Genomic DNA, 56,592 nt, shown 5'->3' on the forward strand with positions numbered 1-56,592 from the left:
AACACGGAAGTTAAGCCCTCCAGAGCCGATGGTACTCCGCGGGAAACCGCGTGGGAGAGTAGGTCGCTGCCGGATTCTTTTTGAAGACCCCCGTTACCCTTCTGGGTACCGGGGGTTTTCTTTTTTCCGCGTGCCTGCCTTTGGCACCGCGGGCCCGTGCGTCTCGCCGGGGCCCGGGTGGCGCTACGGGACGCGCAGGATGACTTTTCCGACGGTGCCCCGGCCTTCCAGCTGTCGGTGGGTCTCGGCGGCCTGGGCGAGCTCCAACACCAAGCTAGGCTTCCGCATGTCTGTGTTTGGCGCTTCGGCCCTCGTGCGCCGCGCCGGTGCTCGTGCGGCGCTGGGGACGCACAGCGCGACTTCACTGCCGGTGCCTCGCCCGTCCGCCTGGCGGGACCTGGGCGAGGTTGCGTACGCGTCATGGTCGCACTCGTAGCTGGCCTGCGGTGACTTGACGCGGCGCGCTCCCCAGGCTCGGCGGTGAAGTCTCGACAGCCAAGTCCGGCGACCGCCTCGGGCCGCAGGTGCCCCGGGTGTCAGTTGGTGGCCGGCAGTGCGGCATTCCACCTTCCCAGCACCTGGTAGGCCTCCTCGTCATGCTGGCCGCCCTGCGAGCCTCTCCTGGGCGCCTGGCACCATGACTTCAGCGACGGCTGGACCCCTCGAAAAGCGTGCTGCCTTGCGTCGTGGAGGCACCGATTCCGGAGTCGCTCCCCACAGGGTCGGGTAGGGCTCAAGATGCCGGATTCGTTGAGGATTCGGGCATGGGTGCGAGTTTGACTCGCCGTTCAGGCTGGGACTAGAGTCCAGTCCTCCGCCCGGTCTGAGCACCGCCTGCCGCGGTGCACACCCCCCGGCGCCGGACTGCTCCACGAGATGAAGAAGCCGACCATTTTTGGGAAGTATCTGCTCCTCGAGCGCGTCAACGTCGGCGGCATGGCGGAGGTGTTCATCGCGAAGGCCTTCGGCGTCGAGGGCTTCGAGCGCATCTTGGCCATCAAGAAGATCCTCCCGACGATGGCCGAGGACGAGGAGTTCATCACGATGTTCATCGACGAGGCGCGGATCAGCGTTCAGCTGAACCACGCCAACGTCGTGCACATCCACGAGCTCGGCAAGCACGAGGACGCCTACTTCATCGCCATGGAGTACGTCGCCGGGCGCGACGTGCGGACCATCCTGGAGCGCTACCGTCGCCGCAAGGAGATCATGCCCACCGCGCAGGCGGTGTTCATCATCTCCAAGCTGTGTGACGGCCTGGACTACGCCCACCGGAAGAAGGACGCACGCGGGCAGGACCTGCACATCATCCACCGTGACGTGTCGCCGCAGAACGTCCTCATCTCCTACGAGGGCGAGGTCAAGGTCATCGACTTCGGCATCGCCAAGGCGGCCAACCGCTCGCAGAAGACGCAGGCCGGAATCCTGAAGGGCAAGTTCGGCTACATGAGCCCGGAGCAGGTCCGGGGCATGCCCATCGACCGGCGCAGCGACATCTTCGCAGTGGGCGTGCTGCTGTACGAGATGCTCACGGGCGAGAAGCTGTTCGTCGGCGAGTCGGACTTCTCCACCCTCGAGAAGGTGCGCAACGCCGACGTCCCGCTGCCGCGCGAGTTCAACCCGAACATCCCTCCGGGGCTGGAGAAGGTCGTCCTCAAGGCGCTCGCGCGTGAGCCGGAGGAGCGCTACCAGTGGGCGTCCGACCTGGCCGAGGACCTGATGCGGTTCCTCCTGGCCGGCGATGCCATCTACTCGTCCAAGCACCTGTCCTCCTTCATGAAGGAGGCTTTTGCCGAGGACATGCTCCGCGAGTCGGAGAAGATGGAGCGCTACGCTGGCATCGAGCGCCCGGACCAGATCGAGACCTCGGGCGTCACCGTGCCGCCTCCCGCGCCGCCGCGGCCGTCCTCGCAGGTCAGCAAGCGGGTCCCTCCCCCCGCGGTGGTGGTGACCGGCTCCCCTGCGGGCCGCGCGCCCACCGCTCCCGCCGCGCCCGCTCCGGGCTACATCCCGCCTCCCACCGCCGAGGAGCTCGCGGAGATGGACGGCGGTGGCGCCGACAAGACGCAGATTGTCGACTCGACGCAGACCTTCCGCGCTCCCGAGACGCGCATCGCGGACAGCAGCGTGGTGGTGGACGACAGCATCACGGGTCGTTCGGAGAACCCCATCCAGACGGGGAGCGGCGGCACGGCTTCCGCCTTCAACTACCGGGACCCGCCTCCCGAGCCCGGGCCGAAGAAGGGCAAGAGTGGCCCCAAGGCCCAGGTCGTCATCAGCAGCGATGACGGAGAGGCCTACGCGGGCGCCACGATGATTGGCCCCGCGCCGACCGCGCCTCCCTCCCGCTCCCGGTCCGAACAGGAGCATGAGGAAGAGGCCACGGGCGACATCCCCGTTCCGGTGGCCGGCAGGAGCAGCCGGGCCCAGCCGCGGGCGCAGCCGCCCCGGCAGGCGAAGCCGGCCTACGACGAGCCGCAAGACGATGCGCTCTCCGGTCGCGACGGGCCTGACGACTACGCCGATGAGGACGCCCGTCGGAACGACGAGCAGGATTATCAGCAGGAGGAAGAGGTCACCGGCTCCGTGCCGGTGGCCCCGCCCGTGGCCGCGAAGAAGGGCGCGAAGCCCGTGCCTGCCCCGAAGGCCAAGGTCAAAGCCAAGGTCCCCGCGAAGGGCAAGCCGTTCGTCGCGAAGAACCTGCCCAAGCCGGTCCTGTTCGCCGCGGCGGCGGGCATCGTGCTCGTGCTGGTCGCCATCGGCGTGGTGGCGCTCAGTCCGCCCTCGGCAGGCGAGGTCACCTTCATGGTGTCCCCCGCCAATGGCGCACGCATCGAGGTGAACGGCGAGGAGGTCCAGCCCAACACGCTCCTGTCGCTCGCCCCCGGTCAGTACCGCGTCGTCGCCACCGCTCCTGGCCATCAGCGCAAGGAGAAGCTGGTGGAGGTCGCCGCCGGCAAGCGCGAAGGCGTGTCGCTCATGCTCGAGCCCATGGCGGAGCAGCCCGCCGGTGGCCAGCAGCCCGAGCCCGGTACGCGCCCCGGGGCGGGCCAGGTCACTGTCGCTCCCGGCAAGACCGAGCCTGGCACCCAGCAGCCCGGGGCGGGCAAGGACCCGGAGAACACCCCTCCCTCGGGGACGACCGTGTCTCCGGGCAACACGGAGCCCGGCGCGGGTGAGCCGGCCGGTACCGTGGCGCAGAAGCCCCGCGAGCCCGAGAAGACCCCCGAGCCCGAGACAGCGCCTGAGCCCGAGACGCCTCCCGAGCCGAAGAAGGTCGCTGCCATCTTCGAGGGTGATGAAGAGGCGGAGATCGTCGTGAACGGCAAGCGCCTGGGGCGCACGCCGGAGGCGCGGATGGCGGGCCTGGAGGTCGGCAAGACGTACCGGTTCACCGCGAAGCGCGCCGGCTACAAGACCTACGAGGGCCGCTTCACGGCCGATGGCAGCCGCGACGAGATGAAGGTCGCCTTCGAGCTCACGAAGGAGCCCGAGCAGATCGTGCGCGAGCCCGCGCCGCGCCCGACCCCCCGGCCCACGCCGCCGCCGCCGACTCCCAAGGTCAAGCCGGGCAAGGTGATGGGCAAGTTCGCGTGCAGCACCAAGCCGGCTGGCGCGGACATCCTCGTGGACGGCAAGAAGACGGGCCGCCAGACGCCTGTTCCGCTCAGCAGCCCATTGATGCTGCCGGTGGGGAACCGGAAGGTGTCCTTCAAGCTCAACGGCAAGACGACCAAGCCCGTGGTGGTGGCCATCACCGAGGACGGTGTGGCCAAGCTGCTGAACGTGCCTATCGAGTGAGGGGGCGGGCATCCGACACCCTCTTCGATTGTTCGATGAAGTGGGGCTCCGGCGCGGTATGACGCCTCGCCCGCGACGCTACAAAGCAAGGTGAAGCGCCATGCAATCAAACCAGACCCGGGGCAAGGCTGAGACTGGCCCCGCCCGACAGCCGTTCACCTATCCGCTCCGCAAGGAGTTCGTGGAACCCGACTGGCGACGCCTGCCCGGGTACAAGGACGTCACGGCGGCGGAGTGGGAGAGCGCCATCTGGCAGCGCAAGCACACCGTCAAGAACCTCAAGGAGCTGAAGGCCGCTCTCGGCCCGCTCCTGCCCGAGGACCTCGCGGCGAGCATCGAGCGGGATCAGCGTGAGCGCGCGACCATGTCGCTGCTGCTTCCGCCGCAGATGCTCAACACGATGAACGAGCAGGACCTGTGGAACGACCCGGTGCGGCGCTACATGCTGCCGGCGTTCGCGGACCGGCTCACCGAGTGGACCAACCACCCGAAGGCCAGCCGCGACAGCCTCCACGAGCAGGACATGTGGGTGGTGGAGGGCCTCACGCACCGCTACCCCACCAAGGTGCTGGCGGAGATGCTGCCCACCTGCCCGCAGTACTGCGGCCACTGCACCCGCATGGACCTGGTGGGCAATGACGTGCCCCAGGTGCAGAAGCACAAGTTCGGCATCGGCCAGAAGGAGCGGTACGAGCAGATGCTCGACTACCTGCGCCGCACGCCGACGGTGCGCGACGTGGTGGTCTCCGGCGGTGACATCGCCAACCTGCCGATTCAGTCGCTCGAGCCGTTCGTCAGCGCGCTGATGGACATCCCCAACATCCGGGACATCCGCCTGGCCTCCAAGGGCCTGATGGCCATTCCGCAGCACTTCCTCCAGGACTCGGTGCTGGCCGGTCTGGACCGGCTGGCGAAGAAGGCCGTGGAGCGCGGTGTGGACCTGGCGTTGCACACGCACGTCAACAACGCCGCGCAGCTCACGCCGCTGGTGGGCAAGGCCGTGCGCAAGCTGCTCGACATGGGCTTCCGCGACGTGCGCAACCAGGGCGTGCTGCTGCGCGGGGTGAACGACAGCGCGCAGTCCCTGCTGGACCTGTGCTTCACGCTGCTCGACCACGCGAAGATCCTGCCGTACTACTTCTACATGTGCGACATGATCCCCAACAGCGAGCACTGGCGGCTGTCGGTGGACAAGGCGCAGAAGCTCCAGCACGACATCATGGGCTACATGCCGGGCTTCGCCACGCCGCGCATCGTCTGTGACGTGCCCTTCGTCGGGAAGCGCTGGGTGCACCAGATAGCCGAGTACGACCGCGAGCGCGGCATCTCCTACTGGACCAAGAACTACCGGACGGGCATCGAGGCGAACGACCCCGACGCGCTCGACCGGAAGTACGAGTACTTCGACCCCATCGACAGCCTGCCGGAGTCCGGCCAGGCCTGGTGGCGGGAGCAGCAGAAGGCCGCGTGATGGACTCCTCGGCGCTACCGGCGGTCCGGCCGCCGGAGCCTGGCACCGCGCCGCGCCCCTCTCTCAGCGCAGAGGGGCGCCAGCGCCTGTTCCCCACCGCCACCGACGCGGAGTGGGCGGACTGGCGGTGGCACCAGCGGCACGCCGTGCGAGGCCTGGAACAGCTCGAACGCTACGTGCCCCTGACGCCCGATGAGCGTGCCGGCGTCCAGGAGACGTCCGCGCTGTTCCGTATCGGCATCAGCCCGTACTACCTGTCGCTCATCGACCCGGAGCATCCGTTCTGCCCGGTGCGCATGCAGTCCATCCCCGTGAGGGCCGAGGCTCGCATCCGTCCGGGCGAGCTGGCGGACCCGCTCGGCGAGGACAAGACGCGCCCCGAGGAGTGCATCGTCCACAAGTATCCGGACCGGGTGCTCTTCCTCGCGTTGGACACGTGCTCGGTCTACTGCCGGCACTGCACGCGGCGCCGCATCACCCAGGGCGGGGTGGCGGAGCTGTCCAAGGAGCAGCTGCGCCGGGGCATCGAGTACGTGCGCAACCACCCCGAGGTGCGCGACGTGCTCATCTCCGGAGGCGACCCGTTCCTGCTCAGCGAGCCCCGCCTGGAGGAGCTGCTCGGCCCCCTGAGCGAGATTCCCCACGTGGAGATGATTCGCATCGGCACCCGCGTCCCGGTGTGCCTGCCCATGCGCGTCACCGATGCGCTGGCCCGCACCCTGCGGCGCCATGCGCCCGTCTACGTCGTCACCCACTTCAACCACCCGAAGGAAGTGACGCCAGAAGCGCGTGAGGCGTGCGAGCGCCTGGTGGACCACGGCGTGCCGGTGGAGAACCAGGCCGTGCTGATGCGGCGGATCAACTCGGACGCGCGCATCATCAAGGAGCTGTCGCACGTGCTGCTGCGCAGCCGCGTGCGGCCGTACTACCTGCACCAGATGGACGTGGCCGAGGGCTGCGAGCACCTGCGCACGCCCATCTCCAAGGGCCTCGAAATCCTCGAGCAGCTCCGCGGGCACACCACCGGGCTCGCCGTGCCGCACCTGGCGGTGGACCTTCCGGGGGGCGGCGGCAAGGTGACGCTCCAGCCGGACTACGTCATCGAGCGCGGCGAGCACGAGACGGTGTTCCGCAACTTCAAGGGCGAGCGCTACGCGTACCCGGAGCCGGAAGAGACGGACTGCGCTTGCCCCTACGATGACGTGTGGCAGGCCCGGGCCCCGCAGTACCGGTACCGTAAGGGCTGAGCGGCGGCGGTGCGGCTCCCACGGAGCCGCGCGCCTCTACCGCTTCGACTTCTTCCTCTTGATGCCCTGGGAGCTGGCGCGCGCGGGGGCCCGCTTCGCGGGCTGCTCCTTCTGCGCACTGGCGACCTCCGCGGCAGGTGCGGCGCCAGCCTCTCCCGGGAGGCCGACGTCGACGATGGGGCCGGCGCCCTCGACGGTCTCCAGCTCCACCGGGTTCTCGTTGCTGAAGCCCTCCTGGACGGGGATGTCCTCGGGGGCCAGCGCGGCAGGGGGCTCGGGCGGCTTCGCGGCCTGGGCTGCCTGCTCCTGCAGCCGCTGCTCCTCGGCCTTCGCCCGGGCGTTGTCCTCGGGCGTCATCCGCGCCTCGTAGCGCGCGTAGTCCTTCGCCGACACGCCATGCTTCTCCAGCACCGCCGCCGAGGCGGCCTGCTGCTTGTCGACGGCCTCTCCGCGCTCCTCGTTGCTCATCTCCGAGGGCTTGCGGTTGCCGAACTCGTCGTTCACCTTCGACAGGGCCTGAGACTCGTCACGGCGGATCTGCGCCACCTTCTCCGGCGACAGCTCGGCGTCTTGCGCCGCGCGGGCGAGCCCCGGGAGGACGAGCCACGAAGCGGCCAGCAGCAATGGGAGTCGGGTGGTCATGGCGGGGCGCCTCGGTCGAGACCGTGGGGACTCCCTCCATCTAAGCACGGGACTCCCCAGGCTGCACCGGTGGAGCGTGGGGAATGGACGCGGCTCAGCCGCCACAGCGCGTGCAGCCGTCCTTCGCGCTGGAGCACTGCTCGCGGCCCTGGGCACAGCGCGGCGGAAGGTCATCCCGGTCCGGATGGCGGTCCACCAGCGCGCACAGCTCCTCCGCCACCGAGCAGGTCCGCACCGCCACGTCACACTGGTCCGTGCATGACAGGTCGTCCTGCTGGACGCGCGCGCTCAGTTCCTCCAGCCGCGCGGAAGCCGAGTCGATGGCCGCGTCGTCATCTCCGGCGACACGGCCGTCCACGTTCTTCGCGCAGCCGGCGAGGGCCAGGCCGGCCAGGAGCATCCACAGGGCAGGGGAGGGAGCAGGCATGCCCTCCCCCATATGCGCCCGCGCGCCGTCCCGTCCAGCGCGCCCCAACAGCTCACCGCCCACGGGAGTGGCGTGAGGGCATCACGTTTCGGAGGGCAAGGCGCGTACCCGGGGACCCGGTCAGGGGGGCTCCAGGGAAGGGCCTTGCCGTGGAAGCCGCACGGCTCGGGGCGCCCTGCCAGGCGAGCGTCCTGCCGTCACCGCGGGGCCGGTGCCGAGCGGACCGGAGGACGCTGCCTGCGAGGGGGCTCCTCCGGCCGCGACAGGTACAGGTACGCCGTCAGGGCGAGCAGCGCGGCCACCGCGAGCCGCCTCAGCCATTCCTCCCGGCGCCGGTGCGGTGAGGCCGCGTCCTCTCGCGACGCCAACTCCAGTCCTGCCGCCACGTCGTGCCCTGCCGCTCGCAACCTCCGGCACACCTCGGCCACGGGCACCAGCGCCGCGGGAAGCGGCGCGTCCTCGCGTAGCAGGGCTTCGGCCAGCATCCTCGCCCAGGCAGCCTCTTCGTCGTCCCCCGCCGGCTCACGCGCGGGCAGCCCCACGTCGCGCGCCAGGACCACGGCCGCGCGCAGCAGCAGCACCGAGATGGCCGAGGTCGACACTCCGTAGAACGTCGCGCAGTCCTCCTGCGAGCGCCCCTCCACCAGGCGGCGGTTGAGCAGCGCGGACGGGCGGGGCTCCATCGCTCGCAGGGCCGCGATGAGGACCGTGGGGGACAGGCGGGGGGCGTCGGGCTCGGGAGACGTCACGGGCTCTGCATCCTGTCCCATCCGCCGGTCGTTTTCTTGAGGCTTGCACCCATGCCCCTACACTCCCCGTCCATGTTGCGACCTGTTGCGCTCGTCCTGCTGCTGCTCGCCCCCCTGCGCGCGCTCGCCGTGGAGACCCTGCGCATCGCCATCGAGGACGCTGGCGGTGACGTGAAGGTGAGCGGCCGCGGGCTCGCGTTCGGTCCCGACACCGAAGACGCGGCCTTCACCCCCATTCCCTCCGGTCAGGCCGCCATCCGGCGCCGGGGCGGAAAGCTGGAGGTCAATGGCGCGCCCGTGGTCGGCGACTCCGTGCGCTTCCGCGCCGGTGTCCAGGCCACCGACGACTCCGGCGTCCCGGGCGAGGAGCCCCTCAAGGCCGGCGGCGCCCAGGTGCGCGGCGACGTGGTGGTGCGCCCCCACCGCGATGGACTCCAGCTCATCAACGTCATCCCCCTGGAGGACTACCTCGCCGCGGTGCTCGGCAGCGAGATGCCCGTGTCCTTCCCGCCCGAGGCCCTCAAGGCCCAGGCCATTGCCGCCCGCACCTATGCCCTCCAGAAGAAGCTGGAGGCGTACAGCAACCCGTTCCATCTGGGCAGCAGCGTGCTCCACCAGGTGTACGGCGGCGTCAACCGCGAGGACCCCCGCACCCGCGCCGCCGTGGAGGCCACGCGCGGCCAGGTCCTCACCTACGAGCTCGCGCCCATCGAGGCCTACTTCCATGCCTCGTGCGGCGGCCGCACGGAGTCCGGCCATGACGCCCTCCAGCGGGACCTGCCGTACCTCCAGCCCGTCGACTGCCCCTGCGGCAGGCTCCCCGCGAGCCGCTGGAAGGCCTCCCTGTCCGACGCCGAGGTGAAGTCCGCCCTCCGCCACTCCGCTCAGGGCCTGCGCGTGGCCGGCCGCACGCCCACCCGCCGCGTCACCCGCGTCACGCTCGGGGACGGCGCCTCGATGGGCGGGGTGGAGCTGCGGCGCCGGCTCGGCTACACGCGCCTCAAGAGCCTGGACTTCGACGTGGATCGCACCGACCGCGGTTATGTGTTCTCCGGACGCGGCTATGGCCACGGGGCCGGGCTCTGCCAGTGGGGCGCCAAGGCCCTCGCCGACAAGGGCCGGACCCATGGGGAGATCCTCTCCCACTACTACCCCGGGGCCGAGCTGCAGCAGCTCTACTGATGCTCCCTCCGTCGACGCGCTTTCCGCGGCGGCGCGGGGGCTGCTACAAGCGCCACCCCCGTGTCGTCCCGCCTCTCTGACTACGACTTCGCGCTGCCCGACGCCCAGATCGCCCAGGCTCCCCTGGCCGCGCGGGATGCCTCGCGCCTGATGACCGTCAGCCGCGCCACCGGTGCTCGCGCCCACCGACGCTTCACCGAGCTGCCGGAGCTGCTGATGCCGGGCGACCTGCTCGTCCTCAATGATGCCCGCGTCATCCCCGCGCGCCTGCTCGGCCAGAAGGCGGGCACCGGGGGGCGGGTGGAGCTGCTGGTGGTGCGGCCCGCCGCGTCCACCACGCTCACCTCGGCCGCGCTCGGCGGTGCCCCCGAGTCCCTCGACTGGATCTGCCTGGGCCAGGCCTCCAAGGGCCTCAAGCCCGCGCAGCGCCTCACCTTCGCCGGCGGCCTCGAGGCCGAGGTGCTGGAGGCGCTCGGAGGAGGGGAGTACCGCGTGCGCTTCAGCGCGCCCTCCGGGGCCTCGCTCGCCTCGCTGCTGGAGGCCGCCGGCCGCCTGCCGCTGCCGCCCTACATCACCCGCGAGCCCGACGCCGCCGACGCCGAGCGCTACCAGACCGTCTACGCGCGCGCCTCCGGGGCGGTGGCCGCGCCCACCGCGGGCCTGCACTTCACGGAGGCCCTCTTCTCGGCGCTGGAGGCGCGCGGCGTGCGGCGCGCGCACGTGACGCTGGACGTGGGGCCGGGCACCTTCCTGCCGGTGCGCGAGGACGACCTCGACAAGCACCACATGCACCCGGAGCGCTACACCGTGCCCGAGGCCACCGCGCGCGAGGTGAACGCGGCCCGCGCGGAGGGCCGCCGCGTGGTGGCGGTGGGCACCACGGTGGCGCGCACCCTCGAGTCCGCCACGGACCCACGGACGGGCCGGCTGCGCGAGGGGCCCGGGGAGACCACCCTCTTCATCCGCCCCGGCTTCACCTTCCGCCAGGTGGACGTGCTGCTGACCAACTTCCACCTCCCGCGCTCCACGCTGGTGGTGCTGGTGAGCGCACTGCTGGGCCGCGAGCGCACGCTGGACGTCTACGCGGAGGCGGTCCGCGAGGGCTACCGGTTCTTCAGTTACGGCGACGCCATGCTGGTGTCGGAGTGAGCGTCATGGACGACAAGCAGCAGGCAGGGCAGCGCACGGAGAAGGGCGACACGCGGGTGGCACCGGGACTGGTGCGCTTCGAGCTGCTCCACGAGGACACGGGCACCAAGGCGCGGCGGGGCCGGCTGCACACCCCCCACGGGCCCGTGGAGACGCCCATCTTCATGCCCGTGGGCACCGTGGGCAGCGTCAAGGGCGTGGGGCCGGATGACCTCGTCACACTCGACGCGCAGATCATCCTCGGCAACACCTACCACCTCATGCTCCGCCCCGGAGAGGCGCTGGTGGGAGAGCTGGGCGGCCTGCACCGCTTCGTCTCCTGGAACCGGCCCATGCTCACCGACAGCGGCGGGTTCCAGGTCTTCAGCCTCTCCGAGAAGCGGAAAATCACGGAGGAGGGGGCCACCTTCCAGTCGCACCTGGATGGCGCGCGGCACTTCCTGACGCCGGAGCGCTCCATCGACATCCAGGAGACCCTGGGCGCCGACGTCATCATGGCCTTCGACGAGTGCCCGCCCTCCACCGAGGACCGCCCCTACCTGGAGGCCTCCCTGGCGCGCACCACCCGCTGGCTGCACCGCTGCGTGAAGGCGTGGAGCCGCGAGCGCTCCTCCCTCTTCGGCATCGTCCAGGGCGGCCTCCACGAGGACCTCCGCAAGCGCCACGCCGAGGAGGTGTGCGCGGTGGACCTGCCCGGCTACGCGCTGGGGGGCTACTCGGTGGGCGAGGCCCCCGAGGCCATGCATGCCGGCGTCGCCTTCTCCGCGCCCCTGCTCCCCCGCGACAAGCCCCGCTACCTCATGGGCGTGGGCACCCCCGTGGACCTCGTCACCTGCGTGGAGCACGGCGTCGACATGTTCGACTGCGTGCTGCCCACCCGCTGCGCACGCAACGGCCTGCTCTTCACCTCGGAGGGCAAGCTCGTCATCCGCAACGCGGCCTACGCCCGGGATCCTCGCCCGGTGGACCCTGCGTGCAACTGCTACACCTGCCGCAATTTCAGCAGGGCCTACCTCCGGCACCTCTTCGCCGCGCAGGAGCTGCTGGCCATGCGGCTCAACACCATCCACAACCTCGCCTACTTCCTGGGGTTGATGGCAGAAGTCCGACGCGCGGTGTCGGAGGACCGGTTCGCCACCTTCGCCCGGGAGTTCCGGGAGCGTGCCCGGGCCCAGGAAACCGAACGGACCCGTGGCCGCTGAGCGGCCGACGGGTTTGCACGGGTTCCCGCGTTCACTTGCTCACATGGGAGCCCCTTGCTAAGAGGGCCCCCTTTCGGATGGGTTCCTCGGGCAGTGTGGGGGGCCGCCCATCTCGTGCCTTCCTCAACCGACGAGGCAGTTTGTGGCTGAGAGCTTTCTGATTCTGGCGCAGGCCGGCGGTAGCGGTAACCCGCTGGGCACCCTGGGTTTCCTGGTCGTGCTCGTGGGCATCATGTACTTCGTGATGATTCGCCCGCAGCAGAAGCAACTGAAGGAGCACCGGGCGCTGCTCGGTGCGCTGAAGAAGGGTGATGAGGTCGTCACCACGGGTGGACTCCTCGGGAAGATCCACCAGGTGGATGAGCGCACGGTGACGCTGGAAGTGGCCAGCGGCGTGCGCCTCCGCGTGCTCAAGACCGCCATCAGCGCCAAGGGCACTGTGGTGGAAGGCGCCCCTGCGGCGGCCGCCGAAGCGAAGAAGGAGGACAAGTCATGAACCGCGGCTGGTGGTGGAAGTTCGGACTCATTGTCGCGGTGACGCTGGGGACCATCTGGTTCCTCATCCCGACCTACTATTCGCTGGTGCGGATGGACCGGGACAAGCGCAACGACCTGGCCGCCATCGAAGCGGCGATGCCCCCGGGGTCGCCCCCCGCGAAGTACCGCCTCAACCTGGGGCTGGACCTGCAGGGCGGCATCCACATGGTGATGCGCGTCGACACCAAGACGGCCCTCCAGAAGCGCACCGAGCGCCGCGCGCAGCAGATCACCGGCTACATCAACGACAAGAAGCTGGGTGAGGTCACCGCCGACACGGACCCGGAGCAGCTCCGGCTCTCGCTGACGGCCAAGGACCCGGCGACGATGGACGCCATCGAGAAGGAGGTCGTCGCCACCTTCACGGACTTCAAGCGCGTGGGCCGCGAGGGCGGCACGCTGGTGCTCGAGCTGGACGAGGGCCAGGCGAACTTCTTCCGCGAGGACGCGGTCAACCAGGCGATGCTCGTCATCCGCCGCCGCATCGACAAGTGGGGCGTGGCGGAAGTGGACGTGCGCAAGCTGGGCACCGACTCCATCCAGATTTCGCTGCCGGGCCGCAGCAACCCGGAGCAGGCCAAGGAACTGGTGGGCACCACCGCGCAGCTCGAGTTCCGGATGGTGGACGACAGCAACCCGCAGTTCTTCGCGCAGATGCTGCAGACGACGCCGCCGCCGCAGGGCAGCAACATCACCCTGACGGAGGAGGGCGGCTTCCCGCAGCTGGAGTCCCCGTCGCGCGAGGCGCTGCTGGCCTACGCCAAGGACAAGACGCCCGCCAACCGCGAGGTGCTCACCGAGTGCATCGCCAACCCGGTGAAGAAGAACGAGTGCGCGTCCTACCGCAGCTACCTGGTGGAGACGAACGTGCCGCTGACCGGCGAGAGCCTGTCCGGCGCGGACGCGTCCCTCAGCCAGCTCAACGAGCCCGAGGTGAACCTGTCGTTCGACCCGGCGGGCGCGCGCGAGTTCGAGAAGCTGACCGAGGCGGGCGTGGGCCGCCGGATGGCCATCGTCCTGGACGACAGCGTCCACACGGCGCCGAACATCAACGAGAAGATTGGCGGCGGCCGGGCCCGCATCACCATGGGCCGCATGGGCGCGCGGTCGTTCGAGGAGTGGCTGGGCGAGGCGCAGACGCTGGCGCTGGTGCTGAAGGCGGGCGCGCTGCCGGCGCCGGTGACGGTGGGTGAGATTCGTCAGGTGGGCGCCAGCCTGGGTGACGAGCTCATCAAGAAGGGCAGCCTGGCGGCCATCGTCGGCCTGGGGCTCGTCCTGCTCTTCATGGCCGTCTACTACAAGCGCTCGGGCATGATCGCGAACCTCGCGCTGGTGCTCAACGGCCTGCTCATCCTGGCGGGGCTGGCGTTCTTCAACGCCACGCTGACGCTGCCGGGCATCGCCGGCTTCGTGCTGACGCTGGGTGTGGCGGTGGACGCCAACGTGCTCATCAACGAGCGCATCCGCGAGGAGCTCGGCCACGGCAAGACGGCGCGGGCGGCGGTGGACCAGGGCTATGACCGCGCGTTCTGGACCATCTTCGACTCGCACGTGACGGCGCTCATCGCCGCGTTCATCCTGTTCTTCACGGGCACCGGGCCGATTCGTGGCTTCGCCACCACGCTCATCGTGGGCCTGCTGGCCTCGCTCTTCACGTCCATCGTGGTGACGCGCACCATCATGACGTACTTCGTCCACGGTCGTAACGCGCAGACGGTGTCGGTCTAATCGGCCGAGCACGGGAACGAACCGCCATGCAGATTCTCAAGAACAAGACGAACATCGACTTCATCGGCAAGCGCAAGCCGGCCGTGTTCCTGTCCACCGTCATCAACCTGCTCATCATCATCGGCATCGCCGCGTTCGGGTTCAACCTGGGCGTGGACTTCGCCGGCGGCACGGTGGTCGAGGTGAAGTTCAACCACGACATCACCGCGGAGCAGGTCCGCGAGCGCGCCCAGAAGGGCGGGCTCCAGGACGTCAGTGTGCAGAACATCGGCGGCGCGTCGGAGAACGCGTTCCTCATCCGCATGGGCGGCGTCACGCAGCTCAACGAGGAGAACGCGGCCAAGGCGAAGGCGGCCATCGAGGGGCTGGGCAGTGTGCGCAGCGTCAACTCGGACCTGGCCAACGGCATCATCAACCTGCGCGCCAACACCGCGCTGGCGCCCGACGCCATCAAGAAGGCGGTGGTGGGCAGCGGCACCGGCGTGCAGGAGGTCCGCGAGCTGGGGGAGTCCCAGAGCGGCGGCTTCGACTACCAGGTCGTCGCCAGCGGCATGGCGGACAAGGTGAACGAGGCGCTCAACCAGGGCCAGGCGCAGCCGGACTTCGAGCAGCGCCGCGTGGACTACGTGGGCCCCCAGGTGGGCAAGCAGCTGCGCAACCGCGGCATCATGGCCCTGCTGTACTCCATGGTCGCCATCCTCATCTACGTGGCGTTCCGCTTCGACTTCAAGTTCGGCCCGGGCGCGCTGCTGGCCATGGTCCACGACGTCATCATGGTCGCCGGCTACTACCTGGTGACGCGGCGCGAGTTCAACCTGACGGCCATCGCCGCGCTGCTGACCGTCGTCGGCTACTCGGTGAACGACACCATCGTCATCTACGACCGCATCCGTGAGGACATGGCCAAGTTCAAGGGCAAGCCCTTCGCGGAGGTCATCAACATCGCGGTCAACGACACGCTGGGCCGCACCATCCTCACCTCCACCACGACGGCGCTGTCGCTCATCGGCCTGCTCATCTTCGGTGTGGGGGAAATCTTCGACTTCGCCGCCGCCATGCTGGTGGGCATCGTCGTCGGTGTGTACTCGACCATCTACATCGCCAGCCCGCTGACCATCTGGCTGGACGAGCGCGCCGCGGCGAAGGCGGCCCGCGCGGGTGGCGGTATCGACAACCAGCAGCCCAAGGTGGCGTGACGCTCGCGCCTCCCCGGCGGGAGGCACGTGAGACACGACGAGGGCCCTGTGCTCCCACGAGTGGGGAGTCAGGGCCCTCGGTGTTTTCAGCGCCAGCCGCGCGTCACGTCAGAAGCGCGCGCCCAGCGTGAGGGATGCGTCCAGCAGGCCGCCATCGTCGTCATCGGCGTCCACGGGCACCTCGGCGAAGCCCTCGTTGAGGAGGACACGGTAGGTGGTCCGGAAGCCCGCGGTGAGGGCGCCGCTGTTGAACTCCACGCCAGCCGCCAGCGGCACCTCCTGCATGGTGTCCGAGCCGTAGAGGTCCGCCGCCGCGCCGCGCACGTCCACGTAGGAGATGCCCAGGCCCGCGCCCACGAAGGGGCGGATGGCCGTGAGGAAGGGCGGAGAGAGCTTCAGCAGCGCGCTGCCGCCCTGGCGCACGAGCGAGGGCTCCTCCAGCAGGCGGACGTCATCCAGCCCGTTCTGCGAGCCCTCGTAGCCCAGCTCGAAGCCGAGGAAGGTCGTGGGCTGCACGTTGAGCGTCACGCCCCAGGCGGGCCCGGTGCTCGTCACGTCACCCAGCCCTCCGGTGTAGTCGCCCACACCGCCACGGAGGAACACGTTGACGTCTCCCCGCTTGCCCTCCTTGCGTTCCTGCGCGGACGCGGTGCCCGCCGCGGCCAGGGACATGAGCAGCGCACCCGTCCAGATGCCTCGTCCAAACATTCCATCCTCCTGTCAGGTGGTGTGCGGCTCAAGCTGTGCACCGGCTGTCCGCCATGCCCCTCGAGAGCAGGCGAACGGACGGGCGCATGCCTGAACCTCCGTTCAGGAAGGGAAGTGTCGTGCCCAAGGTTGACCTTCCCTCGTCAGACGTCTGAGGTACTGTCTCCTTGTCAAGAATTCGTCCCGGCGACCTCCCCACCAGGGAGGGGCCGAGAGGGGTGCTGCGCGTGCGGTGGTTGCTTCCAGACGTGGTCGACGAGGAGGTGGCGTCCCTGGCCGGGGAGCTGTCGCTCCATCCGCTCGCGGCGAAGGTGCTGCTGCACCGTGGCTACCGCACCCCGGAGGCGGCCTCCGCGTTCCTGTCCGACAAGCTGGCGGACCTGCCGGACCCGTTCCGGATGAAGGGGATGCCCGCCGCGGTGGAGCGGCTGACGCGCGCGCTGCGCACGCGGGAGAAGGTCACCCTCTACGGGGACTACGACGTGGATGGGGTGTGCTCCACCTCGCTGCTCTACCTGTTCCTCAAGGAACTGGGCGCGCCTCCCGCCACGTACATTCCCCACCGCCTGGACGAGGGCTACGGCCTCAACCTGGCCGCGGTGGAGCGCATCGCCGCGGACGGCACGCGGGTGCTGGTGACGCTGGACTGCGGCATCACCTCCGTGGCGGAAATCACCCGCGCGAAGGAGCTGGGCCTGGACGTGGTGGTGGTGGACCACCACACGGTGCCGCCCACGCTGCCTCCGGCGGTGGCGGTGCTCAACCCGCACCAGCCCGGCTGTGAGTACCCCACCAAGGCGCTGTGCGCCGCGGGCGTGGCCTTCAACTTCTGCATGGGCCTGCGCAAGCGGCTGCGCGACGACGGCTTCTTCGCCACCCGCAAGGAGCCCAACCTCCGGTCGATGATGGACCTGGTCGCGCTGGCCACCGTGGCGGACGTGGTGCCCCTCACCGGCGCCAACCGCATCCTGGTGTCCCATGGCCTCCTGGAGCTGGGCGCCGGCCGCCGGCCGGGCGTGAGGGCCCTCAAGGAGGTGGCGGGCATGGACCCCGACGCCTCCGTCACCGCGGGCCAGGTGGGCTTCCGCCTCGGGCCCCGCATCAACGCCGCGGGCCGCCTGCATGACGCGTCGCTGGGCCTCCAGCTGCTCTGCTCGGAGTCGCCGGAGACGGCGCGCTCGCTGGCGCAGGTGCTGGACCGGGCCAACGCGGAGCGCCAGGGAATCGAGAGCAGCATCCTCACGCAGGCGCTGGCCCAGGCCGAGGAGCGCAAGGACGCGCGCGGCTTCGTCCTCTACGACGAGGGCTGGCACCCGGGCGTCATCGGCATCGTCGCCTCGCGCGTGGTGGAGCGCTACTACCGGCCCACCGTCATGGTGGGCGTGAAGGACGGGGTGGGGAAGGGCTCCGCGCGCAGCATCGAGGCCTTCCACCTCTACGACGCGCTCAGCGGCTGCTCGGAGCTGCTGTCGAAGTTCGGCGGCCACAAGCACGCCGCCGGCCTCACCGTGGACGCGGACCGGCTGCCCGCCTTCCGGGAGGCCTTCGAGAAGATTGCCCTCCAGCGCCTCTCGCCCGAGGACCTCATCCCCCGCTGCAAGGTGGACGCGGTGGTGCACCCGCACGAGCTGGACGCCAGCGCGGTGGAGTCGCTCCAGCGCCTGGGGCCCTTCGGCCAGGGCAACCCGGAGCCGGTGCTGGTGCTGCGCCGTCAGGTGGCCCGCCCCCGCGTGCTGCAGTCCAAGTCGGGCAGCGGCAACGGCCACCTCAAGCTGGCGCTCGCGGACGCGCCGGAGCTGGATGCCATCGGCTTCGGCATGGCGGACCGGGTGACGCTCGTCGAGGGCCCGGTGGACCTGGCCTTCCAGGCCGGCTTCGACACCTTCCGGGGCCAGCGCAAGCTGTCGCTGCGCCTCAAGGACCTGCGCAGGGCTGCATGAGGCGCGCCGGGGCTACGCAATCCCCCAGCGCACCCGGCCCGGCGTCATCAGCGCGCCGACGCGGGCCAGCTCGTTGAAGCGGAAGCGCTCCGCCTGCCGCTCGAAGGTGTGACGGCACCGCTCCGAGCAGAAGAAGTACCGGCGCTTCTTGTACTCCGCGGTGGGCTGTCCCTCCGGTGTGTCCAATTCCTTCCCACACACGGGATCCAAGTGCCGCCCCTGTCCCTGCTGCACGCCCTTCATCACTCGCCTCCCGACCCCCAGGGGGCTGAAACCCCCACCCGAAGGTTGCCACTCAGCAGGAGGCGTGCCAGTCCCCACCTCCTTGGGACAGCAAGGAGCCGAGGGGCTGGGGAGGATGGAAGGGTGGAGTTTTTTCCGGTGCCGCCCCCACCCTGAAGGGCAGGGGCGGCGCGCGCGGAGTGTTCTTCAGAAGGCGGTGCCGAGGCTGCCGCCGAGGAAGAAGTCGTTCATGTAGCCGCGGCGGAAGGCGAGGGCCTCCACGCGGAAGGCGAGGCGGAGGTTGCCGCTGGACGTCAGCCTGGGGCGGCCTCGGAAGCCCACGCCGCCCTGGAGCACGGGCTTGAGGCCGTTCACCTTCGTCACGTCCGCGTCCACGGTGATGGAGGTGGCCTGGTAGGCGAGGCCGCCACCCGCCTGGGCGAAGAAGCCGAAGTCGGACTTGCCGAGCTTCAGCTCATAGGCCGGGGCGATGGTGAAGTAGTGGAGGCTGGTGTCGCCGGAGATGAACGCGGTGCCGTCGCTGAGGCCGCCGTAGGTCCACCGGAGGTCGGCCCACAGGGCCTCGCGCAGTGCCTCGTTGTCGAGGATGCGGCCGAACTCCCAGGTGGCGCGCACGCCGAGCCCCAGGAGGTTGTCGGAGAACTCGCCGCGGGAGCTGTCCACCAGCAGGGCGCCGGCGATGAGCTCCACGGCCACGCCCAGGTTCGGGTCATCCAGACCGGACATGCGCTGGAAGTCGCCGTCCTCGCCCTCCTGCTCGGACACCTCGCGGAACTCGTCCGTCTGGTCCACGGGCTCCGGGCGGTTGTAGTCGTCGTCGCTGGAGCGGGAGGACTCCTCGTCCGGGGTGGCGTAGGGGTCTTCGTCTTCGTCCTGCGCCAGGGCGGGGGTGGAAAGAATGAGGCCGCCCAGGAGGCAGCGTACGAGCCAGGTCTTCACGGGGTGGGTCCTCATTCTTCGGGGGGCAGCAGGGTGCACTGGGTACCGCCGTTGGCGCTGGCCGGGCACATGTTGGGGTCGGTGCCCACGAGCTGCTCGCGGGGAATCTGCAGGTGGTCCATCAGCTCGTTGCAGACGGCCTCCTTCAGGCGCAGGTCCGTGATGTGGGTGATGATGGCGCCCGCGGCCACGGCCAGGGTGAACTTCGTCTGGTCCGACAGGTTGTTCTTCGCGAGCTGGAAGAGGCCGGGCTTCTTCGGGTCCTCGTCGTTGTAGGCGGCGACGATGGAGCGGATGAGCACCTCGCGCTGGCCGGTGTTCTCCCCCGCCTGGTAGAGCGCGCTGGCGAGCAGGGTGCCGACCTCGTACTCCTTGCCGGCGCCGCTGAACTCGCCCAGGTTCATGACCCGCAGCTGCTCGCGCAGGGCGGACGTCATGCAGCGGCTGGTGTTGGACAAGTCCCGGTTGGTGGTGATCTGCCCGTACGTCTCGCCGTGGAAGGACGTGGAGAAGAACTTCGCGTCACACCCCTTGGTGGAGCGGCAGGTGCTGCCGTAGGCGTGGTAGTCCGCCAGGCCCTCGTCGAAGGCCTTGAGGATGTTGGCGCCCGGGCTGGGGCCCGCCGAGGACGACCAGAAGGACAGCGCCTCCGGGATGGGGCTGCCGCCGTAGGCCTTCAGGTTGAAGACGCGGTGCGAGTACTCGTGGGCGATGATGCCGGCGTTGATGGCCAGGGGCGCGCGCTGGAGCTTGTCGAACGGCAGCACCATGAACGACTCCATCAACGAGAAGTAGAGGGCGTTGTCGAGCAGCGGGTCCTTGTCCACGTCCGCGATGACGAACTCGGGGAAGTAGTACGTCGTGACGGGCTTCTTGAAGTCGGCCGCCGGGACGTTGCCCACGTTCTGGAAGTAGTCGAAGGCGCGCTCGAGGTTGTAGTACGCCGTCACCATGTTCCAGGTGTGGAAGTCCGCCGGCCACAGGACGCCGCCCTGGTCGATGTAGCTGGCGCTGACGTCGTAGCCCTCCTCCTTCAAGAGGGCGGCGGCGATGGCCTCGGGCGTGCGAGCGGTGGCGAGGTCCTGGTCTTGCGAGTCGAAGACGATGCGGGCGCCTCCCCGGAAGTCGGCCACGGAGCCGTTGAGGCCGACGATGTCGGAGATCGTCTTGAGCTCGACCTCTTGAGGGGCGTACTCGCCGTTGCTGTTGAGCACCAGGGCGCTGACCTTGACGGGTGCGCTCGATTCGGGCGCGCAGCCGACGCCCAGGCCCAGCACGGCGGTGGCGGCAATGACTGTTCGGAGCATGACGCCGTTTTACTCCGGACCGCTCAGAACGTGTATTCCCCCCCGACCGTCACCAGCCCGGAACGGACCCGGGAGGGCTCTTCCGCCTCGCTCCCGTCCTGGCCCCCCAGGTGGTCCTGCTGCACTGCCACCGACGCCCACACGCGCACCGGCGCGCCCAGGCGCACCGTCCAGCGGGTGGCCAGGACGTGGGACAGGCCCTCTCCGGGCACGTAGCGCGTGAAGGCGTAGGACAGCTGCCCCCGGACGGCGGGGTGGGGGCGCCAGGTGAGCGAGGGCTTGAGGTCGAAGCGGGAGGGGGCGGTGGGGATGCCGGTGGTGGCGTTGACGTCCGACACCCGGCGCGCCAGCCCGGAGCCCAGGTCCCGGTTGATGCGTTCGCGCAGGCCCAAGAGGGCGCGGCGGGCCTCCACGGCGCTCTCGAAGCGGCGCGCCAGCTCCGCCACCTCCGCGTCGGTGAACTGGCCGGCGGAGAGCGGGTCGTCGCTGTACAGGGTGAGGCCGGCGCGCAGGCCCAGCTCCCAGCGCAGGCCCAGGAGCACGCGGGCGCCCAGCGAGGGCCGGGCAATCCAGAGCAGCTCCTCGCGGGCGTAGAGCGGCGCTTCCCCGGCGCGGTTGGCGAGGAACAGCTCGCGGCTCAGCGGGTAGCGGGTGAGCGAGACGCCTGCGTCCAGGCCGTACTCCACGCCGGAGAAACCCGCCGAGTCATACGCGGCCGACAGCAGCAGGGCCTGGCTGGAGTAGCCGGTGCGCGCATCCAGGCCGGGCAGGCCGAGCCTCGGCCGCGCGGGTGCAACGACGACGTGCGTGCTCTTGGGCAGCCCCACGCTCGCCGAGGCGGACACCAGCCAGTGGTCCCCCAGCGCCTGGTCCACGCCCAGGGCGAGCTGGTGGGTGGGCGCGGTGCCCTTCTCCGGACGGGCGACGGTGTAGCCCACCGTGAGGAAGGTGGCGTCGTCGCGCAGCTCCACGTCGCCCAGCAGGCTCCAGGCGCGGAAGTCCCGGCCCGCGCTGACCTCCGTCGACGCGGTGACGTCGCCGGCCCCCGCGCGCGCCGGCGCTGCCGCCAGCACCGTGGCGGCGAACATGAGCACGGCGAGCCCCCGGGCCAGCCGGCCGGTGGGGCGGAACGCGAGGCGGGGCTCCCCCTGCATCCGGTGAACAACCCGCGAGGCGGCCGGAAGTTGCGGGGCGGGCTGGCAGGCAGGATGCGCGTCAGGAAGCGCCACGAAAACCGACCGTTTGAGAGCAGTCAGGCCCGCGCGGATTCCTTGACGCATCGTTTCCACGATCCGTATGGTGCCGCGCTTTCCCATCCTCCGAACCCAGCAGGCGGTCTTGTCCATGGCGGTCCCGTTCATCTCCGAGGTCAAGCGTACCCACAATTGCGGCCAGCTCACCGGCGCCAATGTCGGCGAGGAGGTCGTCCTCTTCGGCTGGGTGCACAACCGCCGAGACCACGGCGGCGCGGTCTTCATCGACCTGCGAGACCGGGAGGGGCTCACCCAGGTGGTGTTCGAGCCGGATGCCGCGGAGGCGCACACGCTGGCGGGCAGCCTGCGGCTGGAGTTCTGCGTCGGCGTGCGTGGCAAGGTGGTGTCGCGCGGCAAGAATGTGAATCCGAAGATGAAGACGGGTGAAATCGAGGTCAAGGCGACCGACCTGACCATCTTCAACCGCTCGGAGCCGACGCCGTTCCCCATCGAGGACAACATCGACACCTCGGAGGAGAAGCGGCTGGCGCACCGCTACCTGGACCTGCGCCGGGCGCCGCTGCAGAAGTCGCTGATGACGCGCTCGAAGATGAACGCGCTGACGCGCTCGTACATGGTGGGCAACGGCTTCCTGGAGCTGGAGACGCCGTTCATGGGCAAGTACACGCCCGGCGGCGCGCGCAACTTCCTGGTCCCCAGCCGGATGAACGCGGGCAAGTTCTACGCGCTCGCGGAGAGCCCGCAGCTCTACAAGCAGCTCTTCATGGTGGCCGGCTTCGACCGGTACTTCCAGATCGTCAAGTGCTTCCGTGACGAGGACCTGCGCGTGGACCGGCAGCCCGAGTTCACGCAGATCGACGTGGAGATGAGCTTCGTCAACCAGGACGACATCTTCACCATCATCGAGGGCCTGCTGAAGAAGCTGTGGGGCGAGGTGCTCGGCATCGACATCCCCACGCCCTTCATGCGGATGGACTTCTACGAGTCCATGGCCAAGTACGGCAACGACAAGCCGGACCTGCGCTTCGGACTGGAGCACACGGTGCTCACGGACCTGATTCGCGAGCACGGCGAGGGCGGCGGCGTGCCCATGATGTTCGAGGCGGTGCAGAACAAGGGCATCGTCAAGGCGATGGTCATCCCCGCGGACAAGGCGATGAGCCGCGCGGAGAGCGACAAGCTGGAGGAGTTCGCCAAGCAGGCCGGCGCCAAGGGCCTGGCTCGCGCGAAGGTGGGCGAGGGCGGCGAGTGGACGCAGTCTCCACTGTCGAAGACCATCAGCCCGGCGCTGCGGCAGGCCATCAACGGGGCGGTGGGCGCGAAGACGGGCGACCTCATCGTGTTCCAGTTCGGCAAGGAGGCGCTGGTCCACACGGTGATGGCGAACCTGCGTGTGCACATCGCCAAGAAGCTCGGGCTGATTCCGGAGTACGGCAGCGGCGGCAACTGGAAGTTCCTGTGGGTGGTGAACCCGCCGCTGTTCGAGTTCGACGAGGACACGAACACCTGGGCGGCGGCGCACCACGCCTTCACGCGGCCGCACGACGCGGACGTGGACTTCCTGCTGTCGGACCCGGGCCGGGTGAAGTGTCACCGCTACGACGTGGTGCTCAACGGCTTCGAGATTGGCGGCGGCTCCATCCGCCTCCATGACCCGAAGATCCAGGCGCAGGTGTTCAAGGCGCTGGGCATCAGCGACGAGGAGGCCCAGACGAAGTTCGGCTTCCTGCTGGACGCGCTCAAGTTCGGCGCGCCGCCGCACGGTGGCATCGCGCTGGGCATGGACCGGCTCGCCTTCCTGCTGACCAACGCCGAGTCCCTGCGCGACGTGATTCCGTTCCCCAAGACGAAGACGGGCACGGACCAGATGACGGGCGCCCCGGGCGACGTGGACGACAAGCAGCTCAAGGAGCTGCACGTGCGGCCCGTGCCGCCGCCGCAGAAGTAGTCGGCGTCAGACGATGGAGGCGAGCGGCTCCGGCCCTCCCTCCAGTGTCTCGCGCAGCCTTCGCAGGCCCTTCTCCAGCGAGGCGCGGGTGCGGGGCGCTCCCAGGCACACGCGCACCGCGGCGGGCGCGGTGGCGGGGCCCACGGTGAACAGCTCAGCGGGCGTGACGGAGACGCCGCGCCGCCGGGCCTGCGCGGTGAAGGACTCCGCGCGCCAGCCCGCCGGGAGCTGCAGCCAGAGGTGGTAGGTGGGCGCGCGCAGGGGCTTCGGCAGCAGGTCTCCGAGCACCTCGCGCGCCAGCTCCAGCCGCTCCTGGGCTTCACGGCGGCGGCGGACCACCAGCTCGTCGGCGGTGCCGTCCTGAATCCACCGCGCGGCGACCTCCGCCATCAGCGGCGGCGTCATCCGCGTGGCCAGGACGGCCTCCTCCGCGAGGCGCCCCGTGCCCACTCCGGCGGGCGCCGCGAGGTAGCCGATGCGCAGCCCGGGCGCGAGCAGCTTGGACACGCCCCCGATGAACCAGCCGGACTCCGGCACCAGCGTGCACAGCGGAGGCGGGCGCTTGTCGAGCAGCAGCCCGTAGGCGTCGTCCTCCACCACGGTGAGCCCGTGCTTGCGCACCACCGCGGCGATGCGGCGGCGGCGCTCCTCCGGCATCACCGAGCCGGTGGGGTTCTGGAGGTTGGGCAGGCAGAAGAGGACCTTCGCGCCACTCCGGCAGGCGGCCTCCAGCGCGTCCGGCTTGAGGCCCTGCTCGTCCATGGCCACGCCGTGGAGCCGCAGGTGCAGCCGGTTCGCGAGGACCTTCAGGCCCGGGTAGGTGAGCGACTCGGCCAGCACCGTGTCACCAGGGCGGGTGAGGGCGCAGAGCGCCACCTCCATGGCGTGCTGGCCTCCCGAGCACACCACCACCTGCTCCGAGCCCACCTCCAGGCCGAAGCGGGACAGCCACGCCGCTCCAGCCTCCCGGTGCGCGAGCGTTCCCGCGGGCGGCTGGTAGTCGAGCAGCTCGGCCAGACGCGGTGAGCGCTGGAGCGCGTCCAGCGTCTTGCGCAGCGCCGTGCCCGCCGGGTCTCCCGGAGGCGTGGCCGGCCAGTTGAGCCCCAGCTCTACCAGCGCGTCGTCCCCCGTGTCCGGCGTGGGGGCAGGGAAGTGGCGGGGCGTGTCCTTGTGCCGCACGAAGGTGCCCCGGCCCACCTCGCCGCCGATGAGGCCCCGGCGCTCGGCCTCCGAGTAGGCCCGCGTGACGGTGCCCACCGTGACGCCGACCTTCTCCGCCAGCTCACGGTGCGTGGGCAGGCGCGTGCCCGGCGCCAGGCGTCCCTCGTCGATGTCCGCGGCCAGCGCGTCCGCGATGACCTTGTAGAGCGGGCCGTCCCGGCCCCGGAGCTGCGGCGTCCAGCTTGTCATGGTGACAATTCATACGGTTGACGCCGGCCTGCGCGCAATGCATCCATTGTATCGATTCAATTGGATGGGCGTGTCGGTACAATTCACGCGGGACGGACCCATGAGGCCGCCGCGACAGGGAGAGGTGCGCGTCATGCAGGTGACCATCGTGGATGCCTTCACTCAGACTCCGGGGGCCGGCAACCGCGCCGGCGTGGTGCTGGACGCGGCGGGACTGGATGCCGCTGCCATGCAGCGCATCGCGGCGGCGGTAGGGGCGTCGGAGACGGCGTTCCTCCTGTCGCCTCCAGGGGAGAGCCTCGTCCGGCTGCGGTACTTCACGCCGACGGACGAGATTGATTTCTGCGGCCACGCCACCGTGGCCACGTTCCACCTGCTGGCGGAGCGCGGGCTGCTGGGGCGCTCGGGGACGTACCGGCTGGAGTGCGCGGCGGGGACGCTCGACGTGGAGCTGGAGCCGGTGGGCGCGAAGGGCAGCCGGGTGTGGATTGTCACTCCGCGCAATCCGTTCCTGGAGAGCCCGGTGCCGGTGGAGCAGGTGATGGCGCTGGTGGGCGGCACGGCGGCCATGGTGGACCCGTCGCTCCCGGTGCGGCGCAACGCGCACCGGCTGATGATTCCACTGCGCCGCCAGGCGGACGTGTGGGAGCTGGCGCCGAAGGGTGGGGCGCTCGCGGAGCTGCTGGCGCCTCATGGGGTGAAGGGCGTCTATGTCTTCACCCGTGAGACGCGGGAGGCGGGCAGCGTGGCGCACTCGCGCTACTTCGTGCCGGGACTGGGCGTGGCGGAGGACCCGGTGACGGGCTCGGCCTCGGGGCCGCTCGGCATGTACCTGGCGAGTCACGGTGTGGTGGCGCTGCCGGCCGGGGGCGGCACGGTGCGGGCTCGCATCGAGCAGGGGGATGCCATCGGCAAGCCGGGGCGGGTGGAGGTGGAGGTGACGGGCAGCGCGGGCCAGCCCGAGCGGGCACGCATCGGCGGCGTCGCGGTGACCGTCCTCGAGGGCACGCTGCGCGCGTGAGGTGCGGCGCCCGTGGGAGGGACTGCGGGCGAGCGACAGGAAAACCTGTCCGACAGGCAGACAGGTAGGGCGGAAGCGCGGTCCGGGGGCTCGAATCCGCGCCGCGTCTCAAGCCCACGGCCCGGCGCCGCTCGCAGGTCCGACGGGCCGTCGCTCGTAGTCCGGAAGACCGCATCGGCGGGGCCGTCGCGGGGCGCTATGCTCGCGTGCCCATGAATGCGAACGCAGCTCTCCTGGCGGCCGTGCTGTTGATGACCTCGGCGTGCCGTACCGCTCATCCGGACGCGCCCACCGTGGCCCGGGCCAGTGCGGCCTGCGAGCTCCCCGCCACTCCCGAGGCCGTCATCACGGTGGCCAAGAACCCGTACCCCGGCGAGCTGCACGAGGTCTTCGAGGTCGCGGACGGTCCGGAGTGGTGGGCTCCGGCGCCGATGGACGAAGAGCGCACGCGTTACCGTGACGCCCTGGCGGCCCGGCTGGGAGAGCAGGGGCTGGGCCACCGCGCCCTCCTGGAGCGCATCCACGCGATGCACGCCGCCATGGTCGGCAAGCCCATGCAGCGCGAGACGGAGAACGTGTCACGCGTGCTCGATGGCAGCGCCGGAAAGGTGGGGGTCATCTCCTGCCTGGAGTGGAGGCTCTTCCAGTGGCAGTCCCGGCGCTACCCGATGCTCGAGCATCCCACCGAGTTCGGCGCCTACGTCCTGCGCGGCCAGGGGCGCATCCGCATCTACCTGTCGGGCGCGGACCGCGCCGGAGGCAGTCTCCGGCACGAGGTGCGGGAGCGGGTCGCCACGGACGTCGCGCGGGGCTTCGCGCTCGTGGCCCACGTCCACAACCACAACTTCATGTTCGACCGGAAGGTGGGGGACAGGATGTGGACCACGCCGGAGACGGTGAAGGACATTGGCGGCGGAGTCGCCCCCAGCCTCACCGACGTGCAGGCCTACCGGGCCATGCGCGAGTCCCTGAAGCTCCAGGGCGCGTGGGTGACCAATGGACTCGAGACTGGCCGTTATACTTCCGAGGACTTCGACCGGATGTCCGCGTGGGAGCCAACGCAATGAACGATGTGAGCGGTGACAACGTGGTGCCGGTCTCCCGCTTCTGGCGCGATGACCGGCTGCCCTTCATCGAGGCGCGCGAGGTCCACGACGGGCGCAAGGTCTGCTACGCGAAGCATTTCCACGAGACCTTCTCCATCGGCGTCATCACCGGCGGGCAGAGCACCTACCTGAACCAGACCGCCCGCAGGAGGGTGGGGCCCGGGGCCGTGGTGGTGATGAATCCGGGCGATGTCCATGCCTGCAACCCCATCGAGGACCAGCCCTGGTCGTACCGGATGCTGTATGTGGACACCCGTTGGCTGGCCAGCCTCCAGCATGAGCTGGGACTCGATGCGAACCAGGGCTACCACCCCTTTGCCCGCATCCTGACGACCGAGCCCGGCCTCTACGCTGCGTTCAATCAGCTCTACGACGTGCTGACCGCTCCCGACGCCGAGCCCCTGCAACAGCAGAGCGCGGCCGTCGCCTTCTTCACGCAGACGCAGCAGCACCTGAATCCCTCGGCATCACCGCTGCGGCAGGCGAACGCCAGGCTGGAGCGTGCAGCCGACTTCATTAGCGACAACTGCACGCGCCCTCTCAAGCTCGAGGACGTCTGTCAGGCCGCGGAGCTGTCCGCGTCCTACCTCATCCGTGCGTTCAAGAAGCGCTACGGCATGACGCCCCATGCCTACCTGGTCAACCAACGCATCCAGTTCGCCCGCGCCCAGCTCAGGCGGGGCCACGGCATTGCCGAGGTTGCCCATGAGGCAGGCTTCGCGGACCAGGCCCACCTGCAGCGTGCCTTCAAACAGCTGCTGGCGGCCACGCCAGGGCAATACCAGGCGCCGTCCAAGGCGCTCGCTAGGACAGGAGCAGGTAGACAGCGCAGCCGATGAGCAGCGCGGCCATGACGCGGTTGAACAGTCGCACTCGCGCGGGGTTGTCCAGGTAGAGGCGCATGAAGGTCCCCGCGTAGGCCCAGCAGGCCATCGAGCCCAGGCAGACCACGAAGTACACGGCCGCGAACTGCCAGACCCGCGAGGGCTCCCGGTCCGCCGCGAAGGCGCCCATCCCCGCCACGGAGGCCAGCCAGGCCTTGGGGTTGAGCCACTGCATGGTTGCGCCGTGGAGAAACGTCGGGGCGGCGCCAGGCTTCGCGGTGCTGAGCGTGCCGTCATCCATCGCCAGCCGCCACGCCATGTACAGGATGAACGCGACCCCGCCCGCACGGAGGGCCACCGTCAGGAACGGCCAGACCTCCAGGACCTCGTACAACCCCAGGCCCAGCAGCAACAGCAGCAGGGTGAAGCCCACCGTGGCTCCCGTCACGTACAGCATGGCCGCGCGCAGTCCGAACTGGGCGCCCGTGCTCAGGGTCACGATGTTCACGGGGCCCGGCGTAATCGATGCGGCCAGGGCAAAGGCTGCCATGGAATAGAAGATGCTCATGAAGGTCTCGCCGGCTCAGGGGAAGTGTCTGGCCGACGGTAGGTGCTGGCGCCCGGGGCGTATTGAAGGAAAGTGCCCTCGCGCTCCGCGCTCGACGGGCCTGCCTGACGTCGGCGCCGCTCGGGTATGGTAGCGGGACCTCCAGGACCATCCCCAGGCCATGCGCGAGCCCGTCATCGATGACATCTCCACGGCCGCGGCGCGAGAGCGCGTCGGCGAGACACGGGGGCTCAGGCTCGTCCCGGCGCTCACCCTCCTGTCACACCCCATGCCCTTCCGCGTGGGCGAGCGGCTCCTGCTGGAGGCGCTGACGCGCGGCCAGCCCGTGGCCCTCTCCCGAAACGTGCCGGACTTCGAGCGCCCCGGCGCCGCACTGGGCATGCACCTGGCGGACCCCTTCCTGAGCCGCAAGCCGCTCACGTTCCTCCCAGGCATCGAGGGCGCCATCCGCCTGGACCCGGGCGAGGGCAGCCCGGTGACGGTGGCGGGAGGGGCGCTTCTGGGGAGCTGGGAGCTCAGTGCCCAGGAGGTCGCGGCCGGAGTGCCCCTGGAGCTGGCCGGGCGCGTGGCGCTGCTGCTGCACCTGGCGGACCCCGAACCGGCCGGCGCCATGGACGCGCTGGGCATGGTGGGCGCCAGCCTGGGCGTCCAGCGCGTGCGTCAGCACGTCGAGCAGGTCGCGGACCTGGCCGTGCCGGTGCTCATCCGCGGCGAGACGGGCTCGGGCAAGGAGCTGATTGCCCGCGCCATCCACCAGCGGAGCCCGCGCCGCGAGCGGCCATTCATCAGCGTCAACCTGGGCGCGATTCCGAAGGAGCTGGCCGCCGCGGAGCTCTTCGGCTCGCGAAAGGGTGCCTTCACGGGCGCTGTGAAGGACCAGCAGGGCTTCTTCCAGGCGGCCCACGGCGGGACGCTGTTCCTGGACGAGGTGGGCGAGGCGCCACCGGAGGTCCAGGTGATGTTGCTGCGCGCCCTGGAGACAGGGGAAATCTACGCGGTGGGGGAGCGCTCGCCCATCACCGTGGACGTGCGGCTGGTGGCCGCGACGGACGCGCACCTGGAGGAGCAGATCCGCGACGGGCGGTTCAAGGCGCCCCTGATGCACCGGCTGTCCGGCTACAGCATCCGCGTGCCGCCCCTGCGCGAGCGGCGCGAGGACATCGGCCGGCTGTTCCACCACTTCGCCCGTGAGGAAATGGAGGCGCTGGGCGAGGTGGGACGGCTGACGCCCTCGGACGCCTTCGCCGAGCCCTGGCTGCCCACGTCGCTGGCCACCCGGCTGGTCCTCCACGACTGGCCGGGCAACATCCGCCAGCTCCGCAACGTGGCGCGGCAGCTCGTCATCGGCAACCGGGGGCGGCCGACCCTGCGGCTCGACGAACAGCTCGAGCAGGAGCTGTGCGCCGTCACGGCCGTGCCCACCGGCCGCCCCGCCGAAGCGTCTTCGCCATCCGCGTCCGAGCCCCGCGCCGCGGCCGCGCTCCGCCGCAAGCCGTCCGAAATCACCGAGACGGAGCTGCTCGGCGCCCTGCGCGAGAGCCGCTGGGACCTCCAGGCGGCCGCCGACCGGCTCGGCATCCACCGGACCTCCATCTACGACCTCATCGAGCGAAGCCCCAACCTGCGGACCGCCGGAGACCTCAGCGTGGAGGAGCTCACCCGCTGCTTCCAGGAGTGTCGCGGAGACCTCGACGTCATGGCCCAGCGCCTCGAGGTCTCGAAGCGGGCGTTGGGCCGCCGCATCAAGGAGCTCGGGCTCGGCGCGGGGAATGGCTGAGGAGGCCCGGGGCATCGGCGTGTTCCTCGCGTCGAGCACCTCCGTTCCACGCGTGGAAGCCCCGGGCTGATACGTGGGGGCGAAGACGTCCGCGGCCGCTCCCTGTCCTCCCGTGTGCTTACGTGGACGGCATGCGCCTTGCGATGAGCCGGCGCGGAGGATGCACATGCGAATGCGGATTGCCGGAGTGTCGAAGGGGCGCGCGGGCCTGTCTCTCGGTCCTGTCATGGTGGTGGTGTCGATGCTGGGGCTGGGGGCCTGCACCGGGCGCCAGCAGCTCCCCCCGGAGGAGCAGGCGACGAAGCCGAAGTGCGCGGATGGAGGGATGGGCGTGGACGAGGCCACTTTCACGCTTCAGGCCAGCGGGCTCGTCCCGAGCGGCGTGTGCCTCAAGAAGAACGCGACCCTCAACTTCACTTCGACGTGCGGTGACGTGGACCTCACCGTGGACGCGGGCTTGAAGGAGAACCCCTTCCATGGCGGAGAGCTGTCGTTCAGGGTCCCCGGGGATGGGGGCACTCACGTGAAGAGAATCAAGGCCGCCGCCACGAATGGGGCCTACGGGCTCTCGGGCGAGTGTCGCGGCTTCGCGGGCCCCGATGCTGGCCCGGAAATCGTTCCGCTCAATGGCACGCTGGAGGTGGCCACGAGCACCGAGACGCAGGACGGGTAGCCCCGGGGCCGCGCACGCCTGTCCTCGGTGCGCGGCTCACTCCGCGGTGGCGAGCCGCCGCGCGAAGCGGCGCTTCCACCAGGGCTCCAGTCCCGGGTTGAGCGCGAGGGCCCTCACGAGGTCCTCACGGGACCGCGCCTCTCCCGCCACCTCACCGAGCGCCGCGCGCAGCAGCAGCGCGTCCGCCCACTCGGGGCGTGCCGCCAGCACCGCGTCCGTCAGCGCGAGGCCTCGTGTCAGGGGAGGGCGCGTGTCCTGCCCCGCCTGCTTCCGCCACAGCGCCCACTCGCGGCAGAAGTGGCCGAACGCGACGCGGACGTCCAGGCGCCGGGGCTCCAGCTCGAGCGCCTTCTCGAAGGCGCGGGCGGCCTCGCCGAAGTCCTCTTCGCGCGCCTCGCGCCGCTGTGCCCGCCAGCGGGCCCTCGCGCCGCGCACCTCGCCCTGGTACAGCCACGCCTGGGCTTCCTGGGCATTGCGCTCGAAGGCGCCGCGCAGGGCCTCCTCCGCCCCGTCCAGGCTCGCGTGTGGCTCCGTGCCCCGCTCCAGCTCGAAGAGCGCGCGCGTGAAGCGCGCCCGCGCCAGGTTGGCCCGGGGCAGGGCGAGTCCCGGGAGCAGGTCGATGGCCTTCAGGTAGGCCGCCTCGGCCTCCCGCAGGTCGGTGTCCGGAGCCTCGCCCGCGAGGACGCGGTACGTGGCGCGCTCGACGTGGACCTCTCCGAGGTTGTTGTGCCCGAAGCCCTCCCGGGGCGCCACGGCCACGGCGCGCGCGTAGGCGGCCCGGGCCTGTTCGAGCACGGGGAAGGGGTCGCCTCCGCGCTCCCAGGTCTCCCGCGCCTGCTCCAGCAGCGTGGAGCCCAGGCCGTTGTGGAGCTGGGCCACCTGGGCGTTGATGGCGGCCCCGCGCTGGAACAGCTCCGCCGCGGTGGCCAGGTCCGGCCGGGCGTCGCCCCCTCCGTCCCGCCGCCGCCGCGCCAGCTCCGCGTGGAGCGTGCCGCCCAGGAAGTAGGGGACGTAGTTGCCCGGGTTGAGCTCGCGGGAGCGCGCGAGCGCGAGCCGGGCCTGCTCCAGGTCCCCCTCCGAGTCCGTGGTTTTCGCATGCGTGGCCCGCGTGAGAAACGCGATGCCCAGGTTGATCCACGCGTCCGGCAGGCGCTCGTCCACGCGGATGGCCTCGCGGTACGCCGCGATGGCCTGGCCCCGGTGGGGCCGCGAGTCCACGCCCGTCTGGTCCTCGTAGTCCGCCCACGTCTTGTAGATGAGGCCGAGCAGGGCGTGGAACTCGTAGTCCTGCTCCTCGGGACGGAGGCCCGCGAGCGCGTCCACGGCCTGGCGCAGGGACTCCCCCGGGTCCAGCCCGCGGCCCTGCTGGAACCGCGCCCGGCGCCACAGGCTCTGCGCCAGCTCCGAGCGGGCCTTGGGCGGCGGGGGGACCAGCGCCAGGGCTACGCGCGCGGTGGCCATGGCCTCGCCGAGCGGGCCCTCCACGTCCCCGCCCTGGCGCATGCGGTGCTCCGCCAGACGGTTGTGGAAGCGCGCCTTCAGCACCAGGGACCTCGGGTGCCCGGGGTCCGCCTTCAGCGCGCGTCCCACGGCCTCCATTCCACGGGTGAAGGGCGGCAGCACGTCGCCCTGGCCATAGAGCTCCATCACCATCGCGGTGTATTCCAGCCTCGCCAGGGACTCATGTACGTCGGGCTCGCTCTCCGCGGTGGCCGCGGCGGAGGCATGGGCGCGGCGGCCGGCGTCGAAGTCGGCCAGGGCCCCCTCGCGGTCCCCCTGGTTCCAGCGCCGGGCGGCGCGGGCCTGGAGGATGTCACCTCTCAGCAGGGGGGCTTCGTGGAACCAGGGGAGCCGGTCGCCGAGCGCGTCCAGGCGCTCCAGGGCCTCTTCATGGCGGCCCTCGTAGAAGGCCAGCAGCGCGGCCACGTAGTCGGTGGAGGGCACGTCGGCGCCCTCGCTCCTGCGCAGCCAGTCCAGGGCCGGCTCCCGGTACTCGCGCTGCAGGTCCTTCAGGCGGGCCTCCCGCTGCTCGCGGCCGCGCAGGCGCTCGGCCTCCAGCAGCCGCTCCTGGTACTGACGACCCAGTGCCAGTGCCAGCGCGTAGGCGACGCGGGGCTCGCGGAAGCCATGGCTCCACGCCGCCTCCAGGGACGTTCGCGCCGCCGCGTCGTCTCCGAGCGCCAGGTGGCCGCGCCCGAGGGCGTAGTGGCCCGGCCCCACGGCCAGCGCGCCGGCCTCGCGAATCTCCGCGTCCAGCTCCGCCATGCGCGCGCGCAGCAGCGCCCTGTCGGCGCGTGTGTCGTGCAGCCGGGAGAGGCCGGTGTAGCGGGCCAGCGCCTCGATGCGCTCCACCCGCTCGGTGAAGCGGCGCGCGAGCCCCTCGCGCCGAGAGGCCTCCCGGCGCGTGAGTCCCGCCCAGCCCAGCGCGCCGCCCACCAGCAGCAGGGCCACCACAGCCACGCCCACCACCAGCCGGTGCTTGCGCAGCCGCCTCCGCAGGCGGGACAGGGGGCCCACGGGGCGCGCGTGGACGGGCTCCCCGCGCAGGAAGCGGTCCAGGTCCTCGGCCAGGGCGCGCGCCGAGTCGTAGCGGGCGGAGCGGTCCTTCTCCAGACACTTGAGGACGATGGCCTCCAGGTCCACCGGGATGTCCGGGTCCAGCGCGCGGGGAGGGAGCGGCTCCTGGGTGGAGATGCGGGTGAGCACCTCCAGCCCGTTCTCCCCGGGGATGGGGGGCTGGCCGGTGAGGAGGTGATAGAGCGTGGCGCCCAGGCCGTAGACGTCCGCGCGGCGGTCCAGCCGCTTCACCTCGCCCCGGGCCTGCTCCGGCGACATGTAGTGGGGCGTGCCCAGCACCGCTCCGGTGGCCGTGGCGCCCAGCTCCGTCCAGTCCCGCGCCAGGCCGAAGTCCATGACGAAGGGCTTGAAGCGGCCGTCCTCCGTGCGCTCCACCAGGATGTTGGAGGGCTTGAGGTCGCGGTGGATGAGGCCCGCGCGGTGGGCGGCATGCACCGCCTCCGCGGCCTCCCGGAGGAGCAGCGCCTTTTGCTCGACGCCCAGCTCGCCCCGCAGGTGGTGCAGCGGCTGGCCGTCCACGTACTGCATGGCGATGAAGGGGCGGCCCTGGACCTCGCCCACCTCGTACACCTGGCACACGCGCTCGTGCTCCACTCGCGCCTGGGCGCGGGCCTCGGAGAGCAGGTGCCGCACGAGCGCCGCGTCCTCGCCCCGGACGAACTTGAGGGCCACGTCGCGGCGCAGCCGGGCGTCATGGGCGAGGAACACCTGGCCCATGCCACCCTGGCCCAGAAAGCGCACGCACTGGTAGCGCTCCCAGTGGGGCACGGGGAAGGCCGGCTCCTCCGCCGTCGTGTCCTCCTTCTTCGAGGGGGAGAGCGGCAGCGTCGGCGAGCCCTGCTCCCGCGCCTCACGCTCGCGCGCGGCCTCCCGTGCCGCCCGCAGCAGGGGGGCCAGCGTCTCTTCCGAGTAGCGCCCCTGCGCCGCCAGCAGCTCCAGTGGGCCGCGCGAGAGAGTGCGGGCCTGCTCGCGCAGCAGCCTTGCCTCCTCGCGCGAAATGAGCCCCTCGGCCACCGCCATGCGCAGCTCGGCCTCGTCCTCTTCGTGCCTGGTGCTCATCGGGTCCTGTCCGTCGACATGCCCATCCCCTCCACGCGTCGACGTTCGACGCGCCACGCGTGGCGCACGCTTCCCGGAGGATAGGTGAGCCCCGCGAAGGGGTCTACGCGACGGGCCCTCACTCGGGCAGCCCGGCTCGGGAAGGCACTGGCATATCGGGTGCAAACCCCTGCCATGCCGCACGGCGATGCGCGTGCCGGCCAGCCCTCATTCGAAATGGAGAACCCGACCATGGCAGAGAATGCTTCGAAGGCCGTCGTGACGAGCCCGCAGATTGTCCCGGCGTGCGAGGTGACCCCGCTGCCCGCCGACGTGGACCCGCCCCTGGTGTTCACCGGCGTCGTCGGGACGACGGTCGAAATCAGGAACAGGCCCTTCAAGTTCGCGCTGACCATCCCCGACCCCAAGGCCCAGGACGCGACGTCCTTCGACCTGTCGCTCACCACGCCCGCGCCCAAGCCCGAGGATCCGGACCTGAAGATCCTCGGCGTCGCGGTGGCGCCGGTGCAGAAGACCTTCAGCGTCGTGCTGGGCTGGCCCGGGAAGATTCCCATCGTCCCGGACACGTTCGCCCTGAGCGCCATCAACTTCCAGCTCAGCCGCAAGCCCAAGGCCTGAGCCGCACGGAGTCTTCCTTCACGAGGCCCGCCCGCGCGCGGGTCTCGTTTCCTCAACACTTCCCGGTGACGAGAAGCCTCATGAAGCGACCCGCCGAAGCGACGACAGCCCCCATGCCGGAGCCCACCCAGGACGTTCCGCACGAACCGGACGCGTACGCGATGTGCCGCCCCGCTCCGCCGGGCGAGCAGCGCCTGTCCCTGAAGGAGATGGCGAAGCTGCTCGCGGACAACGGCTTCACCCCCGAGGACTCCGCCCGCGCGCTGCGCGGGGCCTACCCGGACACGACGGCCGGGCAGATGTCGGACGCGCTCGTGGCGGCCTGGCCGGGGCTCACGCCGGAGCGGCTCGCGGCTGCGCTCAAGGCCGCAGGCTACGACACCCGCCCCACGTGGATGGCGCTGGCCTCCATGCCCACGCCGCGGAGCATGCTGGGCGTGGGCGTCGTCGAAGGCAGGCTCCTCGCCATCGCGGGCCAGTCCACGCGGCCCTCCAGCGGGAACGAGGCGTACGACCCCGCCACCAACACCTGGACGCGCCTGGCCCCGATGCCCGCCGTCCACGGCGCCCGGAACCTCGCCGTGGGAGTGGTGGGTGGGAAGCTCCACGCCCTCGGCGGGGATGACGCCCAGCGCGGGGCGAACCCGCTCACGCTCCACTTCGCATACGACGCGGCGACCGACACCTGGGCCGCGCGGCGCGAGCTGCCCATCGCCACCCAGGGACATGGCCTGGGCGTGGTGGGCGGGAAGCTCCACGTCGTCGGCGGCATGAGCAGGTCCGTCCGGTTCACCTCGGCCAACCTCGAGTACGACGCGGCCGGGGACTCCTGGCGGCAGCGGGCGCCCATGCCCACCGCGAGGGATGGCCTGGCCGTCGGCGTCGTGGGCGGGCTGCTGCATGCCATCGGCGGTAGGTCCTCCCAGTCCCCGTTCTCCCCGCTGGCGGTACACGAGGTCTATGACCCCGTGACGGATACCTGGTCGTCCCGGAAGCCCATGCCCACCCCGCGCTCGTACCTCGCCATGGCGGTGGTGGGCGGGAAGCTGTACGCCATCGGCGGCGGCGTCTGGCACGACACGGGGCGGCGGCTGCTCGACACGGTGGAGGTCTACGACTCCGCGACCGACACCTGGTCCTCGCTCCCGCCGCTGCCATCGGCCCGCTACTTCCACTCCGCCGCGAGCATCGGCGACACCCTCTACGCCGTGGGGGGCGAACACGACGCGCCCACCTCGCTGAGCCTCCTGGAAGCGCTGCGCCTGAGTTGACGTGCGGGCAACAGGGCCCGCGGCCACCCTCACGGAGGAATGCACCATGACGGAGCAGGTACTTCAGCTCATCGAGGAGGCGCTGCGGCTCGCGGCCGAAGGCCGCCCCCTCGTCACCGCGGGCCACCTCTCCACCGTCCTCCTCCTGGGCGACGGCGAGGGCCCGCCCCAGGTCCCCTATCGGCTCGTGATGAACGTGCCGGAGCACGACGACACCGCTCCGGCCGCCGCGTTCGAGCTCTCCCTCTTCAACGTCCCGGGGGAGGGCGGCGCTCCCATGCGGCTGCTGGGGTTGGACGTGGACCCCGCCACGAAGAAGTGTGACGTGACACTGGTCTGGCCCGAGGACGCGCCCCTCGTACGGGGCACCCTGTCCCTCGGCCACCTCGCCTTTCCCTGATGGCCCGTTCCCACGGAGACACCATGTCGCTCGACGGCCGCTTCAGCGCCAGGCTCGACCTCGCCCGCCTGCCCATCGTCACGGAGTACGCGGTTCCCACCCGGCAGCTCGACGTGAAGCTCCAGCCGTCGAGCGGGAAGCTCGGCCTGCGGGCCTTCGTGGCGTTCCTGCTCCAGGACAAGGACTTCCAGTTTCCCGCCTGGGCACGGTGCCTCGACGTGCTGGGGCTCCAGGACGCGCGGCTCACACTGCGCTTCGGGGACAGGGCGCTCGCCGCCTCCGCCGTCTTCGGTGACGTCCGCATCACCGACCGTATCTTCCTGAAGGACGCGCGCCTCACCGTCGAGCTGTCCCGTGCGAAGAAGAAGATCTGCATCTGTGGGAGCCTCGTCGGGCTGCACAAGGACCCCGTCGACACCTGCTACTGCTTCGACAAGGACTGGAAGCCCCGGGACAAGGACGGCAAGGACCCGTTCGAGCCCCGGCCGAACCCCGACCTGCGGAACTGGAGCCCGGTGGCCATCGCCGGCCTGGTCGCGCTCCTGCTGGCCTCCGGGTATGCGCTCATCGCCATCGCCTCCATGCTCATCGTCAGCGGCGTGGCAGTGGTGCTCACGTACCAGGCACTCGTGGCGGCCGGAGCCGCCGCGGCCGCCGCGGCAGCGGCTGCAGCGGCTGCGGCCATCGCCGCTGGGCTCGCCCCGGCGGTGGTCGTCACCGGCCTCACCGCTGGCGGCGTTGGTGCGACGACGACCGCGGGCGTGCTGATGGAGGCAGGGGTGGCCCCGGCAACCACGGCGGGTGCGTTCATCCAGGCGGGGCAGCCCGCGGTGACCGGGACCACGGCCGTTCTCGAGGCGGTCCGCGGCCAGGGCACCGCGAAGCTCCTCGGGGTCGTCGGTGCGCTCGTGTCGGTGTCCCCCGCCTGATTCCTCGTCCCCATGGCGGGACGCCCTTCCCATGCCCCGAGACACGGGGCGCCAGGAGCACGCCGATGCATGCTGAGACACAGACCTCCGGCCACCCCTTGATTCCGCTCGTGGATACCGCGCGGGGGTTGCGCGCGCTGGCTCGCGCGGACCCCATCACGCCCGCCCGGGCTGCCTGGTTGCTCATCCAGGCAGGCCGTGAGCTGCGTCCCCTGGCGCGGCTGGTGGCCTCGCTGGCCGAGGCGGGCTTCCCGCTTCCGGACATGACCCGGGGCCTGTTCGACGCGGCCATTCCCGGCCGGGACGCGGGCCAGGTACTGGTGGAGACGGGCGCGGTGAAGGACGCGGAGCCGCTGGCCCGCGCGCTCAAGGCCGCGGGCTACGTGCTGCGCGAGACCGCACGAGGCGTGAGGGCGGGCCTTCCGGCGCTCGGTGCCCAGCGCCTCGTCACGTTGCTGAAGGAGGTCTTCCACCCGCTGTCCCTGGATCCACAATCTCTCGCGGAGCTGCTTCGCGACACGGGCTATTCCGTGCCGGAGGCCGCGCCCGTCCTGCGGGTGGAGTTTCCCCGGCTCGCGGTGGAGCCGTTCGCCACCGCGTTGCAGAGAGGCTATCGGCTCACCGTCGTCCAGGCGGCCGAGCTGGCCGTGGGGCTGGCGGCGGCGGACTTCCCCTTCACGGAGGCCGGCAACGCGCTCAAGCACTGCTTCCCGGACATCACCGCCGCGCAGCTCGTCGCGGCCCTCCAGCGGGCCTACCCGACGCCCACTCCGCTCGCGCTCGCGCGGGAGCTTCGCAAGGCGGGCTTCACGCTCCAGCAGGCCGTGCCGAGAATCCGCGTGGCCTTCCAGGACGTCTCCGCCAGCGACCTTGCCAGCGCCGTCGTGGGCGTGTACGGGCTCACCGTCGCCCAGGCGACCGACCTGGCCGTGGCGCTCGCGGCTGCGGAGTACCCGCCGGAGGCTACCGGCAGGGCGCTCAAGTACGTCTTTCCGGACATCACCGCCGCGCAGTTCGTCGCGGCCATGAAGAAGGCGTATGGCTCATGAGGAGCCGGGGAGCCGGAGCGTGGATGCTCCGCCAGCTCGCGTGCTCCTCGCCATGCATCTCCGTCACTCCTTCCGTGGGTAGCGCGCGCCGAAGCCCGACTGAATCGCCGCGAGTGCCACCGCGTCTCCGGCCGCGCGGGCCTCGTCCTCGGTGGGGCCGACCCATGAGCGGAACTCGCCCATCGTCTTCCGCATCGCGCTGCTCACCTTCGAGGTGAGGCTCAAGCCCCTGGCCTGGAACAGCCAGTGCACCGCGTCGAAGGCGTAGCCGTACCAGGCGTCCTCCGTCCCGGTGGCGTCCACCGTGAGCTCCAGGGTCTTCACCACCGCGTCCGACAACGCCAGCTGCCGGATGCCCGGGTCCTCGTCGTCCAGCAGCTCCGAGGAGCGGAAGGTGGCGTCCAGCTTGCTCAACCACGCATGGCTCCACCCCAGGGACTTCAGCATCAGCTGGATGTTGTGCTCCACGCCCAGGTCTGGGAAGGGCTTGTGGTTGAAGAAGCTGTGGCACCAGCAGTAACCGCTGACAATCCCATTCCCGAGCCGTACGCCGGTCTGGTGGTACCAGGGGCCCAGGTTGTCATCGAGGATGGCCTCCACGCCTTCCTTCAGCTCCTCGCGCAGGGCGTCGCTCAGCTTGCGCACGCCGGAAGGGATGCGCGGCGCCAGGTACTCGCGCAGCAGGGCGGCAAGCCGCTCCGGTTGGTAGCCGTCCAGACTGCGCTGGATGAGCTCCCAGGTGTAGCCCTCCTCACGCGCCTTCCTGCTACGTCCCATCGCGCGCCCTTCCTTCGTGGCAGTCGTCTCCGGCGATGCTCCGCGCCACGAGCCGGACGAGCCGCCCGTAGCGCTCCGTGTCTCCGGGGGGCTTCGGCAGCAGCACCCACGGCGCCAGGGGAGGCGTGGGCAGCCGTTCCCGGCGCAGGCAGTACTCGAACCACAGCCGCGCCGCCCGCGCGTTCCCATCCGGGAACGGGTGGAAGAAGGCCACGTCCAGGTACAACCGCACCGCCCGTGCCACCGGGTGACAGTCGTCCTTCGCGTCCGCTTCCACCTTCCGGATGAACATCTCCTCCAGCTCCGGTGAGTACAGGTAGCGGTGCGCGCCGCTGTGAGCGAAGGCCGTGCCCGTCCGGAAGGCCACCGGCCTCCCGAGCACCTCGGCCTGCACCTCCACGAGCCGCGCCCAGGTGAGGGGCTCGCGCGCGTCGGCCAGGGCTCGCACCCGGGCCAGGGCGGACAGGTAGCGGGCCTCCCGGGCCGTGTCTCCGCCATGGGCCGGGGTGTCATGCTCGGCGAGGTAGACCTCCTGGGCCCGCGTCTCCTCGAAGGGGCGGGCGCTGGCGGCATCCAGGTCGGCGCGCAGGTGCGGGAAGTCCCAGTCCACGGAGAGGGTGGCCCTCAGGTGCGGCACCAGCTTCTCGACGGCATCCTGGGTGGCCACGGCGGGGGCTCCCTCTGCGGTACAGCCGGCAACAGCATGGCACGGGCAGGGGTTTGCGTGGACCCGGCGCGTCATGGACGGGCCATGGAGTGGAGTGCTGACTCACAACCGCGTAAACAGGGGGGCCGTAAGGGAGGGGCAGGTTCCGATGAAGACGTTCCTGGTGGTCAATCCACGCAGCGCCGGTGGTCAGACGGGTAAGCGCTGGGCGGAGATCTCCGCGCAGGTGGGCCGGGCGCTCGGTGACTTCGGTCACGGATTCACCCAGGGCGGCATGGACGCGGCGCGCATCGCCCGCCAGGCCATCGACGACGGCTACGAGTGCATCGTCGCCGTCGGCGGCGACGGCACCCTCAACGAGGTCACCAACGGCTTCTTCCGAGACGGCAAGGCCATCAACCCCAACGCCGCCCTGGGTCTCATCCCCCGAGGCACCGGCGGCGACTTCCGCCGCACCTTCGGCTGGGACCTGGACCTGGACTCCTCGCTCCAGCGGCTGCGCTCCGAGAAGACGGAGCCCTTCGACGTGGGCCGGCTCGACTTCATCAACAACGAGGGCCAGCCCGACACGCGCTACTTCGCCAACATCGCCTCGTTCGGCGTGAGCGGCCTGGTGGCTCGCGAGGTCAACACCAGCAGCAAGGCCCTGGGTGGCAACTTCAGCTTCGTCTGGGGCACCGTGAAGGGCCTGGTGAAGTACACCGAGCGCAAGGTGCGCATCTCCGCCGATGGCGGCCCGGAGGAGACGCTCGACATCACCACGGTGGCGGTGGCCAACGGCCGCTACTTCGGCAGCGGCATGTTCGTGGCGCCGGACGCCGTCACCCACGACGGCCTCTTCGACGTCACCCTCTGGTCCGGCTACGGGCTCAGCGACTTCGTCCTCAAGTCGAAGGGCGTCTACAACGGCAACCACGTGACGTGGAAGGGCACGCGCCGGCTGCGCTGCAAGACGCTGCGTGCCGAGCCCATGGAGGGCGAGGACGTGTTCCTCGACGTGGACGGTGAGACGCCGGGCCGCCTGCCGTGCACCATGACGCTCATCCCCGGTGCCATCCGCCTCAAGGTGTAGCCGGCTCTCGCCAACGCAACGGCACGGGGCTCACGCCGGCCGCATGTGACTTCCGGCACATGGCCTGTCGTCCGGGGGGCTCATATGCTCCCCTCCATGCACAAGGTGTCTGGTGTGGCGCCGTCCGCCACCACCCATCGCCTGCTGTTCACGGCCGGGATGTTGACCTGGGCCGTGGCCGGCTTCCCGCAGTTCCTGGACCTGTCGCGCGCGCCCGAGCGGTGGACGCAGCCGCAGACGCTCGTGTGGCTGGCCGCGTTCCTCACCTTCGGCGTGGCCTTCTGGCTCCACGCACGCGATGAAGACACTGCCCAGCCTTCGCTGCTCGCCCTGCAGTCGGTGTCGGCGCTGGTCGCCATCGCCACGGGAGACAGCGGCCTGGATGGTGCGCTCCTCGCCATCGCCGCGGGGCAGGCGCCCGAGGTGCTGCCTCATCGCAAGGCCCTGGCCTGGGTGGCGGCGCAGGTGCTGGGGACGCTGCTCGTGTTCCTGGCCTTCCATCCCCCTCTGCGCGCGCTCATCCAGACGCTCATCTACGCCGGCTTCCAGGGCTTCACGCTCGGCACGGCGCTGGTGATGGTGCGCGAAGCCCAGGCCCGCCGCGAGCTGGCCCGGCTGCATGCGGAGCTGCAGGCCACCCAGGTGCTGCTCGCCACCCGCGAGCGCGAGGGCGAGCGGCTGCGCATCGCTCGCGAGCTGCACGACTCCGTGGGCCACCACCTCACCGCGCTCTCCCTCAACCTGGAGGCCGCCGCGCACACCGCGAAGGACACCGCCTCCGCCGAGCACCTGCGCCGTGCCCGCGAGGCCGCGCGCACGCTGCTGTCCGAGGTGCGAGGCACGGTGACGGCGCTGCGTGACGCGCCCCTGCCGCTGCTGCCCTCGCTGCGCTCGCTCGCGGAAGGTGCCCCGGGGCTCGCCGTGCACCTGGACGTGCCCGAGTCGTTCGCCCTGGAGTCCTCCGAGGCGGCGCACTCGCTGTTCCGCTGCGTGCAGGAGGTCCTCACCAACACGCTGCGCCACGCGCGTGCGCGCAACCTGTGGATCTCCATCGTCCCCACCGAGGAGGGTGGGGTGCGCGTCCTCGCTCGAGACGATGGGCGCGGCACGGCGGCCGTTCTTCCGGGCGCGGGCCTCAGCGGCATGCGCGAGCGCTTCGCACGCCTGGGGGGAGGCGTGGAGTGGCGCGCGGCGGCGGGGAAGGGGCTCGAGGTGGAGGCGTGGCTGCCCGCGGCTTCGGGGGTGACGGGATGAGCGAGGGTGAAGCGGCGACCTCGGCGGCTTCGGGGGTGACGGGATGAGCAATGGTGACGAGGCCGTAAGGCGAATCCGCCTGGTCCTGGCCGATGACCACGCCCTGGTGCGCCAGGGGCTGCGGAGCCTGTTGGACCTCACCCCGGACCTGCGCGTGGTGGGCGAGGCCGCCGACGGCGAGGAGGCCCTTCGCAAGGTGGCGGAGCTGGACCCGGACGTGGTGCTGATGGACGTGCGCATGCCGCGGATGACGGGGCTGGAGGCCCTCCGCGCCCTGCGCGCCAGAGACCCGGGCCGGCGCGTGGTGCTGCTCACCACCTTCGACGAGGACGCCGCCATCATCGAGGCCCTCCGCGCGGGTGTGCAGGGCTTCCTCCTCAAGGACGTGTCGATGGAGGAGCTGGCGGATGCCATCCGGCGCGTGGCGGCGGGCGAGACATTGCTGCCCCCCGGCGTCGCCGAGCGCGTGGCCCGGGGCGTGGCCGAGCTGCCCCACGCCTTCCCCCACTCGGACCTGCCCGAGGGCCTCACCCGCCGTGAGGTGGAGGTGCTGCGCCTCATCGCCCGGGGCCTCAGCAACCGCGAGATTGCCCAGGCGCTGGGGACGGCGGAGGGAACGGTGAAGAACCAGACTTCCAGCATCCTCTCCAAGCTGGGCGTGAGGGACCGCACCCGGGCCGTCCTCCGGGCCATGGAGCTTGGCTGCCTGTAGGGCGGACATACCACTTGGAGAGTGGGCCCAGGGTGAGGCAACCTGCTGCATCAGGTGGCGCCCGGCGTTACGTCTGCCGGACGGACTGAACCGCAGGAGACGTTCCATGGCCCCACAACGAGGACCCGTCCAGATAGACCTCTTCACCGGCGCCCCCGTGGAGGCCCCCGCCCGGGCCCGCAAGGGAACCCAGCCGGTAGGGCCCGCGCCCGTGGAGGAGCGCCTGTCCTCCCTGGGCCAGCAGTTGCCCCAGGGCGTCTACCTGGGGACCTCGTCGTGGACCTTCCCCGGCTGGTCCGGCCTCGTGTTCGACCACGAGGCCTCCGCGTCCCAGCTCGCGCGGGAGGGCCTGGCCGCGTACGGGCACCACCCGGTGCTGCGCACGGTGGGCATCGACCGGACCTTCTACGGCCCCATCCCCGCCAGCGCCTTCGCCGAGTACGCCGAGCAGGTGCCCCCGTCCTTCCGCTTCCTCGTGAAGGCGCACGAGGTCTGCACCATGGCGCGCTTCCCCCTGCACGAGCGCTACGGCGCCCACCGGGGCCAGCCCAATGACCGGTACCTCAACGCCGCCTACGCCGCCGAGTACGTCGTGGCGCCCTTCGTGGAGGGGCTGGGGGAGAAGGCCGGGCCGCTCGTCTTCCAGTTCCCGCCCCAGGACCCGCAGGTGCTCGGCGGGCCCGGGCGCTTCGTGGAGCAACTGCACGCCTTCTTCGCCGCGCTGCCCCGGGGCCCGCTGTACGCGGTGGAGGTGCGCAACGAGGAGCTGCTCACCGAGGGCTTCGCGCAGGCGCTGGCGGACGTGGGCGCCAGCCCGGTGATGGCCGTGTGGCGCGACATGCCCCCGGTGGCGCAGCAGGCGAAGCGCACCCGCGCCTTCGAGGCCCGCGCGCTGGTGGTGCGGTGGATGCTGCCGCCCAACCTGGGCTACGAGGAGGCCCGCGCGCGTTACGCCCCCTTCGACAAGCTGGTGGATGAGGACCTGCCCACCCGCGACGTCCTCGCCCGCGCGTGCCTGGCCGCCGAGCGCCGGGGGATGCCCGCCTACGTCACCATCAACAACAAGGCCGAGGGCAGTGCCCCCCTGTCGGCCATCCGACTCGCGGAGCGGATTGTCACGCGCAAAACGGAGGAGGGCGGGCAGAGGAGCGCTCCCTCCTGAATGAGGGTTGCCCCTGAGCACGACTCTTGCTTACTTGATTGGACATGATGTCGATGGCCGTTGCAGCCCTGATGCTTCAGCTCTCCGCCGGTGGTGCCGGCGCGCAGGTGGAGCGCGCGAACGAGCGTCGCGACGCCTCCGCTGAGGATGTGGGCAAGCACCTCTCCGCCCTCAAGGGCGAGCTGACCTCCCTCTCGGACCAGTTCAAGGCAGCACGGGAGCGCCGGCGCCTGGAGGCGGAGCAGAAGAAGCGGGAGATGGAGGAGTGGCAACATGGCCCGAGGTCGCCTGCCGCCCCAACCAGCAAGCGAGCCGCCGCTGCCACCGGAGGGTCCGGAGCCTCTGCCCACTGAGGAAGAGGCTGTAGAAATTCCCATCGACGGGAACCTGGACCTGCATCTCTTCCACCCCAGGGACGTGAAGGACCTCGTCGTCGAGTACCTGTGGGCGTGCCGTCAGAAGGGCCTGCTCGACGTGCGCATCATCCACGGCAAGGGCACGGGGGCGCTGCGGCGCACGGTGCACTCGCTGCTGCCGAAGCTGCCGGAGGTGGAGTCATTCCAGTCCGCCTCGGAGGCTGACGGCGGCTGGGGCGCGACGTGGGTGCGGCTGAAGCCGCCGGAGGCCCCCACTACGTAGTTCCCGGTGCGGAGCCCTCTTCGCAGCGAGTGCCACCCGTGCTTCGCATGGGTGGGTGTAGGTATTCGCTCCGCTCAGGACAGCCAGAAGTACGCGGAGGCGATGAGCGAGCGCTTCTCGTTCACCTTCGCCTTCTGGGCGAGGTCCGCGAGCTGCCGGTCCTTGGCGGCGTAGCGCTTCTCCTCCTCGTTGCGCAGCGAGGACAGCTTGCGGCGGTACTCGCGCTCCATCCGGTCCGAGTGCGCGCGCGCCTTGGCCCGCTCCGCCACGTCCTCGGCCGTTGCCGCCACCGCCTTGCGCGCGTCGAACCAGACCTGCCGCGCGGCCTCCACGGCCTCGCGAGACTCCATCAGGCAGTCCTCGACGTACCGGTCCGCGCGCTCCTTGGCCTTGTCCAGCTCCAGCGCGTTGCGGCGCTCCGCGGCCCGGACGATTTCGTCCTTGGCCGCCACCAGCGCCTGCTCCTGCATGAGCTGCACGGACACCGGCGCGGGCTGGCGGCGCTTCTCCGGCTTCGCCTCCAGCTTCACGAAGTGCGCCCCGTCCGACAGGGGCAGCGCCCGGAAGCCGCCGTCCCGCTCGCGCACCAGCACCAGGTGCACCAGCTTCTCCTCCGGCTTCAGGCCCGTCGTCTCGAACTTGTACGCGAACCACCAGCCCTCGCAGCCGGCCAGCCGCGCCAGGCGCGACGGCAGCCCGGACGCGTCCAGTTGCAGGTAGCTCACCGCGTCCTGCGTCCGCTCCTTCACCGCGTACGCGGCCTTCGCAATCTCCAGCCGGCCCGAGGTGCGGCTGCCCAGCACGGACGCGGTCAGCGCGCGCGCCTCCTGCTGCCGCTTCGCCAGCGCCTCCTTCGTCTGGTCCTGCTGCCCGCGCAGCCGCCGCCGCACGTCACCGTCGAAGCGCTCCAGCACCACCGAGCGCATCTCCGTCATGCGCTTGCTGATGCGGCCCTCGAGCTCCTCGCGGAGCTTGTCGAAGGCAATGTTGATTTCCTCCGGCTTCCGGCAGGACTGGTAGATGTCCAGGATGCGCCGCTCGAAGTCGACGCCGCTCTCCAGCGCGCCCAGGATTTCGTCCGACGCGCCAAAGACGCCGTCGAAGAGGTTGAGCTTCTTCTCCAGCAGCTCGAACAGGCGCGCGTCCGCCGCGTTCATCCGGTTGAGGAAGTTGATGACCAGCACGTCCCGCTGCTGGCCGTACCGGTGGCACCGGCCGATGCGCTGCTCCACCCGCTGCGGGTTCCACGGCAGGTCGTAGTTCACCACCAGGTTGCAGAACTGGAGGTTCAGCCCCTCGGCCCCGGCCTCCGTGCAGATGAGGATCTGCGACTTGTTCCGGAAGTCGTCCACCAGCGCCCGCCGCTCCTCCGGCGTGCTGGCCAGGTCACCGGCCAGCAGGGAGATCTTCCCCCGGTAGCCGTTGTCCGACAGCAGGTTGAAGAGGTACTGCTGCGTGCGCTTGGACTCGGTGAAGATGAGCGCCTTCTCCGGCCAGCCGTGCGCGCGCATCACCCCGAACGTGCGGTCCAGGCCGCGCTTGAGCGCCTCGCCCTTGGCGTTGACCTTGATGGAGTCGGCCAGGTCCGCGTACTGCCGCAGCTCCCAGACCTCCTGCTCCAGCGCGCGGACGTTGGGCGCCTTGGCCGGGTCGTCCGACCACTCCTCGCCCTCCTCGACGAACTGCTTGGCCTCCTCCGGCTCGAACAGGGCCAGCGCCTGCTGGCCCAGCTTCGCCGCCGCCAGCCGCTTCTCCAGGTTGTCCGACAGCCGCCGCAGGGTGGGGGCGATGGCGTACGTCGAGGACGCGAGCAGCTTGCGGTAGCAGAGCGTCAGCAGCGTCTTCTTGCCGGGTTCAATCGCCGCGGCCTCCGAGCGCTGGAGGTACTCGCTGACCTTCTCGTAGAGGTCGTGCTCCTCGGGGGAGGGGGTGAAGTCCTCCACGATGGAGCGGCGGTTGGTGTAGCGGACGTACTCGCGCACCTGCCGGCGCAGGGTGCGCTGCACCACGGGGGCCAGCCGCTCCTTCAGCTCGGCGACGGCGGCCTCGGACATGCCGCCGCCCTCGTCCACGCGGTAGCGGCTGCGGAAGGCGTGCTCGGGGCCGAGGATCTGCTCGTCCAGCAGCGACATCAGCCCGAACAGCTCCATGATGTCGTTCTGGAGCGGGGTGGCGGTGAGCAGCAGCTTGGGCTTGCCGGCCAGCGCGGCCTTCAGCGCCTGGCCCATCTTGTTGTTGGGCCGGTGCGCGTTGCGCAGGCGGTGGGCCTCGTCGATGACGACCAGGTCCCACGGAATCTCCGCCGCCAGCGCGCCCTTGTTCGCCGCGAAGGGGTGCGAGCAGATGACGGGGAAGGGCTGGTCGAAGCAGTTGCCGGTGGCCCGCACGGTTCGGCCGTCCACCAGCACGCTGTCCAGGTCGAACTTCTCCCGCAGCTCGCTGTTCCACTGCGCGCGCAGCGTGGCCGGCGCGAGGATGAGGATGCGGTTCTTCCCCTCGGCCATCAGCTGCGCGATGACGAGGCCTGCTTCAATCGTCTTCCCGAGGCCGACCTCGTCGCCCAGCATGCAGCCGCCGCGCGACAGCGAGTCGAGCGCGAACATGGCGCCCTCGACCTGGTGCGGGTTGAGGTCCACCTTCGCTTCCGACAGCGCGCCGGCCAGCCGCTGCTGCGTGTCTCCACTGCGGGCCAGCAGCTCTTCCGCCAGCAGCCGCTCGTGGAAGGGAGTCAGCGACTTGAGGGGTGGCTCCGACTCCACCCGCGCCGCCATCGCCGCCGCCGCCGAAGCGTCCGCCTCCACCTCAACCCTCAAGCCCCTCGCGCCCTCCGCCAAGACCGTCTCCATCCGTGATGTTCGAGGTCGCCCGCCAGTGAGGCGGGCGAGAGAGACGCGCCATTTTGTTGACGGAGACGTGTCTGTAAAGGGGGTCGTCTCCGGAGCCTAGAATTCGGCCTCCGCGCGATTGGCACAGTTCTTCGCGAGCGACGCACGCACTCGGAGCACGCACGCATCTTCCGAACTTTCCGCTGGACTTGACGATGCGGGTTAGAGCAGCCCGCGCGATTTCACGTCGAGGTACGCGTTGAGGGCCGCCGCGCCGAAGCCCTTCGCGGGGGCCCGGACGACGAGTGCTCCCGCGTCGCGAAGGGTGGTCGCGGTGCGCCGGTACTCCGACTCCAGGCGCGCGGCGGCCTGGCGCGCGTAGGCGTCCTGGGCCTCCACGGGCACGGCGGTGGCCGCGGCCTCCACGTCCTCGTCCAGCAGCGAGGCGACGACGGGCAGGTGCCGGGGCCTCAGGGCCAGGGTGCGCGTGAGGAGGCTGGCGGAGGCGTCCGGGTCCACCAGGTCCGTGAAGAGCACCACCAGCGCGCGGCGCGTCTGCCGGGCGAAGGCGAAGTCGAAGGCGCGGCCGTAGTCGCTCTCCTCCAGCGCGGCCTCGGCGCGGTAGAGGGACTCGGTGATGAGGCGCAGGTGCTCGCGCCCCTTGCGGGGCGGGAGGAAGGAGCGCACGTCGCTGGCGAAGGCGAGCACGCCCACCATGTCGCCCGCGTCCAGGCCCACCCGCGCCAGCCGCAGCGCCGCGTCCACCGCATGGTCCAGCTTGCGGCGGCCCCGCACCCGGCCCGCCATGTGGCGCCCGCAGTCCAGCAGCAGCAGCACCGGCTGGTGCCGCTCCGGCTGCCACGTGCGCACCAGCGTGCTGGCGTGGCGCGCGGAGGCCTTCCAGTCGATGTGGCGGTAGTCGTCTCCGGGGCGGTACTCGCGCAGCGACTCGAACTCGCGCCCCTCGGCCGCGCGGCGCCGCTGCACGCGCGCGGAGGGGGAGTCCGAGGCCCGCGCCAGCGACAGCGCCTCGCGCGAGAGCGCCGTCAGGTCCGGGTACACCTTCACCGACTGCGCGGCCGGCACGCGGACCTGCCGCGCGCACAGGCCCAGCGGGCCCCGCAGCCGCAGGTGGACGTCCCCGAAGCGCGCGTCGCCCCGCGCCGGCGGCGTGACGAAGTACGTGAGCCCCGTCGTCCTGCCAGGGACAGGCGGCCCGCCGGGGAGCGTGAGGGCCTGGCGGTGGCCGGTGCTGTCCACATTCGTGGGCGGCTCGTCGCGGGCCTCCAGGCGCAGGGGGGCGGCGCCGCCGTCCGTCCGCTCGAAGTCCAGGTGCACCGGGTTGCGCGTGCCGGAGGAGAGGATGGGCTCCACCCGGCGCCGCACCGTCACCGCCTCCGCGCGCGGGGCCCGGAGGAAGTCCACCCCGCAGAGCGCGAGCACCGCCACGTCCACCGTCAGCGCCAGCCAGCCGAAGGCGGGGCTCGCCACCGCGAGGGCGGCGGGGACGAGGCCCGCGGCCAGCAGTGCGACGGCGAGGCCGGTGGGGACGGGACGGCCGAGGCTCACCGGGGCACTCGGACCCGCTCGAGCGTCTGTCGCAGGACGTCGTCGGCGGTGACGCCCTCCACCTCGGCCTCGGCCTTGAGCAGGAGGCGGTGGTTGAGGACGCTGAAGGCCACGTCCTTCACGTCGTCCGGGGTGACGAACTCCGTTCCCAGCAGCGCCGCGCGCGCCTTGGCGGCGGCCAGCAGCGCCTGGGCCGAGCGGGGACTGGCGCCCAGCCGCACCCTCGGGTGGGCGCGCGTCTCGCGCACCACGTTCACCACGTACTGGAGGATGGAGTCGTCGCACGACACGCGCGCGGCGCGCTGCTGGAGCTCCAGCAGGGTGGGCAGGTCCACCACGCGGTCCGTCGTCGGAGGCCGGCCCTCGCGCTGGTGGAAGGCGCGGAGCATGACGGTCTCCGCCTCGGCCTCCGGGTAGCCCACGCGCACGCGCATCATGAAGCGGTCCAGCTGCGCCTCGGGCAGCGGGTAGGTGCCCTCCAGCTCCAGCGGGTTCTGCGTGGCCACCACGAAGAAGTGCGGCGGCAGCGGGTGGGACACGCCGTCGATGGTGACCTGCCGCTCTTCCATGGCCTCCAGCAGCGCGGCCTGCGTCTTGGGCGGGGTGCGGTTGATTTCGTCCGCCACCACCACCTCCGTGAAGATGGGGCCCCGCACCAGCCGGAAGGCGTTGTCCTGCGGCTGGAAGACGTTGGTGCCGACGATGTCCGCCGGCATCAGGTCCGGGGTGAACTGGATGCGGGCGAAGTTCAGCCCGAGCGCCCCGGCCATGCTGCGCGCCGTGAGCGTCTTGGCCACGCCGGGCACGCCCTCCAGCAGCACGTGGCCGCGCGCCAGGAAGGCCGTCACCAGGTCGGCCAGCACGCGCTGCTGTCCGAAGACGGCCGCGCCGAGCGCGGAGGTGAGGCGGGAGAGGGGGGCGGCGTCGGACATGGTGGAGGCAGACGGTAGTCCGCCGCCGCGAGGCGCGGCAGCGGATTCGTGAGGAGGACGGCGCGCTTCAGGCGGGCGACTTGCTCTTGAGGCCCAGCAGCGTCCCGCCCACCATCGCGACCGAGCCCAGCACGGCCACGAAGACGCCGATGCTCGGGGACGAGTTCATCATCTCCGCGTTGCCGATGGGCGTGGGCACCTGCGTCGTGTCGGAGGAGATCTTGATGTAGATGATGCACCAGACGAGGCACACGAAGCTCGACACGAGCTGCGCCATCCAGGGGATGACCGGGTTGACGCCCGGCAGCGACTCGCGCACGCGGATGCCGATGGCGGTCATCACCACGATGGAGAGCACGAAGGCGATGGCGCCCAGGCTCATCAGCCCCAGCACGTCGCCATCCGCCGCCGTCTCCTTCCAGGGCAGGAAGCAGGTGAACAGCACCAGGGCCGCGCTCCAGAAGGCGACCTTGTCCCCGCCGCTCAGCAGGCGGAAGAGCTCCTTCGCGTCGCGGATGACCTCGTCCGGGTCCCCCATGGGGTTGTCCCCCGGGGCCCGGACGGAGCGGTCCCACGGGTCCGGCGCGGCGTCCTCCACCCTGGGCTCCGGCGCGCGGCGGGCCGGAGGGGCGGCGCGGGGAGGGGCGGCGGGCCGGGACGCCGTCGCGGACTTCGCGGCGCGCGGCGGCGCGGAGCGGACGATGTCGTCCATGCTCCGGATGTTGGTGGAGTCCGAGTCCGGCACCGCCGTGCGGCTGCCGGATTTGCCCTTGGGACGCGGGGCCGGCGCGGGCTTCGCGGCGGTGCGGGGGTCTTCCCGCGCGTCGGTGGACTCGTCGTCGTCTCCGGCGGGGGGCTCTCCGGCGAGGAAGGAGCCGTCGATGATGTAGTCACAGACGGAACAGATGGACGCTTTGGCGGCTACCTTCGAGCCGCAGCCAGGGCAGTTCAGGACCGGCACTCCCGCTGAGAGAAACGAGGCCGCATCTTCGGAGCCCCCGACCTCGGCTGTCAAACCCCATGCGCGCTAACCCCTGGATTTTCGCGGGGAATTGGCCTACGCCCCAGCGCATGAGCCGCCTGCGCACCGCCGGTGCACCGTCCGCCCTCCTCGCTGTCCTCGTCCTGTCCTCCGCGTGTGTCCGCGCCGTCCCGGACTCACTCCCGGACACGGCCGACGCGGCCTCCCTCGCGCGCATCCAGGCGTGGGAGGACCGCCGCTCGCTCGGAGACGGAGCGCTCGTCTCGCTGGCCACCGGTGCGCCGGAGGCCCGGGTGCGCGCGCGGGCGCTGCGCGCGCTGGCCCGCATCCAGGACCCGGCCACGCTGGACGCGGTGCGCGCGGGCCTGAAGGACGCCGAGCCGGACGTGCGGGACGAGGCCGCCTTCGCCGCCGGCGAGCTGGCCCTGGCGTGGGAGCCGCTGACGGACGCCGAGCGTGCGTCACTCGCGGAGGCGCTGCTGGAAGCGGAGGGCAACGAGCGCGAGGCGCGGGTGCGCGCCATCCTGTTCGACGCGCTGGGCAGGACGGGGACGCCGGCCGCGGTGGCCCGGCTGGTGGAGCAGCTCCACAACGGTGACGCGGTGGTGGCGGGCCGCGCCGCGCTGGTGCTGGGCGTGGCCGCGCGGCGGGGTGGGGCGGCGGTGGTGGCGGGCGTTCCGCTGGCGCCCGTGGAGGCGCTGCTGGCGGCGAAGCAGCCAGTGGAGGCGCGCTACGGGGGCGCCTATCTGCTCATGACGGCGAAGCGGCCCGAGGCGCTGCCCGCGCTGCGCCGCTGCCTCGGCGACGCGGACGCGGACGTGCGCGGCCTGTGCGCGAAGGCCTTCGGCGACGTGGGAGGCCCGGAGGACTCGGTGGTGCTGGGCCAACTGCTGGATGACAAGGTGCCGCGCGTGGCGGCGGAGGCGGCGCGCTCGCTGGCGAAGCTGGCGGCGACGTGCAGCGGCCCCTGCACCGCGGTGGATGCGCTGGAGGCGCTGCTGCACCGGGCCCGGCGCGTGGCGCGGGGGATGGAGACCCCGGAGCTGGGCACGGCCGTGGCGGAGGCGCGGCAGCGCGGCGACAAGTCGGCCCCGCCGGAGACGCTGGCGCGCTCCGCGGATGGCCACGCGATCCTGGCGCTGGCGCAGCAAGGCCTGCCCGCCTTCGGCGAGAAGCTGCTGGTGGAGCTGCGGCTGGCGCTGGCGGACGCGGAGCGGGACGCGGCATCGGACCTGGCACGCGCGGACCTGGGCTGGCTGGACTGCCGCGTGGCGGCGGCCCTGGACCGGCAGCGCGGCGTGGTGGCGGACACGCTCAACTGCGGCTTCGGGCGGGTGCAGGACGAGCGGCGGCTGGCGCTGGGCCTGCGCGAGGTGGCGCAGTCACAGGGCAAGGACCCGGCGGGCTTCGCGGTGGGCTACCTGCGCCACTCGGACGCGCGGGTGCGGCTGGGCGCGCTGGAAGTCCTCGGCGCCCGGCCCGTGATGCGGACGGCCACGGCGGTGAGCCCGCTGCTGAAGGAGGAGGACCTGGTGGTGGCCGGAGCGGCGGCGACCACCCTGGGGAAGCTGAAGGGCCCGGGGGGCCGTGACGAGCTGGCGGCCCTCGCCGACCGCGTGCCGAAGGAGCCGGGAGACCTGGCGGAGCCGGTGGCCGGCGCGCTCGTCGCACTCGAGGGCAAGGCGGCGGAGCCGCGCTTGCGCGAGTGGCTGAAGCACCCGCATGCCAACGTGCGCCGCGTGGCGGCCGAGGCCCTCACCCAGCTCACCGGCCAGCCCGTGCGCTCCGAGCGCGTGGAGCTGCCGGAGGACACCTTCCGCCCGGAGCCCGCGCCGGCCCGGGCCGGGCTGGTGCTGCGCACGGCGAAGGGCGACATCACCGTGCTGCTCGACGTGGACGAGGCGCCCCTCACCTCCGGCAACCTCTACGCGCTGGCGAAGAAGGGCTACTTCAACGGCGTCTCCTTCCACCGCGTGGTGCCGGACTTCGTCGCGCAGGGCGGAGACCCGCGCGGGGACGGGGAGGGCGGGCCCGGCTACTCCATCCGCTGTGAGATGACGCGCCGGCCGTACCGCCGCGGCACCCTGGGCATGGCGCTGGGGGGCAAGGACACCGGAGGCAGCCAGTTCTTCTTCACCCACGCGCCGCAGCCCCACCTGGACGGCCGCTACACGGCCTTCGGCGAGGTGGTGTCCGGCATGGACGTGGTGGACGCGCTGCTGGAGGGCGACATCATCCGCGAGGTGCGCACGGTGGAGCTGCCCTGAGGCGAGGGCCTCACGCGCCGCTGGCGCGGGCCAGGGACGGCGGGCCCATCGGGTGGGCGTGCCACCGCTTGAGCTCTTCCTGCTCCATGCCTTCCACCTCGTGGCGGATGCGCTGCCACTCCGTTTCAGGGATGCGCAGGAAGGCCTCCGCCAGCGCCGGGTCGAACTGGGTGCCCGAGCAGCGGCGGATTTCATCCCGCGCCACGCTCATGGGCCGGCCCTTGCGGTACGGCCGGTCCGACGTAATCGCATCCACCGTGTCCGCGATGCAGAAGATGCGCGCCCCGAGGACGATGTCCTCGCCCGCCAGGTTCTGCGGGTAGCCCTTGCCGTCCCAGCGCTCCTGGTGCTGCAGGACGATGAGCGCCGCCTCGTGCAGGTAGGGCATCTTCGACAGCATCCGGTAGCCGAACTCCGGGTGCTTGCGCATCTCCACCCACTCGTCCGGCGTGAGCGGGCCGGGCTTGAGCAGGATGGAGTCGCGCACGCCAATCTTGCCGATGTCGTGCAGCAGCGCGCCCTGCTCCACCACGTCCAGCGCGGCCCCGGCCATGCCCACCTCCTGGGCCAGCCGGCGCGAGTAGAGCGACACGCGGCGCGAGTGCCACTGCGTCTCCGTGTCGCGGTAGTCCAGCGCGCTGATGAGCCCGTCCAGCAGGCCCGCGGTGCGCTCCACCACGCGCCGCTCCAAGTCCCGGTTGATGGCCACCAGCTCCGCGTTCTTCTCCGCCACCTCGCGCGACAGCCGCTCGTTGGCCTCCACCAGCCGGTAGTGCTCGAAGGCCTGGCGCACACTGCTCACCAGGTCGCTGAGCGCCCAGGGCTTGCCCAGCAGGCGGAAGACCTCGCCGCGGTTGACGGCCTCGGACGCGGTGCGGAAGTCCGCCGCCGCCGTCAGCATCAGCCGCACGGCCTTCGGGTTGCGCTCGCGCAGCGCTCCCAGCAGCTCGATGCCGTTGAGGTACGGCATCATGAAGTCCGTCAGCACGACGTGGAAGCCCGTCTCCCGCGCCGCCAGCGCCGGGTCGCTGTGCGTCACGACCTCGTAGCCTTCGGTCTGGAGGATCCGGGACAGCGCGGCAAGGATGAGAACGTCGTCATCCACCACGAGGATGCGGTCCATGTCTGCGGTGTCTCCGGGAGCGGCGAGCCTGCCCTCACTTATACACGCGTCACCTACCGCCAAAACAGGGGGCCCCCGGGGCTGTGTGCTCGCAAGTCCCGGAAATCCTTGGAGGTTCTCCCAGTCCGGAAGAGTCGTACATCCAAGTGACGCTTGCCTGCCCGCCAAGGTGTGTTTTATGGTGCGCAGGCAGGCCGCGTTGTGTCGCTAACCCCTTGGAATCCTGGAGCAATCTCCGATGGCTAGAGCCCCCGAAGGGCCGGTTCCGGTGGTAGTCATGGGACTGGGTTTCATCGGGCAGGAGATTGCCAGGGCCGCGATGTCCTCCATGGAAGTGGAGCTCATCGGCGCGGTGGACACGCAGCCTTCGCTGGTGGGGCGCGCGCTGGGAGACGTGCTGGGAGGTCCTGCGCCGCGGGTGAAGGTGGTGGACTCGCTCGAGAAGGCGGTGGGCAAGCGCAAGGGCGTGGTGCTGCTGCACGCCACCGGCTCGCGGCTGCCGCAGGTGATGGACCAGCTGCTGGACGCGATGAAGCAGGGGCTGTCCGTCGCCAGCACGTGCGAGGAGCTGGCCTTCCCGTACCTCAAGTACCCCGAGCTGGCGGACAAGCTGGACCAGGCCGCGCAGAAGGCCGGGGTGGCCATTGTAGGCACCGGGGTGAATCCCGGCTTCGCGCTGGACAGGCTGGTGGCCGTGGCAGGGCAGGTGTGCGGGCCGGTGCGCCGCGCCACCGCCACGCGGGTGGTGGACGCCCGCACGCGGCGTGAGGCGCTGCAGCGCAAGGTGGGCGCGGGGCTGACGGAGGACGAGTTCTTCGAGCTGGTGGACGGGGAGCAGCTGGGGCACGTGGGACTCGTGGAGTCCGCGGCGCTCGCGGCCCTGGGACTGGGGCTCGATTGCGATGACTACGAAGAAGAAGTAGCCCCCGTGTTCGCCGAGGAGGACATCTCCGGCGGCGCTTTCCCCGTGAAGAAGGGACGCGTGGCGGGCATGTTCCAGTCCGTGGTGGGTTTGGAGGAGGGGCAGGAGCGGGTCCGCCTGGAGCTGACCATCGCCATGGGCGCGGATGATCCAAAGGACCGCATCGAAATCGATGCGGACCCGAAGCTGGTGTTGGAAATCCCGGGGGGAGTGGCGGGCGACCGGGCCACCGCGAATGCGCTGGTGAATGCCGCGCCACGCTTGACGGCTGCCGAAGCAGGGCTCCTCACGGTGCTCGAGCTTCCGGCCGGACGTTAGAGTCAGGAGAGGGATAATGCTGGACAAGAACGCGATCGGCCGCGCCTCGCCGCCGACGCTCAACGAGGTAGAGAAGGGCGCCATCCGCCGCTTCGCGGAAGCCATCGGGGACTACAACCCCATCTACTACGACGAGGAGTACGCCCGGGCGTCCGGCTATCCGACCATCATCGCGCCGCCCACGTTCCCCGCGTCCTTCCACTCCGCGGCGGACCTGCGGGAGCTCTTGGGGGTGGGCATCAAGAGCCTGCTGCACGCCGAGCAGGGCTTCGACTACGAGCGGCCCATCTTCGCGGGCGACCGCATCTACGTGTCCACCCGCGTGTCGGATGTCTTCGAGCGCCCCGGCATCTCCGGGCGCATGGACATCGCCGTCATCGAGGACGAGGGCCGCGACGAGGAGGGCAATCTCGTGTTCCGCGCCCGCCGGACGCTGGTGGTCCGCGCCACCAAGGAGAC

General features: G+C 71.0%; 47 protein-coding genes and 1 rRNA gene (1 of these 48 only partly in view). 30 read left to right on the top strand and 18 right to left on the bottom strand.

The genetic code is table 11. The features are described 5' to 3' along the window. From rrf to LXT23_RS48320, 4 genes are all read left to right on the top strand, one after another. Positions 1-75 (top strand): 5S ribosomal RNA (gene rrf, locus LXT23_RS48305); the annotation flags it as partial. An 801-nt stretch (positions 76-876) separates the two neighbouring features. Beyond that, complete coding sequence (locus LXT23_RS48310) at positions 877-3,801, top strand: serine/threonine-protein kinase (protein WP_253987336.1); 2,925 nt, start codon at positions 877-879, stop codon at positions 3,799-3,801. Between the two features lie 100 nt (positions 3,802-3,901). After that, a complete protein-coding gene (locus tag LXT23_RS48315) occupies positions 3,902-5,272 on the top strand; it encodes a KamA family radical SAM protein (protein ID WP_253987337.1) in 1,371 nt (456 codons plus the stop codon). Then, the gene (locus tag LXT23_RS48320) at positions 5,272-6,519 is read left to right on the top strand and encodes a KamA family radical SAM protein (RefSeq protein ID WP_253987386.1); all 1,248 of its coding nucleotides are present in this window, start codon (positions 5,272-5,274) and stop codon (positions 6,517-6,519) included. The genes LXT23_RS48315 and LXT23_RS48320 overlap by 1 nt, the downstream gene beginning before the upstream one ends. Before the next feature lie 36 nt (positions 6,520-6,555). Here the strand turns inward: LXT23_RS48320 and LXT23_RS48325 are convergent, their stop codons facing one another. The 3 genes from LXT23_RS48325 to LXT23_RS48335 form a co-directional block, all read right to left on the bottom strand. Beyond that, positions 6,556-7,161: a hypothetical protein gene (locus LXT23_RS48325; protein ID WP_253987338.1), complete on the bottom strand. Its 606-nt coding sequence runs from the start codon at positions 7,159-7,161 to the stop codon at positions 6,556-6,558. A gap of 94 nt (positions 7,162-7,255) precedes the next feature. Beyond that, the gene (locus tag LXT23_RS48330; protein ID WP_253987339.1) at positions 7,256-7,588 is read right to left on the bottom strand and encodes a hypothetical protein; all 333 of its coding nucleotides are present in this window, start codon (positions 7,586-7,588) and stop codon (positions 7,256-7,258) included. 197 nt (positions 7,589-7,785) lie between these two features. Next, entirely contained in the window at positions 7,786-8,337 is a 552-nt protein-coding gene (locus LXT23_RS48335) for a hypothetical protein (RefSeq protein ID WP_253987340.1), read from the bottom strand. Between the two features lie 72 nt (positions 8,338-8,409). Between LXT23_RS48335 and LXT23_RS48340 the strand changes: the two genes are divergently transcribed. From LXT23_RS48340 to secF, 6 genes are all read left to right on the top strand, one after another. After that, a complete protein-coding gene (locus LXT23_RS48340) occupies positions 8,410-9,519 on the top strand; it encodes a SpoIID/LytB domain-containing protein (RefSeq protein ID WP_253987387.1) in 1,110 nt (369 codons plus the stop codon). 60 nt (positions 9,520-9,579) lie between these two features. Continuing rightward, a complete protein-coding gene (queA, locus tag LXT23_RS48345; protein WP_253987341.1) occupies positions 9,580-10,668 on the top strand; it encodes a tRNA preQ1(34) S-adenosylmethionine ribosyltransferase-isomerase QueA in 1,089 nt (362 codons plus the stop codon). 5 nt (positions 10,669-10,673) lie between these two features. Next, entirely contained in the window at positions 10,674-11,870 is a 1,197-nt protein-coding gene (gene tgt, locus LXT23_RS48350; protein ID WP_253987342.1) for a tRNA guanosine(34) transglycosylase Tgt, read from the top strand. A 142-nt stretch (positions 11,871-12,012) separates the two neighbouring features. Continuing rightward, positions 12,013-12,366: a preprotein translocase subunit YajC gene (gene yajC, locus LXT23_RS48355; protein ID WP_253987343.1), complete on the top strand. Its 354-nt coding sequence runs from the start codon at positions 12,013-12,015 to the stop codon at positions 12,364-12,366. Beyond that, positions 12,363-14,135 carry a protein translocase subunit SecD gene (gene secD, locus LXT23_RS48360; protein ID WP_253987344.1) on the top strand — a complete coding sequence of 591 codons (1,773 nt, stop codon included), beginning with the start codon at positions 12,363-12,365 and terminating at the stop codon, positions 14,133-14,135. Before yajC ends, secD begins: the two co-directional genes overlap by 4 nt. A 26-nt stretch (positions 14,136-14,161) precedes the next feature. Further along, positions 14,162-15,331: a protein translocase subunit SecF gene (gene secF / locus LXT23_RS48365; protein WP_253987345.1), complete on the top strand. Its 1,170-nt coding sequence runs from the start codon at positions 14,162-14,164 to the stop codon at positions 15,329-15,331. A gap of 108 nt (positions 15,332-15,439) precedes the next feature. On the opposite strand, the gene LXT23_RS48370 is transcribed toward secF, so the two are convergent. After that, entirely contained in the window at positions 15,440-16,039 is a 600-nt protein-coding gene (locus tag LXT23_RS48370; RefSeq protein WP_253987346.1) for a hypothetical protein, read from the bottom strand. Positions 16,040-16,266: 227 nt separating this feature from the next. On the opposite strand from LXT23_RS48370, the gene recJ reads away from it, so the two are divergent. Continuing rightward, positions 16,267-17,979, top strand: a complete 1,713-nt coding sequence (recJ, locus tag LXT23_RS48375) for a single-stranded-DNA-specific exonuclease RecJ (protein WP_253987347.1) — start codon at positions 16,267-16,269, stop codon at positions 17,977-17,979. A 12-nt stretch (positions 17,980-17,991) separates the two neighbouring features. On the opposite strand, the gene LXT23_RS48380 is transcribed toward recJ, so the two are convergent. The 4 genes from LXT23_RS48380 to LXT23_RS48395 all read right to left on the bottom strand — a co-directional run bounded on the left by LXT23_RS48380 (position 17,992) and on the right by LXT23_RS48395 (position 21,622). Beyond that, positions 17,992-18,222 (bottom strand): YHS domain-containing protein, encoded by a 231-nt coding sequence (locus tag LXT23_RS48380; RefSeq protein ID WP_253987348.1) that lies wholly within the window; start codon positions 18,220-18,222, stop codon positions 17,992-17,994. A 186-nt stretch (positions 18,223-18,408) separates the two neighbouring features. Continuing rightward, entirely contained in the window at positions 18,409-19,161 is a 753-nt protein-coding gene (locus tag LXT23_RS48385) for a hypothetical protein (RefSeq protein ID WP_253987349.1), read from the bottom strand. Between the two features lie 11 nt (positions 19,162-19,172). Then, entirely contained in the window at positions 19,173-20,468 is a 1,296-nt protein-coding gene (locus tag LXT23_RS48390; protein ID WP_253987350.1) for a hypothetical protein, read from the bottom strand. A gap of 23 nt (positions 20,469-20,491) precedes the next feature. Next, on the bottom strand, positions 20,492-21,622 hold the full coding sequence (locus tag LXT23_RS48395; RefSeq protein WP_253987351.1) for a hypothetical protein: 1,131 nt from the start codon (positions 21,620-21,622) through the stop codon (positions 20,492-20,494). Positions 21,623-21,812: 190 nt separating this feature from the next. On the opposite strand from LXT23_RS48395, the gene aspS reads away from it, so the two are divergent. Continuing rightward, complete coding sequence (gene aspS, locus LXT23_RS48400) at positions 21,813-23,630, top strand: aspartate--tRNA ligase (RefSeq protein WP_253987352.1); 1,818 nt, start codon at positions 21,813-21,815, stop codon at positions 23,628-23,630. Between the two features lie 6 nt (positions 23,631-23,636). Here aspS and LXT23_RS48405 read toward each other — a convergent pair whose 3' ends face one another. Beyond that, complete coding sequence (locus LXT23_RS48405) at positions 23,637-25,040, bottom strand: aminotransferase-like domain-containing protein (protein ID WP_253987353.1); 1,404 nt, start codon at positions 25,038-25,040, stop codon at positions 23,637-23,639. 100 nt (positions 25,041-25,140) lie between these two features. On the opposite strand from LXT23_RS48405, the gene LXT23_RS48410 reads away from it, so the two are divergent. The 3 genes from LXT23_RS48410 (at position 25,141) to LXT23_RS48420 (ending at position 28,006) form a co-directional block, all read left to right on the top strand. Continuing rightward, a complete protein-coding gene (locus tag LXT23_RS48410; protein ID WP_253987354.1) occupies positions 25,141-26,061 on the top strand; it encodes a PhzF family phenazine biosynthesis protein in 921 nt (306 codons plus the stop codon). A gap of 212 nt (positions 26,062-26,273) precedes the next feature. Beyond that, on the top strand, positions 26,274-27,128 hold the full coding sequence (locus LXT23_RS48415; protein ID WP_253987355.1) for a hypothetical protein: 855 nt from the start codon (positions 26,274-26,276) through the stop codon (positions 27,126-27,128). Then, the gene (locus LXT23_RS48420; RefSeq protein WP_253987356.1) at positions 27,125-28,006 is read left to right on the top strand and encodes an AraC family transcriptional regulator; all 882 of its coding nucleotides are present in this window, start codon (positions 27,125-27,127) and stop codon (positions 28,004-28,006) included. The genes LXT23_RS48415 and LXT23_RS48420 overlap by 4 nt, the downstream gene beginning before the upstream one ends. Here LXT23_RS48420 and LXT23_RS48425 read toward each other — a convergent pair. Further along, positions 27,972-28,559 (bottom strand): LysE family translocator, encoded by a 588-nt coding sequence (locus tag LXT23_RS48425; RefSeq protein ID WP_253987357.1) that lies wholly within the window; start codon positions 28,557-28,559, stop codon positions 27,972-27,974. The genes LXT23_RS48420 and LXT23_RS48425 overlap by 35 nt on opposite strands. 160 nt (positions 28,560-28,719) lie before the next feature. Here LXT23_RS48425 and LXT23_RS48430 point away from each other — a divergent pair, with 160 nt between their 5' ends. Then, positions 28,720-30,336 carry a sigma 54-interacting transcriptional regulator gene (locus LXT23_RS48430; protein ID WP_253987358.1) on the top strand — a complete coding sequence of 539 codons (1,617 nt, stop codon included), beginning with the start codon at positions 28,720-28,722 and terminating at the stop codon, positions 30,334-30,336. 166 nt (positions 30,337-30,502) lie between these two features. Then, the gene (locus tag LXT23_RS48435; RefSeq protein WP_253987359.1) at positions 30,503-31,009 is read left to right on the top strand and encodes a hypothetical protein; all 507 of its coding nucleotides are present in this window, start codon (positions 30,503-30,505) and stop codon (positions 31,007-31,009) included. A 36-nt stretch (positions 31,010-31,045) separates the two neighbouring features. Here LXT23_RS48435 and LXT23_RS48440 read toward each other — a convergent pair whose 3' ends face one another. Beyond that, positions 31,046-34,645 carry a serine/threonine-protein kinase gene (locus tag LXT23_RS48440; protein ID WP_253987360.1) on the bottom strand — a complete coding sequence of 1,200 codons (3,600 nt, stop codon included), beginning with the start codon at positions 34,643-34,645 and terminating at the stop codon, positions 31,046-31,048. Between the two features lie 231 nt (positions 34,646-34,876). On the opposite strand from LXT23_RS48440, the gene LXT23_RS48445 reads away from it, so the two are divergent. From LXT23_RS48445 to LXT23_RS48465, 5 genes are all read left to right on the top strand, one after another. Next, the gene (locus tag LXT23_RS48445; protein WP_253987361.1) at positions 34,877-35,263 is read left to right on the top strand and encodes a hypothetical protein; all 387 of its coding nucleotides are present in this window, start codon (positions 34,877-34,879) and stop codon (positions 35,261-35,263) included. Positions 35,264-35,343: 80 nt separating this feature from the next. Next, complete coding sequence (locus LXT23_RS48450; protein ID WP_253987362.1) at positions 35,344-36,534, top strand: Kelch repeat-containing protein; 1,191 nt, start codon at positions 35,344-35,346, stop codon at positions 36,532-36,534. A 46-nt stretch (positions 36,535-36,580) separates the two neighbouring features. Continuing rightward, positions 36,581-36,934 carry a hypothetical protein gene (locus tag LXT23_RS48455; RefSeq protein ID WP_253987363.1) on the top strand — a complete coding sequence of 118 codons (354 nt, stop codon included), beginning with the start codon at positions 36,581-36,583 and terminating at the stop codon, positions 36,932-36,934. A gap of 23 nt (positions 36,935-36,957) precedes the next feature. Next, positions 36,958-37,863 carry a hypothetical protein gene (locus LXT23_RS48460; protein WP_253987364.1) on the top strand — a complete coding sequence of 302 codons (906 nt, stop codon included), beginning with the start codon at positions 36,958-36,960 and terminating at the stop codon, positions 37,861-37,863. Between the two features lie 65 nt (positions 37,864-37,928). Then, on the top strand, positions 37,929-38,912 hold the full coding sequence (locus tag LXT23_RS48465) for a hypothetical protein (protein ID WP_253987365.1): 984 nt from the start codon (positions 37,929-37,931) through the stop codon (positions 38,910-38,912). Between the two features lie 63 nt (positions 38,913-38,975). On the opposite strand, the gene LXT23_RS48470 is transcribed toward LXT23_RS48465, so the two are convergent. Both LXT23_RS48470 and LXT23_RS48475 read right to left on the bottom strand, forming a co-directional pair. Continuing rightward, positions 38,976-39,689 carry a hypothetical protein gene (locus LXT23_RS48470; protein WP_253987366.1) on the bottom strand — a complete coding sequence of 238 codons (714 nt, stop codon included), beginning with the start codon at positions 39,687-39,689 and terminating at the stop codon, positions 38,976-38,978. Next, a complete protein-coding gene (locus LXT23_RS48475) occupies positions 39,679-40,356 on the bottom strand; it encodes a Fic family protein (RefSeq protein WP_253987367.1) in 678 nt (225 codons plus the stop codon). Before LXT23_RS48475 ends, LXT23_RS48470 begins: the two co-directional genes overlap by 11 nt. Positions 40,357-40,504: 148 nt before the next feature. On the opposite strand from LXT23_RS48475, the gene LXT23_RS48480 reads away from it, so the two are divergent. The 5 genes from LXT23_RS48480 (at position 40,505) to LXT23_RS48500 (ending at position 45,195) form a co-directional block, all read left to right on the top strand. Beyond that, on the top strand, positions 40,505-41,428 hold the full coding sequence (locus tag LXT23_RS48480) for a diacylglycerol/lipid kinase family protein (RefSeq protein ID WP_253987368.1): 924 nt from the start codon (positions 40,505-40,507) through the stop codon (positions 41,426-41,428). 96 nt (positions 41,429-41,524) lie between these two features. Then, positions 41,525-42,682, top strand: coding sequence for a sensor histidine kinase (locus tag LXT23_RS48485; protein WP_253987369.1), 1,158 nt, complete (start codon positions 41,525-41,527; stop codon positions 42,680-42,682). A gap of 43 nt (positions 42,683-42,725) precedes the next feature. Beyond that, positions 42,726-43,394: a response regulator gene (locus LXT23_RS48490; protein WP_253987370.1), complete on the top strand. Its 669-nt coding sequence runs from the start codon at positions 42,726-42,728 to the stop codon at positions 43,392-43,394. A gap of 106 nt (positions 43,395-43,500) precedes the next feature. Continuing rightward, entirely contained in the window at positions 43,501-44,556 is a 1,056-nt protein-coding gene (locus LXT23_RS48495) for a DUF72 domain-containing protein (RefSeq protein ID WP_253987371.1), read from the top strand. Positions 44,557-44,829: 273 nt separating this feature from the next. Beyond that, positions 44,830-45,195 (top strand): Smr/MutS family protein, encoded by a 366-nt coding sequence (locus tag LXT23_RS48500; protein ID WP_253987372.1) that lies wholly within the window; start codon positions 44,830-44,832, stop codon positions 45,193-45,195. A gap of 74 nt (positions 45,196-45,269) precedes the next feature. Here LXT23_RS48500 and LXT23_RS48505 read toward each other — a convergent pair whose 3' ends face one another. The 4 genes from LXT23_RS48505 to LXT23_RS48520 all read right to left on the bottom strand — a co-directional run bounded on the left by LXT23_RS48505 (position 45,270) and on the right by LXT23_RS48520 (position 51,482). Further along, positions 45,270-48,041 (bottom strand): SNF2-related protein, encoded by a 2,772-nt coding sequence (locus tag LXT23_RS48505; RefSeq protein WP_253987373.1) that lies wholly within the window; start codon positions 48,039-48,041, stop codon positions 45,270-45,272. A 201-nt stretch (positions 48,042-48,242) separates the two neighbouring features. Next, on the bottom strand, positions 48,243-49,589 hold the full coding sequence (locus LXT23_RS48510; protein ID WP_253987374.1) for a DUF58 domain-containing protein: 1,347 nt from the start codon (positions 49,587-49,589) through the stop codon (positions 48,243-48,245). Continuing rightward, positions 49,586-50,521, bottom strand: a complete 936-nt coding sequence (locus tag LXT23_RS48515; protein ID WP_253987375.1) for an AAA family ATPase — start codon at positions 50,519-50,521, stop codon at positions 49,586-49,588. Before LXT23_RS48515 ends, LXT23_RS48510 begins: the two co-directional genes overlap by 4 nt. A 67-nt stretch (positions 50,522-50,588) precedes the next feature. Then, complete coding sequence (locus LXT23_RS48520; protein ID WP_253987376.1) at positions 50,589-51,482, bottom strand: hypothetical protein; 894 nt, start codon at positions 51,480-51,482, stop codon at positions 50,589-50,591. Positions 51,483-51,592: 110 nt separating this feature from the next. Between LXT23_RS48520 and LXT23_RS48525 the strand changes: the two genes are divergently transcribed. Continuing rightward, positions 51,593-53,770 (top strand): peptidylprolyl isomerase, encoded by a 2,178-nt coding sequence (locus tag LXT23_RS48525; RefSeq protein ID WP_253987377.1) that lies wholly within the window; start codon positions 51,593-51,595, stop codon positions 53,768-53,770. A gap of 10 nt (positions 53,771-53,780) precedes the next feature. On the opposite strand, the gene LXT23_RS48530 is transcribed toward LXT23_RS48525, so the two are convergent. Next, on the bottom strand, positions 53,781-54,893 hold the full coding sequence (locus LXT23_RS48530; protein ID WP_253987378.1) for an HD domain-containing phosphohydrolase: 1,113 nt from the start codon (positions 54,891-54,893) through the stop codon (positions 53,781-53,783). 238 nt (positions 54,894-55,131) lie between these two features. Between LXT23_RS48530 and LXT23_RS48535 the strand changes: the two genes are divergently transcribed. Then, a complete protein-coding gene (locus LXT23_RS48535; RefSeq protein ID WP_253987379.1) occupies positions 55,132-56,133 on the top strand; it encodes an NAD(P)H-dependent amine dehydrogenase family protein in 1,002 nt (333 codons plus the stop codon). Positions 56,134-56,149: 16 nt separating this feature from the next. Beyond that, positions 56,150-56,592, top strand: the 5' portion of a protein-coding gene (locus tag LXT23_RS48540; RefSeq protein WP_163998343.1) for a MaoC family dehydratase N-terminal domain-containing protein. Its footprint extends 7 nt past the window's final position; the window shows 443 of its 450 coding nt (coding positions 1-443); it begins with the start codon at positions 56,150-56,152; its stop codon lies beyond the right edge, outside the window.

The organism is Pyxidicoccus xibeiensis, from assembly GCF_024198175.1.
Lineage (GTDB): Bacteria > Myxococcota > Myxococcia > Myxococcales > Myxococcaceae > Myxococcus > Myxococcus xibeiensis.

Excerpts from the sequence above, each read along its gene's own strand:
- LXT23_RS48310 (WP_253987336.1), top strand. The coding sequence starts at position 877 with ATGAAGAAGCCGACCATTTTTGGGAAGTATCTGCTCCTCGAGCGCGTC.
- LXT23_RS48315 (WP_253987337.1), top strand. The coding sequence starts at position 3,902 with ATGCAATCAAACCAGACCCGGGGCAAGGCTGAGACTGGCCCCGCCCGA.
- LXT23_RS48320 (WP_253987386.1), top strand. The coding sequence starts at position 5,272 with ATGGACTCCTCGGCGCTACCGGCGGTCCGGCCGCCGGAGCCTGGCACC.
- LXT23_RS48325 (WP_253987338.1), bottom strand. The coding sequence starts at position 7,161 with ATGACCACCCGACTCCCATTGCTGCTGGCCGCTTCGTGGCTCGTCCTC.
- LXT23_RS48330 (WP_253987339.1), bottom strand. The coding sequence starts at position 7,588 with ATGCCTGCTCCCTCCCCTGCCCTGTGGATGCTCCTGGCCGGCCTGGCC.
- LXT23_RS48340 (WP_253987387.1), top strand. The coding sequence starts at position 8,410 with ATGTTGCGACCTGTTGCGCTCGTCCTGCTGCTGCTCGCCCCCCTGCGC.
- tgt (WP_253987342.1), top strand. The coding sequence starts at position 10,674 with ATGGACGACAAGCAGCAGGCAGGGCAGCGCACGGAGAAGGGCGACACG.
- secD (WP_253987344.1), top strand. The coding sequence starts at position 12,363 with ATGAACCGCGGCTGGTGGTGGAAGTTCGGACTCATTGTCGCGGTGACG.
- secF (WP_253987345.1), top strand. The coding sequence starts at position 14,162 with ATGCAGATTCTCAAGAACAAGACGAACATCGACTTCATCGGCAAGCGC.
- LXT23_RS48370 (WP_253987346.1), bottom strand. The coding sequence starts at position 16,039 with ATGTTTGGACGAGGCATCTGGACGGGTGCGCTGCTCATGTCCCTGGCC.
- LXT23_RS48380 (WP_253987348.1), bottom strand. The coding sequence starts at position 18,222 with ATGAAGGGCGTGCAGCAGGGACAGGGGCGGCACTTGGATCCCGTGTGT.
- LXT23_RS48390 (WP_253987350.1), bottom strand. The coding sequence starts at position 20,468 with ATGCTCCGAACAGTCATTGCCGCCACCGCCGTGCTGGGCCTGGGCGTC.
- LXT23_RS48395 (WP_253987351.1), bottom strand. The coding sequence starts at position 21,622 with ATGCAGGGGGAGCCCCGCCTCGCGTTCCGCCCCACCGGCCGGCTGGCC.
- aspS (WP_253987352.1), top strand. The coding sequence starts at position 21,813 with ATGGCGGTCCCGTTCATCTCCGAGGTCAAGCGTACCCACAATTGCGGC.
- LXT23_RS48405 (WP_253987353.1), bottom strand. The coding sequence starts at position 25,040 with ATGACAAGCTGGACGCCGCAGCTCCGGGGCCGGGACGGCCCGCTCTAC.
- LXT23_RS48410 (WP_253987354.1), top strand. The coding sequence starts at position 25,141 with ATGAGGCCGCCGCGACAGGGAGAGGTGCGCGTCATGCAGGTGACCATC.
- LXT23_RS48415 (WP_253987355.1), top strand. The coding sequence starts at position 26,274 with ATGAATGCGAACGCAGCTCTCCTGGCGGCCGTGCTGTTGATGACCTCG.
- LXT23_RS48420 (WP_253987356.1), top strand. The coding sequence starts at position 27,125 with ATGAACGATGTGAGCGGTGACAACGTGGTGCCGGTCTCCCGCTTCTGG.
- LXT23_RS48425 (WP_253987357.1), bottom strand. The coding sequence starts at position 28,559 with ATGAGCATCTTCTATTCCATGGCAGCCTTTGCCCTGGCCGCATCGATT.
- LXT23_RS48430 (WP_253987358.1), top strand. The coding sequence starts at position 28,720 with ATGCGCGAGCCCGTCATCGATGACATCTCCACGGCCGCGGCGCGAGAG.
- LXT23_RS48435 (WP_253987359.1), top strand. The coding sequence starts at position 30,503 with ATGCGAATGCGGATTGCCGGAGTGTCGAAGGGGCGCGCGGGCCTGTCT.
- LXT23_RS48440 (WP_253987360.1), bottom strand. The coding sequence starts at position 34,645 with ATGAGCACCAGGCACGAAGAGGACGAGGCCGAGCTGCGCATGGCGGTG.
- LXT23_RS48445 (WP_253987361.1), top strand. The coding sequence starts at position 34,877 with ATGGCAGAGAATGCTTCGAAGGCCGTCGTGACGAGCCCGCAGATTGTC.
- LXT23_RS48450 (WP_253987362.1), top strand. The coding sequence starts at position 35,344 with ATGAAGCGACCCGCCGAAGCGACGACAGCCCCCATGCCGGAGCCCACC.
- LXT23_RS48455 (WP_253987363.1), top strand. The coding sequence starts at position 36,581 with ATGACGGAGCAGGTACTTCAGCTCATCGAGGAGGCGCTGCGGCTCGCG.
- LXT23_RS48460 (WP_253987364.1), top strand. The coding sequence starts at position 36,958 with ATGTCGCTCGACGGCCGCTTCAGCGCCAGGCTCGACCTCGCCCGCCTG.
- LXT23_RS48465 (WP_253987365.1), top strand. The coding sequence starts at position 37,929 with ATGCATGCTGAGACACAGACCTCCGGCCACCCCTTGATTCCGCTCGTG.
- LXT23_RS48470 (WP_253987366.1), bottom strand. The coding sequence starts at position 39,689 with ATGGGACGTAGCAGGAAGGCGCGTGAGGAGGGCTACACCTGGGAGCTC.
- LXT23_RS48480 (WP_253987368.1), top strand. The coding sequence starts at position 40,505 with ATGAAGACGTTCCTGGTGGTCAATCCACGCAGCGCCGGTGGTCAGACG.
- LXT23_RS48485 (WP_253987369.1), top strand. The coding sequence starts at position 41,525 with ATGCACAAGGTGTCTGGTGTGGCGCCGTCCGCCACCACCCATCGCCTG.
- LXT23_RS48490 (WP_253987370.1), top strand. The coding sequence starts at position 42,726 with ATGAGCAATGGTGACGAGGCCGTAAGGCGAATCCGCCTGGTCCTGGCC.
- LXT23_RS48495 (WP_253987371.1), top strand. The coding sequence starts at position 43,501 with ATGGCCCCACAACGAGGACCCGTCCAGATAGACCTCTTCACCGGCGCC.
- LXT23_RS48500 (WP_253987372.1), top strand. The coding sequence starts at position 44,830 with ATGGCCCGAGGTCGCCTGCCGCCCCAACCAGCAAGCGAGCCGCCGCTG.
- LXT23_RS48505 (WP_253987373.1), bottom strand. The coding sequence starts at position 48,041 with ATGGAGACGGTCTTGGCGGAGGGCGCGAGGGGCTTGAGGGTTGAGGTG.
- LXT23_RS48515 (WP_253987375.1), bottom strand. The coding sequence starts at position 50,521 with ATGTCCGACGCCGCCCCCCTCTCCCGCCTCACCTCCGCGCTCGGCGCG.
- LXT23_RS48525 (WP_253987377.1), top strand. The coding sequence starts at position 51,593 with ATGAGCCGCCTGCGCACCGCCGGTGCACCGTCCGCCCTCCTCGCTGTC.
- LXT23_RS48530 (WP_253987378.1), bottom strand. The coding sequence starts at position 54,893 with ATGGACCGCATCCTCGTGGTGGATGACGACGTTCTCATCCTTGCCGCG.
- LXT23_RS48535 (WP_253987379.1), top strand. The coding sequence starts at position 55,132 with ATGGCTAGAGCCCCCGAAGGGCCGGTTCCGGTGGTAGTCATGGGACTG.